The 46,675-nt window shown below is 67.2% G+C and carries 42 protein-coding genes and 1 pseudogene (1 of these 43 running past the window's edge); 26 read left to right on the top strand and 17 right to left on the bottom strand.

The window, feature by feature from the left end:
• Positions 1-187, bottom strand: a pseudogene (locus ACEQZY_RS11575) (hypothetical protein); the annotation flags it as partial.
• 15 nt (positions 188-202) lie between these two features.
• A complete protein-coding gene (locus tag ACEQZY_RS11570; RefSeq protein ID WP_370154428.1) occupies positions 203-4,645 on the bottom strand; it encodes a hypothetical protein in 4,443 nt (1,480 codons plus the stop codon).
• Positions 4,646-4,873: 228 nt separating this feature from the next.
• Here ACEQZY_RS11570 and ACEQZY_RS11565 point away from each other — a divergent pair, with 228 nt between their 5' ends.
• Entirely contained in the window at positions 4,874-6,742 is a 1,869-nt protein-coding gene (locus ACEQZY_RS11565) for a winged helix-turn-helix domain-containing protein (protein ID WP_341703636.1), read from the top strand.
• Between the two features lie 104 nt (positions 6,743-6,846).
• On the opposite strand, the gene ACEQZY_RS11560 is transcribed toward ACEQZY_RS11565, so the two are convergent.
• Positions 6,847-7,590, bottom strand: a complete 744-nt coding sequence (locus ACEQZY_RS11560) for a trypsin-like serine protease (protein WP_341703637.1) — start codon at positions 7,588-7,590, stop codon at positions 6,847-6,849.
• Positions 7,591-8,096: 506 nt separating this feature from the next.
• Here ACEQZY_RS11560 and groES point away from each other — a divergent pair.
• From groES to ACEQZY_RS11545, 3 genes are all read left to right on the top strand, one after another.
• Complete coding sequence (gene groES / locus ACEQZY_RS11555; RefSeq protein ID WP_341704054.1) at positions 8,097-8,414, top strand: co-chaperone GroES; 318 nt, start codon at positions 8,097-8,099, stop codon at positions 8,412-8,414.
• Between the two features lie 47 nt (positions 8,415-8,461).
• On the top strand, positions 8,462-10,111 hold the full coding sequence (gene groL, locus ACEQZY_RS11550) for a chaperonin GroEL (RefSeq protein ID WP_341704055.1): 1,650 nt from the start codon (positions 8,462-8,464) through the stop codon (positions 10,109-10,111).
• A gap of 175 nt (positions 10,112-10,286) precedes the next feature.
• On the top strand, positions 10,287-10,889 hold the full coding sequence (locus ACEQZY_RS11545; protein WP_370154425.1) for a hypothetical protein: 603 nt from the start codon (positions 10,287-10,289) through the stop codon (positions 10,887-10,889).
• A 57-nt stretch (positions 10,890-10,946) separates the two neighbouring features.
• Here the strand turns inward: ACEQZY_RS11545 and ACEQZY_RS11540 are convergent, their stop codons facing one another.
• Positions 10,947-13,310 (bottom strand): amino acid permease, encoded by a 2,364-nt coding sequence (locus tag ACEQZY_RS11540; protein WP_370154424.1) that lies wholly within the window; start codon positions 13,308-13,310, stop codon positions 10,947-10,949.
• A gap of 246 nt (positions 13,311-13,556) precedes the next feature.
• On the opposite strand from ACEQZY_RS11540, the gene ACEQZY_RS11535 reads away from it, so the two are divergent.
• Together ACEQZY_RS11535 and ACEQZY_RS11530 are read left to right on the top strand one after the other, a co-directional pair.
• Complete coding sequence (locus ACEQZY_RS11535) at positions 13,557-14,132, top strand: PAS domain-containing protein (protein WP_341704058.1); 576 nt, start codon at positions 13,557-13,559, stop codon at positions 14,130-14,132.
• Between the two features lie 385 nt (positions 14,133-14,517).
• On the top strand, positions 14,518-14,754 hold the full coding sequence (locus ACEQZY_RS11530; RefSeq protein ID WP_370154422.1) for a hypothetical protein: 237 nt from the start codon (positions 14,518-14,520) through the stop codon (positions 14,752-14,754).
• Positions 14,755-14,768: 14 nt separating this feature from the next.
• Here ACEQZY_RS11530 and ACEQZY_RS11525 read toward each other — a convergent pair whose 3' ends face one another.
• From ACEQZY_RS11525 to ACEQZY_RS11515, 3 genes are all read right to left on the bottom strand, one after another.
• The gene (locus tag ACEQZY_RS11525) at positions 14,769-15,791 is read right to left on the bottom strand and encodes a methionine synthase (protein ID WP_341704060.1); all 1,023 of its coding nucleotides are present in this window, start codon (positions 15,789-15,791) and stop codon (positions 14,769-14,771) included.
• Positions 15,792-15,907: 116 nt separating this feature from the next.
• Complete coding sequence (locus ACEQZY_RS11520) at positions 15,908-16,381, bottom strand: hypothetical protein (RefSeq protein ID WP_341704061.1); 474 nt, start codon at positions 16,379-16,381, stop codon at positions 15,908-15,910.
• A gap of 113 nt (positions 16,382-16,494) precedes the next feature.
• Positions 16,495-17,526 (bottom strand): helix-turn-helix domain-containing protein, encoded by a 1,032-nt coding sequence (locus tag ACEQZY_RS11515; protein WP_341704062.1) that lies wholly within the window; start codon positions 17,524-17,526, stop codon positions 16,495-16,497.
• A 126-nt stretch (positions 17,527-17,652) separates the two neighbouring features.
• Here ACEQZY_RS11515 and ACEQZY_RS11510 point away from each other — a divergent pair, with 126 nt between their 5' ends.
• From ACEQZY_RS11510 to ACEQZY_RS11500, 3 genes are read left to right on the top strand one after another with little or no spacing between them, the layout of a single operon-like run.
• Positions 17,653-18,711 carry a class I SAM-dependent methyltransferase gene (locus tag ACEQZY_RS11510; RefSeq protein WP_341704063.1) on the top strand — a complete coding sequence of 353 codons (1,059 nt, stop codon included), beginning with the start codon at positions 17,653-17,655 and terminating at the stop codon, positions 18,709-18,711.
• Positions 18,712-18,713: 2 nt separating this feature from the next.
• Positions 18,714-18,839 (top strand): hypothetical protein, encoded by a 126-nt coding sequence (locus ACEQZY_RS11505; RefSeq protein ID WP_370154419.1) that lies wholly within the window; start codon positions 18,714-18,716, stop codon positions 18,837-18,839.
• A gap of 21 nt (positions 18,840-18,860) precedes the next feature.
• Positions 18,861-20,249, top strand: coding sequence for an MATE family efflux transporter (locus tag ACEQZY_RS11500; protein WP_370154417.1), 1,389 nt, complete (start codon positions 18,861-18,863; stop codon positions 20,247-20,249).
• An 18-nt stretch (positions 20,250-20,267) separates the two neighbouring features.
• Here the strand turns inward: ACEQZY_RS11500 and ACEQZY_RS11495 are convergent, their stop codons facing one another.
• Positions 20,268-21,536: an MFS transporter gene (locus tag ACEQZY_RS11495; RefSeq protein WP_341705309.1), complete on the bottom strand. Its 1,269-nt coding sequence runs from the start codon at positions 21,534-21,536 to the stop codon at positions 20,268-20,270.
• A gap of 205 nt (positions 21,537-21,741) precedes the next feature.
• Between ACEQZY_RS11495 and ACEQZY_RS11490 the strand changes: the two genes are divergently transcribed.
• A complete protein-coding gene (locus tag ACEQZY_RS11490) occupies positions 21,742-22,935 on the top strand; it encodes a M20 aminoacylase family protein (protein WP_341705308.1) in 1,194 nt (397 codons plus the stop codon).
• Between the two features lie 10 nt (positions 22,936-22,945).
• Here ACEQZY_RS11490 and ACEQZY_RS11485 read toward each other — a convergent pair whose 3' ends face one another.
• Entirely contained in the window at positions 22,946-23,191 is a 246-nt protein-coding gene (locus ACEQZY_RS11485) for a hypothetical protein (RefSeq protein ID WP_370154414.1), read from the bottom strand.
• A gap of 227 nt (positions 23,192-23,418) precedes the next feature.
• Between ACEQZY_RS11485 and ACEQZY_RS11480 the strand changes: the two genes are divergently transcribed.
• On the top strand, positions 23,419-24,258 hold the full coding sequence (locus tag ACEQZY_RS11480) for an alpha/beta hydrolase (protein WP_370154411.1): 840 nt from the start codon (positions 23,419-23,421) through the stop codon (positions 24,256-24,258).
• A 14-nt stretch (positions 24,259-24,272) separates the two neighbouring features.
• Here the strand turns inward: ACEQZY_RS11480 and ACEQZY_RS11475 are convergent, their stop codons facing one another.
• Complete coding sequence (locus tag ACEQZY_RS11475; protein WP_370154409.1) at positions 24,273-26,225, bottom strand: sigma 54-interacting transcriptional regulator; 1,953 nt, start codon at positions 26,223-26,225, stop codon at positions 24,273-24,275.
• Positions 26,226-26,436: 211 nt separating this feature from the next.
• Here ACEQZY_RS11475 and ACEQZY_RS11470 point away from each other — a divergent pair, with 211 nt between their 5' ends.
• From ACEQZY_RS11470 to ACEQZY_RS11445, 6 genes are all read left to right on the top strand, one after another.
• A complete protein-coding gene (locus ACEQZY_RS11470) occupies positions 26,437-27,831 on the top strand; it encodes a CmpA/NrtA family ABC transporter substrate-binding protein (protein WP_370154408.1) in 1,395 nt (464 codons plus the stop codon).
• Between the two features lie 33 nt (positions 27,832-27,864).
• On the top strand, positions 27,865-28,704 hold the full coding sequence (ntrB, locus tag ACEQZY_RS11465) for a nitrate ABC transporter permease (protein WP_341705195.1): 840 nt from the start codon (positions 27,865-27,867) through the stop codon (positions 28,702-28,704).
• 13 nt (positions 28,705-28,717) lie between these two features.
• The gene (locus ACEQZY_RS11460; RefSeq protein ID WP_370154406.1) at positions 28,718-29,575 is read left to right on the top strand and encodes an ABC transporter ATP-binding protein; all 858 of its coding nucleotides are present in this window, start codon (positions 28,718-28,720) and stop codon (positions 29,573-29,575) included.
• Positions 29,576-29,629: 54 nt separating this feature from the next.
• The gene (gene cynS, locus ACEQZY_RS11455) at positions 29,630-30,079 is read left to right on the top strand and encodes a cyanase (protein ID WP_341705193.1); all 450 of its coding nucleotides are present in this window, start codon (positions 29,630-29,632) and stop codon (positions 30,077-30,079) included.
• Positions 30,080-30,379: 300 nt separating this feature from the next.
• Positions 30,380-32,539 (top strand): methyl-accepting chemotaxis protein, encoded by a 2,160-nt coding sequence (locus ACEQZY_RS11450; RefSeq protein ID WP_370154404.1) that lies wholly within the window; start codon positions 30,380-30,382, stop codon positions 32,537-32,539.
• Positions 32,540-32,600: 61 nt separating this feature from the next.
• Positions 32,601-33,641 carry a hypothetical protein gene (locus ACEQZY_RS11445; RefSeq protein WP_370154401.1) on the top strand — a complete coding sequence of 347 codons (1,041 nt, stop codon included), beginning with the start codon at positions 32,601-32,603 and terminating at the stop codon, positions 33,639-33,641.
• Here ACEQZY_RS11445 and ACEQZY_RS11440 read toward each other — a convergent pair.
• Genes ACEQZY_RS11440 through ACEQZY_RS11430 form a run of 3 tightly spaced genes read right to left on the bottom strand, consistent with a single transcriptional unit; the run spans position 33,638 to position 35,948 of the window.
• Positions 33,638-34,144 carry a hypothetical protein gene (locus ACEQZY_RS11440; RefSeq protein WP_370154399.1) on the bottom strand — a complete coding sequence of 169 codons (507 nt, stop codon included), beginning with the start codon at positions 34,142-34,144 and terminating at the stop codon, positions 33,638-33,640. The genes ACEQZY_RS11445 and ACEQZY_RS11440 overlap by 4 nt on opposite strands.
• 8 nt (positions 34,145-34,152) lie before the next feature.
• Positions 34,153-35,322, bottom strand: coding sequence for a 23S rRNA (adenine(2503)-C(2))-methyltransferase RlmN (gene rlmN, locus ACEQZY_RS11435; protein WP_370154448.1), 1,170 nt, complete (start codon positions 35,320-35,322; stop codon positions 34,153-34,155).
• 44 nt (positions 35,323-35,366) lie between these two features.
• Positions 35,367-35,948 (bottom strand): invasion associated locus B family protein, encoded by a 582-nt coding sequence (locus ACEQZY_RS11430; RefSeq protein ID WP_370154397.1) that lies wholly within the window; start codon positions 35,946-35,948, stop codon positions 35,367-35,369.
• 156 nt (positions 35,949-36,104) lie between these two features.
• On the opposite strand from ACEQZY_RS11430, the gene ACEQZY_RS11425 reads away from it, so the two are divergent.
• Positions 36,105-36,620, top strand: coding sequence for a sigma-70 family RNA polymerase sigma factor (locus ACEQZY_RS11425; protein ID WP_370154394.1), 516 nt, complete (start codon positions 36,105-36,107; stop codon positions 36,618-36,620).
• A gap of 148 nt (positions 36,621-36,768) precedes the next feature.
• A complete protein-coding gene (locus ACEQZY_RS11420; RefSeq protein WP_341705614.1) occupies positions 36,769-37,332 on the top strand; it encodes a PAS domain-containing protein in 564 nt (187 codons plus the stop codon).
• On the opposite strand, the gene ACEQZY_RS11415 is transcribed toward ACEQZY_RS11420, so the two are convergent.
• The 3 genes from ACEQZY_RS11415 to ACEQZY_RS11405 are packed head-to-tail and all read right to left on the bottom strand — an operon-like array spanning position 37,333 to position 40,556.
• The gene (locus ACEQZY_RS11415) at positions 37,333-38,262 is read right to left on the bottom strand and encodes a sterol desaturase family protein (RefSeq protein WP_370154391.1); all 930 of its coding nucleotides are present in this window, start codon (positions 38,260-38,262) and stop codon (positions 37,333-37,335) included.
• Positions 38,259-38,702, bottom strand: a complete 444-nt coding sequence (locus ACEQZY_RS11410; RefSeq protein WP_370154388.1) for a hypothetical protein — start codon at positions 38,700-38,702, stop codon at positions 38,259-38,261. The genes ACEQZY_RS11415 and ACEQZY_RS11410 overlap by 4 nt, the downstream gene beginning before the upstream one ends.
• A 54-nt stretch (positions 38,703-38,756) precedes the next feature.
• On the bottom strand, positions 38,757-40,556 hold the full coding sequence (locus ACEQZY_RS11405; protein ID WP_370154385.1) for an EamA family transporter: 1,800 nt from the start codon (positions 40,554-40,556) through the stop codon (positions 38,757-38,759).
• Between the two features lie 148 nt (positions 40,557-40,704).
• On the opposite strand from ACEQZY_RS11405, the gene sppA reads away from it, so the two are divergent.
• The 5 genes from sppA to ACEQZY_RS11380 are packed head-to-tail and all read left to right on the top strand — an operon-like array spanning position 40,705 to position 44,486.
• Entirely contained in the window at positions 40,705-41,634 is a 930-nt protein-coding gene (gene sppA, locus ACEQZY_RS11400; protein WP_370154383.1) for a signal peptide peptidase SppA, read from the top strand.
• Positions 41,635-41,678: 44 nt separating this feature from the next.
• Positions 41,679-42,008 (top strand): integration host factor subunit beta, encoded by a 330-nt coding sequence (ihfB, locus tag ACEQZY_RS11395; protein WP_341705539.1) that lies wholly within the window; start codon positions 41,679-41,681, stop codon positions 42,006-42,008.
• Between the two features lie 12 nt (positions 42,009-42,020).
• Positions 42,021-42,329 (top strand): lipopolysaccharide assembly protein LapA domain-containing protein, encoded by a 309-nt coding sequence (locus ACEQZY_RS11390; protein ID WP_370154381.1) that lies wholly within the window; start codon positions 42,021-42,023, stop codon positions 42,327-42,329.
• 38 nt (positions 42,330-42,367) lie between these two features.
• Positions 42,368-43,336: an ornithine cyclodeaminase family protein gene (locus ACEQZY_RS11385; protein ID WP_370154379.1), complete on the top strand. Its 969-nt coding sequence runs from the start codon at positions 42,368-42,370 to the stop codon at positions 43,334-43,336.
• A gap of 13 nt (positions 43,337-43,349) precedes the next feature.
• Positions 43,350-44,486 (top strand): FAD-dependent oxidoreductase, encoded by a 1,137-nt coding sequence (locus ACEQZY_RS11380; protein ID WP_341705632.1) that lies wholly within the window; start codon positions 43,350-43,352, stop codon positions 44,484-44,486.
• Positions 44,487-44,662: 176 nt separating this feature from the next.
• Here ACEQZY_RS11380 and ddpX read toward each other — a convergent pair whose 3' ends face one another.
• Positions 44,663-45,235 (bottom strand): D-alanyl-D-alanine dipeptidase, encoded by a 573-nt coding sequence (ddpX, locus tag ACEQZY_RS11375; protein WP_370154377.1) that lies wholly within the window; start codon positions 45,233-45,235, stop codon positions 44,663-44,665.
• A 50-nt stretch (positions 45,236-45,285) separates the two neighbouring features.
• Between ddpX and tsaB the strand changes: the two genes are divergently transcribed.
• Together tsaB and ACEQZY_RS11365 are read left to right on the top strand one after the other, a co-directional pair.
• Complete coding sequence (gene tsaB / locus ACEQZY_RS11370; RefSeq protein ID WP_370154374.1) at positions 45,286-46,470, top strand: tRNA (adenosine(37)-N6)-threonylcarbamoyltransferase complex dimerization subunit type 1 TsaB; 1,185 nt, start codon at positions 45,286-45,288, stop codon at positions 46,468-46,470.
• Between the two features lie 135 nt (positions 46,471-46,605).
• A protein-coding gene (locus tag ACEQZY_RS11365) for a MucR family transcriptional regulator (protein ID WP_370154372.1) crosses the window boundary here: on the top strand, positions 46,606-46,675 show its start. Its footprint extends 353 nt past the window's final position; 70 of the gene's 423 nt are visible here — the first part of the coding sequence; it begins with the start codon at positions 46,606-46,608; its stop codon lies off the right edge, out of view.

The following is a 46,675-nucleotide window of genomic DNA, read 5'->3' as shown; positions in this document are numbered from 1 at the left end:
GGATGCTGGAAAACAGCAGGGTGGAATCGTCCTGGGCCAGCGGGATGAACAGGTCGGCCTCGCCGAGATTGCGCTTCGTCCCCGCCTTGCCCTCGACATCGATATGCGGCGCCCATTTGGGGGCTGCGCCGATGCCGCGCCGGGCAGCAGCAGTGCCAGCAATGCCAGCGCAGTGATTCTCACGCACAACCCCCGCCTATTGTTATACCCGAGTCCGCACTTTCGCGATCCCAAGCTCGAGCTTGATCAGCTTGATCGCCTCAATATCCTTCAGAATGCTCTCCTGCGATCGCAGGTCCTTGCCCACGATCACCATCGTCAGGTCGCCGAAAGCCGACGGATAGTATTCCTCGTAGTCGATGGCCTCGCCATCGAATAACTGCGTATGCGCCTGACCGAATTCCTCATCCGGCATGATCAGCGATTTCTCGTTCGTTCCGTCATAGGAGAACCCCCAGGAGATCGCTTCTCCTTTCCCGGCCTGGAAATAGTAGCAGTCGGTATCATGGTCGACACCCCGGATCACAGATATTCCAGAATGCCAGACCTCGATCTCGAAGGACAGATTGTTGTCGGCCGGTTCAATCCTGAATTCCGTGATATCAAAGCCGACGATTCTGGCATGCGCCTCAGTGAACATCACGGCCCCCAGTTCAGGCAGAGTAAAGGTCACCTTGCCGTCCCTGAGCAGCGTACTGAAAAAGGCGGGATGATCTTTGGGCGTCAGTGTGACGCCCCGGGGCACCCGCACAGTCTTGCCCCGTTCCTTCACCAGAACTTCCGCCATCTTCTTCAGATGATCTTTGACAACCAGATCCTCCACCCGCTCGATATCTTCCGGCTCCAGCTCCACCGGTTCGTCGGTCTTGAGGTTGTCGAGCTTTCGCTTGCAATCCACCAGGCGCCCGATCCAGTCGTCCAGGCTGAGGAATTTCGGCGGAACAGGTGTGAGGTATTCGTATTCGTAAGCCTTGGCGAAATTATACTGATACCAGCGAAGACGGTCTTCGGCGCGCTGCCTCATGCCCTGAATATACTGCAGCGCTCCGGCATCAAGGGCGTCGTCCAGCATCTGGGTCTGGTCACTCAGTCCGATCAGTTCGGAGAAGTTCTTGGAGATCTGCGCCGATGCATCGGCAATCGCCTTGCTGCATGCATTCAGGGTCTGTATTGCGACGGCCTTGCGCTGGTTGGCTTTCTTCAGCTCGGCCGTCAGGCCGAGATACTCGCTGCGCAGTGCGCTGCCCATGATCAGTTCGTTGATGATGCGGTCGACTTTGGCTTCATCGTAGGGAGCGCTCAGCTTGGTGATGACCTCGCCGATGCCTGAAATTCCGGCGCCAACCTTTTGCAGGGAATTGACCAGCTGGCGGCCGGCCTTTTCCCGGCGTTCGAGATCTGCTTCGTATGTTTTCAGGTTCTTCGAAAACTGCCCCTTGCGCGTTTGCAGCGCCTCGACCCGTTCGAGAAGCTCGCGTCGACGGCGCGCCTCTTCGTCCTTGTCGTCTTCTTCCTGCTCTTCAATGGTCGCCAGCAGTTTGTCCCGCGCCTCGTCAAGCCGGATGCTCTCGACCGCCCGCAGCCGCTCTATAACCGTCTCCTGCATCCGCAGGAGTGCTTCCTGCTCTTCTTTCTTCCTTGCGGCAGCAATCTTTGCCTCGATCTGCTTCAGCTGGCTGCTGAGGCGCTGTTGCTCTGCCGCCCGCTCCGGACTCGCGACCCATTCCTGGTCGACCTGGTCCTGATAACCGGAAATGCTGGATTCAAGGGTATCGATGGAATTTTCGGCTTCGGCAATTTTCTTCCTGATCTTCTGTCCGGATCTGTCGATAATCTCATCCTGGCTGTCGATGGCGAAGTTCTCCACCGTCTTGCCAAGGGCGTCGAGTCCCTTGCTGACCTGCTGCAGGGGATCTTCTTCGGTCCAGTCGAAATCGCCGGCGACGTCGAGGGTTTTGCCCGCAAGACCCAGATAGGGCTGACCGACAGGGATTGCCTCCAGCAGGTTGCCGCTGATCTTGCAGAATGCGCTGTATATCCGCTGCTCCATGATTTTCTGCCCCGCCGACTGCTCGACGCTTCTTTGCAGGTAGCGGATCTTTTCGGCGATCGTATCAACCTCTTTCGAGACGGCGGCAAGCTCGGTGCGGGCTTTTCCGAGCCGTTCGTAGGCTGCCGGCAGACCACCGGAAGTAAGCTTTATCTCCTTCCGCACCGCAGTACTTATCTGCATCAGGGCGTCCCGTCGTTCTGCCTGCTTGCTCCACTGGCTCTCGATTGTGGATGTGAAATAGAGCAGGGATGAAGCATATTCGCGTTCGCCCCGCCACAGCTGGTAGCAGGTGTTGAGGTTCAGCCGCGGCAGCCAGCCGGCCGGATGCCCGTAGTAATCCAGGTTGGAGGCCATGTTCGACAGCATGGTGCTGATCTCGGCAGCAAATGCGGCCACCGTGGCCGGCAGCGCGCGCCCCGCCCGTTGCTCGCGGATGAAGATTGCCTGATAGGGCTCCAGCAGGCGGCGCGCCTGCTCCCGTTGTTCATTGCGGAAAGTGGCGCGTGCGCAGGCCACCACTGCCGCCAGGGCGAGCGGCTGGTCCGGATGCATCCAGGCCAGCGGGCCGTCATCCCGTTCCTTCACCTCTCCCGGCAGCCCGTCTTCGGATGTCCAGCCTTCGGCATCCGCGCCGGCGCGGGCGCTGACTGGGATCAGCCTGGCGAGGGGCGCGGTAGTGGACGGAATCGCGCTCCGGTACACGATTTTCATGGTCAGCCAGTAAGCCGGCAGCGGCTGGCCCGCCTTGCCGCCGATGGCTTTCCCTATGGTTTTCCCCTTGCCCGGCCTGACGTCGCATTTTCCGGCCAGCGAGACGCGTCCAGTATGCGACGTCACGACGCCACCGTTGCCGCCGCGGCCGGGCCGGCCCGGCCGGTAGGCGTCGGCACCATTCCCCGGCCGGTCCTGCACCATATACGGATAGGCTTCGACCGGCTTGGTCGGGACCACATCGTCACCAAGATCGCGAAGCCGTGCATCGTTTTCCAGCGTGCTCACGAAATCGGTTCCGACGTAGCTCGAGAATGTGCCGTTCGGCAGGAAGCCGCGGCTGCAATTGGCGACCGCGATCCGGTCGTCCTGCGCGATCAGCTTGACAAAGACCACCTGTCCCTTGCGGAGCGCATCGCTTGTCTGCGGGTCGTCGCTCAGCTTCGCCCTTTCGGGCGCATCCGCCTCTCCGGGCCAGCGCCAGTTGGCGGGATTGCTGTCCGTGAAATGGTCGGTCATGAACTTCTTGATGTTGTCGGCCGTTATCGGCAGGCAGTCAGGCTGGCCGACCTTCTGGGGGTAGTCCTTGGCAAATTCGCCTGAGGCCGGCGGCCGATAGGCTTCGGCATGTCCTTCCTCGGCCTGCTGCCCGTCGGTGCCGTTGCAGATGAAGCGAACCGCCGGCCGGTCCTCGATGATTGTCCTGACATACAGATGAATATCGCCGGCTTTTTCACCATGCAGGCCATCGGCGGCCTTGCGGGCCTTCTCGCCCTTTCTGAGGGCGGGATAGTCGTATCCGCCGATCACCTCCCGCTGTTTCGCTCTGGCCGGCGCCAGATGTGGCTGGGGGCTGGTATCGATGCTGCCACTCCGCTCGAAGACCAGTTCGCGCGCGTAGATCGTCACATCGCTGCGCGGAAACCGCAGCGGCGAACGGATGACAACCCGGTCCGCGAAGATTTCGACCGCCCTGGTGGCAAGCCGGCCCGGGCCCTGCAGGCTCATCAGGCCATATTTGTCTTCACCGCGATCCCAGATCAGGTCGGCGCCAGAGATGCGAATCCGCTCGGGGGTGACGTCTTTCCGTGTGTTGAACTGCTTTTCAAGCCCGCATTTATGCGTTGATTTCTTGATATACTGGATCGATTCCGGCGGCTCGGCTTCCTTCGGCCCGTCCACCAGTCTGAGCGCGCCGAATTCAGGCCTGCTGCCGAAGGACTGCTGCTGCTGCCTGTGTCTTGCCTCGCGATAGTCGTCGGTGATCTCGACCAGTCTGAGCGTGCGGACGTTGCCAAGCGGCGCAAGAATCTTTGCACGTTCGACCATCGGAATGGTGGTGGGCACCAGGGCGTCAAATTCCTTAGCCTCGCGGATGTAATCGTCCGGCGTGGTCGGTCCGCGATGAATATGGGCGGCGACCAGTTCTCCCGAAACCAGTGCCCGGGCAACCACCGTCTGCCGGTCAGGCAGAGGATGTTCTGTCTGCTCTCCCGGCTCAAGGGTGGAAAAGCGGGCCTCGCGGCCCTTTGTCTCCACGCAGTAGAGATCGACTGTGTAATCGGTGCGGTTGATGAACCGTGCCGGCGATACCGGATAGAACCGGTCGAGCGCTAGGTCGTTCATGCCGAATGTCCAGGAGACTTCGGCGGCGGCCGCGAATTGCTGCGATCTGAACCGGATTGCGGATTCGGGATCGAGCACGGTCCAGGTCTCGCCGGCCGCCGGCGTCAGCTGCTGCTGCTCGTGGGGTTTCAGGATGGCCACTCGCTGGCCGTTCCGCCACACAATCAGTGATAGAGGGAGTTGATTGTTGATCCGCAGTGAAATTGTCACAGGCTTCTCCCCTTTCTTGCAGGCCATCCCCGCGATCCAGGCCATTGGCATAGCAACGTATGTTGAGCGGCCGGCCGGCTTCTCTGCTGCCACCCCGTTTCCCCGAGAATGCCAGCAAGCCTCCGCGCATAGCGCATAACTCCTTGTGCCGGCGATCCAAACCTCCCAACATGACTGAGCTCTGCGTAACAAATATCCGCTGCCCGGCGCGTGCAGCCGGATATCAAAAAAAAATCAAACCTGGTCGGATTCTGAATTCGGGGAGCAAGAGCGATGCCGGTGTATCGCTTCGGGCCTTTCCTGCTCGAACCGTCAGAGCGGCGTCTGTCCCGGTCAGGCACAGTGATCGCGCTGACCGGCAAGACGATCGATGTCCTGCTGCTGCTGGTCGAAGCCGGTGGCCGCCTAGTCGACCGTGCGACCTTCCAGGATCGGCTCTGGCCCGATACCGTGGTCGAGGAGCGCAACCTGACCGTTCATATCTCGACATTGCGCCGAATCCTGAATGACGGGGACGATGCGGATTACATCGAGACCGTGCCTAGGGCAGGCTACCGTCTGACTGTGCCGGTGGAACCGGTGGAAGCGGCGGAGATGATGGAAACGGCGGCAGCGGCCGGGACGACCGAGACTGCCGCCGCGCCGGAACCGCGGCGCAGATGGCCTCGCCTTCGCGGCAGACTTGCTCTGGCCGCCCTGCTGCTCTGCAACTTTGCCGGCCTTGCCTGGTACGGCTACGCATCGCGGTCCGGGGCGGGTACGGCGCCCCTCTCGCTGGCGGTGCTGCCGCTGGTGACCCCGGATCTGGACGAAGGCGATCGCTATCTCGGTCTCGGTATTGCCGATGCGGTCATCACCCAGCTGGGCGGCTTGCCGCAACTCAACGTGCGGCCCACCAGCGCCGTGCGCGATCTCGCCGGTGCCGATCCGGTCGAGGTCGGTCGCCGCCTGCAGGTGGGCACGGTCCTGGATGGCATGATCTGGCGACAGAATGACAGGCTGCTGGTCTCGGTACAGCTGGTGGACGTGGAAAACGGCGCTATCCGATGGGGTGCGCGCTTCGAACAGCCCTTGTCGGATGCCTTCGTCCTGCAGGGGCTGGTTGCGGAACGGGTGGCCGTTGCCCTGCTGCCGCGCCTGGCGACGCCGGCGGTGGTCCGGAGCGACCGCCCGCCCGCCAGCGAGGCCTATCTGCTGCAGATGCAGGCGCGCGTGCAGCTGGGCCATGTCGAGCGCGACCCGGCCCTGCGTGCGGTGGAACTGTTCCGGCAGGCGATCGCCCTCGATCCCGGTTACGGACGCGCCTATTCCGGCCTGGCCGCCGCCTATATGCAGCTGACCGCCACCGAAATGACCCGTGTGCTTTCGGCCGAGGATGGCGTGGTCCGGGCGCAGGCCGCCGCCGAGCAGGCCCTGAAACTGGAACCCGGTCTCGGCGAGGCCCGTGCCATTCTGGCAACGCTGAAATTCACCTACGACTGGGACTGGAATGCCGCCGGCGAAGAATATCGCCTGGCGCTGGCTGTCAGTCCGAATTCTCCCGAAGTTGCAGAATCTTACGGCTGGTATCTCGCCGCCTGCGGCCGGTTTGACGAGGCCCTGGCCTGGCTTCGCCATGCCCATGACCTTGATCCGGTGCGGCGCCAGACCCAGGAATATATCGGCTTCACGCAGTGGATGGCTGGCGATCCGCAAGCCGGTCTCGAAGCGCTGCGCCAGGCCAGCGAGATCGATCCCAGGGCCCACCGCCCCCATCTTCGCCGCATGTTCATCCTTGATGACCTGCAGCAGCACGACGCCGCAATGGCGGCGCGGGTGAAATGGCTGACCCTGTTTGACGGCCAGTCGCTGGCCGACCGCCTGCTGGCGGTGCAGCACGACCAGGGGTATCGCGCCGCCATGGTGGAATGGATCCGGTTTCTCGACCGCTTCGACCAGCCCTTCGAAACCGCCCTCCAATGGATGGCGCTGGACGAACACGGGCAGGCCCTGGCCGCGCTGGAACGCTGCGTGATGCTGAAATGCACGCCGGCCCCGTTCCTGGCCGTACTGCCATCATTCCGGCCATTGCACGGCGATCCACGCTTCCGGACCCTGCTGGGGCGCCTCAACATGGAACCCCGATGTGACGCCCCGATGTGACGCCCCGATGTGAGGGACCGATGTGAGGCCCGATGGGATGCCCGGGCCGCGTGCGGGCAGCAAGACCGCCGCGGATATTTCAGGGACGGCCCGGCCGCACGGGATCAGCTGTGGCGATCAATAAACGGCTTGATGAAGCCATTGTAGAGCTCTGCCGAAATCGGCGCCCCGACGCCACGAGTTAACGTTCTTCTGCCGTCGCCGTCGAGCTTGTCCTTTGTCAGCCCACCCACGATCCCGATGACGTCTAGAGGATCGCTGCCGTCGTCGGAAAATATGGCGCCGCCGCTCATGCCGTTGACGGTGGATGCCGATGCATAAAACAGCCCGTAATAGGGATCCGGGGAACCAGTTCTGGTTCTCTTGGCTGACTGGGCATGTAACTGATCGTGGGAGCGATATACGTCGTCCACATCGCGATTGTTGATCGTCACCGGGTATCCCGCAACCGTGCAATCGGGGCCATTAAGTCCATCAACTATTCCGCGATTGGTAACCGGCCAGTTGAATTTGAGCTTCAGTCCCGCCGGATGCGCAGTCGGATATTTCTTCGGAAGCTTGACGATGCCGATATCGTAGATCGCGGTGATGGATTGGGAATTGAGTTTGGGGTGAACGGCCCAGGGTTTGTTCTCCTGGATAAAATCGTCAATCACAAGGTGCGAAGTCTTCCCGCGGAACCTGAAGGCGATTTGATGGATTCTCCTTCTGTCGTTTTCCAGAAGCATATGCCCGGCGGTCAGGACGAAGCGTGCCCCGCCAGGACTCTTGATAAGGACCGCCGATCCCTTGGGCTGTTCATGAGGGCCGACATACGTGACCTCCATGCGCGCGATCGACTTGTACATCTCACTTCTTGACGCTTGCTCCAATCTCGGCATCCCTGTCTCTCCCCGTCTCGCTGCAGTTCCCGTCTCGTCACGGTCTCGCCATATCTGCATTTGCGTATAGCGGTGGCCGCCCCTTGCCGCATGCAGGGTCGGGTCAATAAAAGATCAAAATCCAATCGTGGGGCGATCCTGCGGCGGTCCTTGACACCGGCATCGTCCTTCTGGCGATCAGCGGCCCGGGACGGTCGAGGCAGAAGACGGCGGTGCGCGCGACCTGCTGAGCGGCCCCCTCGACAGTTGTCCCCGGACGGGAGAGCTGCCCGGCTGGTTCCCTGCCTGTCATGAAAAATTCTGGCGAAAATCGGGCAAGGCCTCCTTGACGGGGCCGGCGGGGCTGCTTAAGTGTCTGGCGCTCTCCTCTGTGGAGTGCTAACAATCCGGCGATTTCCGGCGCAAGTTGTTGATTTCGTTGGATTGCCAGAATTTCCTGTTCACTCTATGCGACAGATATAATGGAGGATCGCATGAAGTTTCGTCCGCTGCATGACCGCGTGGTGGTGAAGCGCCTGGCCGAGGAAGAGCGTACGGCCGGCGGCATCATCATCCCGGACAGCGCCAAGGAAAAGCCGATGCAGGGCGAGATCGTCGCCGTCGGCGCCGGCGCCCGCGATGAAAACGGCAAGGTGCAGCCGCTCGACGTCAAGGTCGGCGACCGCGTCCTGTTCGGCAAGTGGTCGGGCACCGAGGTGAAGCTCGATGGCCAGGAGCTCCTGATCATGAAGGAGTCCGACATCATGGGCATCATCGAAGGCACCCCGGCCAAGAAGGCCAAGGCTGCCTGATCGGCCGCCGCCTGATATCCGTCTGAAAATTCCAAGGAGAAACAGCAATGGCTGCTAAAGACGTCAAGTTCGGCGCCGATGCGCGCGGCAAGATGCTGCGTGGCGTCGACATCCTCGCCGATGCCGTCAAGGTCACCCTCGGCCCGAAGGGCCGCAACGTCGTGCTCGACAAGTCGTTCGGCGCGCCGCGGATCACCAAGGACGGCGTGACCGTCGCCAAGGAGATCGAGCTTTCCGACAAGTTCGAGAACATGGGCGCCCAGATGGTGCGTGAGGTCGCGTCCAAGGCGAACGACCAGGCCGGCGACGGCACCACCACCGCCACCGTGCTGGCCCAGGCCATCGTGCGCGAGGGCGCCAAGGCGGTTGCCGCCGGCATGAACCCGATGGACCTGAAGCGCGGCATCGACCTCGCCGTCGAGAAGGTGGTCGAGGACGTCAGGGCCCGCGCCAAGAAGATCGCCGGTGCCAAGGAAATCGCCCAGGTCGGCACCATCTCGGCCAATGGCGACAGCGAAATCGGCGCCATGATCGCCAAGGCGATGGAAAAGGTCGGCAACGAGGGTGTGATCACCGTCGAGGAAGCCAAGAGCCTCGAGACCGAGCTGGATGTCGTCGAAGGCATGCAGTTCGACCGCGGCTACCTGTCGCCGTACTTCATCACCAACGCGGAGAAGATGCTCTGCGAGATGGAGAACCCCTACATCCTGCTGCATGAGAAGAAGCTGTCGGGCCTGCAGGCCATGCTGCCGGTGCTGGAAGCCGTCGTGCAGACCGGCCGTCCGCTGCTGATCATCGCGGAAGACGTGGAAGGCGAGGCGCTGGCCACCCTGGTGGTCAACAAGCTGCGCGGCGGCCTGAAGGTTGCCGCCGTCAAGGCGCCGGGCTTCGGCGACCGCCGCAAGGCCATGCTGGAAGACATCGCGATCCTGACCGGCGGTCAGCTGATCTCGGAAGACCTCGGCATCAAGCTCGAGTCGGTCACCCTGCAGATGCTGGGCACCGCCAAGAAGGTGACGATCGACAAGGAGAATTCCACGATCGTCGGCGGCGCCGGCAAGAAGAAGGACATCGAGGCGCGTTGCGGCCAGATCAAGGCGCAGATCGAGGAGACCTCCTCGGACTACGACCGCGAGAAGCTGCAGGAGCGCCTGGCCAAGCTGGCCGGCGGCGTGGCCGTCATCAAGGTCGGCGGCGCCACCGAGATCGAGGTGAAGGAGCGCAAGGATCGCGTTGACGATGCCCTGCACGCCACCCGCGCCGCAGTCGAGGAAGGCATCGTGCCGGGCGGCGGTACCGCCCTGCTCTATGCCGTGCGTTCGATCGACAAGGTCAAGGTCGAGAACAGCGACCAGAAGCATGGCGTGGAGATCATCCGCCGCGCCCTGCAGGCTCCGGTCCGTCAGATCGCCGAAAACGCCGGCGTCGACGGCGCCGTGGTTGCCGGCAAGCTGCTCGAGTCGAAGGACACCAGCTGGGGCTTCAACGCCCAGACCGAAGAATACACCGACCTGGTGAAGGCCGGCGTCATCGATCCGGCCAAGGTTGTCCGCGTTGCCCTGCAGGGCGCCGCTTCGGTGGCCGGCCTGCTGATCACCACCGAGGCCATGGTTGCCGACAAGCCGGAGCCGAAGGCCCCGGCCGGCGCCCCGGGCGGCATGGGCGGCATGGGCGGCATGGGCGGCATGGACTTCTAAGTCCGACGCCCGTCAGTCCCGCACTGAACGAGAAGGCCCGGCGGAAACGCCGGGCCTTTTTTTGTTGTGGGGATATATACTTATATAGGGGTGGTACTTTGCATATATACAGTTGAATAATGCTTAACATAATTATATATACTGGACTAGGTCGATTTAATGATGGAGCCGGCCGATGCTAAATCGAGTTCCCAATGAAGCTCTGGTTGCCGCTGGGTTGGATTTGATGCAGCAGGCCGGTCAGCCGCTGACAAGAGCCCCCACAAAAGGCCGGGCGATGATCTATCATTTGCCTGACAAGAGAACCGTGCGCGTTCGCACTTGCAACGATCACTTGCTTGTTGTCTTGGCTGACAAAGATGAAGCAGGGGCGAAGTTGAATGTCGAGGGCACAGACCTTGTCTTGATCGTGATGCCGGAGACGCCACGTACGCCAGGGGCCGTTGTTGCTTACTTGGTACCGGCGAAAGTGGTAGCCGAGGCAGCAAGGGAGACACACAAAAACTGGCTTGCTGCAGGTGCCAACACAAAGGGAAATAACAGAACGTGGAATCTCTGGTTTGATGAGAATGGGCCCGAGAAAGCTAATGGCTTCGCACGCAGATGGAGTAAGTACCGTCTTGGCGGTTCTAGCCATACGGAACTGTCCCCATCTCCCATAGTCAATAAGCCTAGTGGAGAGAAGCTTGGCGATGTGATTGCTTCTGCTAGGCAACGTATTGCGGCAGTTGCCGGTGTGCCTATAGAGGCAGTTCGGATTAGCGTAGACCTGACATGAAAAGGTCCGGTCGCAAGACCGGGCCTTTTTCGTTGTTGCCTTATTGTCTTGCCGGCGTCAGTCGCCGTGTTTATCCGGCGCAGCGGCGCCGTCCGCATTCCCGGGCGTCTCCGCCGCCTCCGCTTCCTCTTCTGCCTCTTCTTCCCCGGCTTCCTCGACCTCGTCGGGATCGGCGTCGAGATCGACATCCTGGCCGGCCAGGGCCATCACCACGATCGGCAGGGCATCGAGAATCCCGTCCACCTCGCCGCCGATGCTGTAGAAGCGTCCCTTCCGGAAACTGAAGGGCAGGAACACCAGGCTGCTGCCGCCCGAGGTGGCGGTCAGGGTGGCGGCATCGGCTTCCGGCACCACCACGATCTCGGCATCGATGCGGATCTCGGCCAGCATCTCCTGCAGGGTCGCGGCGGTTTCCTCCGCCGTGTCGTCCTGGCGCGGCACCGCCAGCAGGCGGACGGCACTGCCGGCCCAGTCGTCGCTGCGGGTGATCAGGTAGGCCAGCAGCAGCATCAGCTCGCCGGTCTGGTTCGGCCGCCACCAGACATCGATCACCCGCTGCTCTGCCGGCAGGTCCGACAGGCCTTCCCATTCCCGGGCATCGGCATCCAGCAGCAGCAGGTTGCAGCCGAGCCGGAAGGCGGTGCGCAGGTTCTGGCTGAACCGCTGCAGCCCCAACGGCGTCAGCCGCATGCCGGATTCCGGATCGAGCCAGTTGGCGATCACCGTGTTCACCCGCAGGGGTCCGGTGCCGCTGGCCTGGATCACGGTGGCGATGGCCTGGTCGAGATCGGCGGCCGAGACCACCAGCGGAAAGGCGGTGGCCTTGCTGTCCTTCAGTTCGGCGGTCAGTTCCTCCAGCGCCTCGGCGCGGCGGTCCAGCATGTCGCGGCCGTATCCCTGCAGCACGCGCACCACCGTGGTCAGGCCGCTGCCGCCCTCGACCCAGCTGGCAAAGCGCAGCACCCGCGCGCGCCGCCGCGCCGTGTTGGAAAAGACCAGCAGCTGCGGCCGCCAGTCGCGGGCATGCTCGGCCATGCGGGCCGCGGCCAGCAGGTGGTCGCGGGCGGCGCGCAGGTGATGCGAGCGCCGGCTGTCGGCCCAGCCGGCTTCCACCTCCTGCAGGCGCAGATACTGGTAGATGCCGAACACGATGGCGCCGGCGACCAGGCCGGCGGTGATGTCGATGGCCAGCATGGCGCCCAGGCAGAACAGCGCGCCGGCCAGGCTGGCATGCTTGTGGAAGAAGCGGAAGCCGGGCCGGAAGCTGGGGCTCTGCGCGCGCGCCTCGTAATAGGTGGCGTAGTTCAGCAGGCCGTAGGACAGCAGGAAGAACATCGACACCAGGCCGGCGATCAGGTTCAGGTCGCCCAGCACCACCACCAGCGCCGCCACCGCCAGGGTCAGCAGCACGCCGCGGCGCGGGTTGTTGCCGCTGCCATGGCCGGCGGCGAAGGGCCGCAGCAGCGGAAAGATCTGGTCGGCGGCCAGCGACTGCAGGATGCGCGGCGCGCCGAGGAAGGAGGCCAGCGCCGACGACAGCGTGGCGGCGATCACCCCGGCATCGATCAGCGGGCCGAAGGCAGCGAGCTGGCGCATGGCGCCGTAATCGCCGGCCAGCACGGCATTGGGCAGGGCGCCGGCAAACAGCAGCGCGCAGCCGAAATAGACCACGATCGACAGCGCCACCGCCGACAGCACGCCGGCGGGAATGCTGCGGCCCGGGCTTTTCAGGTCGCCCGACATGCTGACGCCCTGGGTGAAGCCGGTCACCGCCGGGAAGAAGATGGCAAAGGCCGCCCAGAAGGGCAGGCCGCCTTCCGGCCGTGCCCAGTTGTCGACCAGCAGGCTGCGGTCCCAGCTGCCGAAGGCGCCGATGGCGAAGGCGGCGATCGCCAGGATGATGGCGGCCATCACGACATACTGGAACTTGGTGGCCCAGTCGGCGCCCAGCCAGGCCAGCACGAACAGCGCGGCCACCGCGCCGCCGGCCAGCAGGCGCACCGTCAGGCCGCTGTCGCTGCCCAGCATGGCGGCGACGGCCTCGGCAAAGCCGATGCAGTAGAAGCCGACCGAGATGGCCTGGGCGAAGAACAGCACCAGGCCGATGGCGCCGCCGAAGCCGAGACCCAGCGTGCGCGAAATCAGGTAATAGTCGCCGCCGCCCTTGACCCGCAGGTTGGTGGCAATGGCGGCAAGCGACAGCGAGGTCAGCACCGAGACGAGGTTGGCGGCGGCGATCACCAGCAGGGCCTCGGCAAGGCCGGCGGCGCCGACGACGAAGCCAAGCCGCAGGAACAGGATGATGCCGAGGATGGTGAGGATGCTGGGGGTGAAGACGCCGGCAAAGGTGCCGAGCCCGGCTGGTGTCGGGGTGGCTTCGGCAGGGGCCGGCTGGGCAGGCGCCGGCTGGGCGGTGGTCATGATGCTTCCGTCTGACTGGCGGGCCGGATCGGCAGGGTGCTGCCAGAGACTAACCCGGTCCGCGACCTCTGGCCACAGGGGCAGCGCGGTGACAATCCGCAGCATATCCGGATATTAACACGACGGCAGCTCGCACCCCCTGTTACCTTTCTCTGCATCCGGCCCCAGTCACCCAGGTTGCCCGACGTGTCGCACGATCCCCTTTTCCGCTCCGGGCCCGCTGCCGGCACGGATACCCGCCCGGTCATGTCCGAGCATCGGGTTGCCGCCGACACCCTTGCCTGCGTGACCGAACCGCTGCTGCGCCGGCTGGCCGATTACTGGCTGTCGCGCCGCGCCGGCCGGGTGATGCCGGCGCGCGCCGATATCGATCCGCTCGACATCCCCTGGGCCCTGCCGCATCTGTATCTGGTCGACTGCGTCAGCGATGCCGGGCCCGGTGCCGATGGCGGCCGCTGGCGCTACCGCTATCGCGTGGCGGGCGACGAGGTCGAGGCCGTGTTCCGCAGCCATATGGGCCGCAGCTCGGCGCGCAACACCTGGCTCGACGACATGCTGGCACCGGATACCCTGAAAGTGGTGATGGATCGCTGGCGGCCGCTGCCGGAATCCGGCCGGATCGTCCATATGCAGGGCATGATCTACAAGACCATCGACCGGTATGCCCGCGGCGGCCGGCTGCTGCTGCCGCTGGCCGATGCGGCGGGCGGCCCGGTCACCGGCTTCGTCGGGGCGACGGCCTGCGACTGGGTGGCGGAAGTGCCGACCCGCGCGGCCGCCGATATCACCATCACCTACATTCCGGCCGCCGCGCTGGCCTGAGCGCCCGGGCGGCTGCCCGCACGCTTGTTTCTGGCTGAATGTACACTATATGTTCCTTTCCGGCCTGCCCGGATTGCCGCTGTTGCCCATCGTGAATCGGAAAAGCCGTCCCGGCCAGCCGCCGCCGGACCTGGACGGAATTGGCTTTTTTCTCTGTTTTCCGGCATAAATTACGGACGGAACTGGATCGCACGGGATTTTGCCGGCGGAGACCGGCCCCGGTCGGCTTCGGCCGGCTCAGGATGGCCGCAACGGGTCCGGCCTGCCGCCGGGGGGCCGCCATATCCATCCGGTCCCGGATGCCCTATAAAGGCGGCTCACATGTGGCTCCGCCTTCTGCGACCTGCGGCTCCATATTTTTTGCCGCAAAATCACGAGGTACCCGATGGCCGCCCATGGTGTCACCGCCGAAGAAGCCAAGCGCCGCGCCGAATTGCGTTTCCAGAAGAACGTCCAGCGCGAAAACGACATGAAGCATGCTGCCGAGGCGCAGCGGGCCGCCACTGCGGCCACTGCCGCCAAGATCGAGAAGCTGCGCGCGCTGCGGCTGGCCAGGGAAGAGCAGGACCGCATCGCCGCCGCCGGGCGCAAGGCAAAGAAGACCGCCGGCGCGGCCGTCTGACGGAAATCCGGCCCTCAGCCCCAGCGCTCGCGGGCCAGCTTCGCGCCGGCGCCCAGCGCCTGCAGCTTGGCGCTGGCCAGGTCGCGGTCGAGCGGGGCCAGGCCGCAATTGGTGCAGGGGATGATGTTGTCCTTCGGCAGGTAATCCATCGCCAGCCGGATCGTCGCGGCGACATCCTCCGCCGTCTCGACGCGGTCGGTGGCCACGTCGATCACGCCGACCATCACCTGCTTGTCGCCCAGCAGGCTCATCAGATGCGGCGGCACTCGGGAATTGCGGCATTCCAACGAGACCTGCCCGATGCGGCTTTTCGCCAGCGCCGGGAAGAAATCCTCGTACTGGCGCCATTCGCCGCCGAGGCTTTCCTTCCAGTCGATATTGGCTTTGATGCCGTAGCCGTAGCAGATATGCACGGCGGTCTTGCAGCTGAGGCCGTCGATGGCGCGGTGCAGGGCCTCGATGCCCCAGCCGGCGGCCTCCTTCGTGTAGGCGTTGAAGGCCGGCTCGTCGAACTGGATGATGTCGATGCCATCGGCCTGCAGGGCCAGCGCCTCCTGGTTCAGCAGGTCGGCGAAGGCCATCGCCATCTTGATGCGGTCGCCGTAGAAATCGTCGGCGATGGTGTCGATGATGGTCATCGGCCCGGGCAGGGTGAACTTGGTGCGCCGCGTGGTGTGGCCGCGCAGCAGCCGCGCCTCGGTTTCATGGGCGCGGCCCTTCATTTTCAGCGCGCCGACGACCTTCGGCACCATCGCCTTGTAGCGGTCGGCGCGGATGCCCATCTCGACCTTGTGCTCGAAATCGATGCCGTCGACGAATTCGAGGAAGCCATGCACGAAATGCTGGCGGCTCTGCTCGCCATCGCCGATCACGTCGAGGCCGGCATCCTCCTGCGCCTTGATCCACAGCAGGGTCGCGTCGCGCTTGGCGATTTCGAGTTCCCTGCCCATGGCCTTCCACAGGGGCCACAGCTTGTGGGTCTCGGACAGCCAGAACGGTTTCGGCAGGCTGCCGGCAACGGCGGCGGGGAACAGCATGGTTTTCCTCCCGGATCGATCCGCGGCGAAGATAGCATGCCCGCCCAGCCATGCCAGAGCCGGGCATGCCGGAGCCGGGCACGCGGCATGGCCGGCCGCAGGAACTGCCGGGGGGATCAGTTGACGACGCGGCCATCCTCGTGGCGGTACAGCGTCGCGCTCAGGATCACGTCGACGGCCCGCCCGTCATGGGCCAGCGGCAGGCTCAGCCGTTCCAGCTGGGTGATGCCGGGATGGGTGGCGATCGAGGGTGTGCCGGCGCGCCAGTCCGGTGCGCCGGTCTCGCAGACCCGCACCATGGCGAGATAGAGCGGGTGCCAGTCGCGCTGGCCCTCCATGTCGCTGATATAGCGGCCGACCTGCACCACGCTGGCGGCGGCGCCGGAATTGCGGATCGAGCGTGAAATCATCCGGAAACGGAATCGCCAGGGGTCGCGCTCGACATCCAGCATCCAGATATGCGGCAGCACCACGGGACAGCGGGTGGCGATATCCAGCGCCACCATGTCGTTGCGGCGCGGCAGCAGGCCGCCGCGGCGCTGGCACAGCTCCTCCCAGTAATCGAGCAGGCCGCGGATTTCGGCGCTCATGCGGTTTCTGATGTCGGCGTCCGGCACGGGGCAGCTCGGTCCTGGCGGTGAATCACTCGGCCCAGTTTGCCACAGGCGGCGGCCGGGCAGAACCCGGGCGGACGGATGGTGCGCTAGTCGCCCCGCGCGCCGGTTCCGGAAGCGAAAGCGGGAATCTGGAACTGGCGTCGGTAATGGCCGGGCGTCACGCCGGTCAGCCGCTTGAACAGGCGCCGGAAGAAAGCCGGGTCCTCGTAGCCGACCCGCCAGCCGATTTCCTCGACCGGCTCAGCCGTGCGTTCCAGCCGGCGCTTGGCATCGGCGATGCGCAGCTGCTGGACATAGGCCAGCGGCGCATGGCCGGTGGCGGCGGAAAACCGGCGGCTGAAAGTTCGCTCGGTCAGGCCCGACATCCGGATCATTTCCGCCACCGGATCCGCCACGGAGAAATGTGTGGCCAGCCAGTCCTGCGCCTCGAGGATGGCCGCGTCGCCGTGGTCGCGGCGGCCCTCGAACACCATGTAGGCGCCAAGACCGTCGCGGTGCCATTGCAGGGCAAAGAATTTCGCCATTGCCTGCGCGGCGGTCGGCCCGGCCTGCCGGGCAATCAGGTACAGCGCGAGGTCGTGCCAGGACATCGAGGCGCCGGACGAGACGAACTGGCCGCGCTCGCCGGCAATCAGCAGCGTCTTTTCGGGGCGCAGCGGCACCTGCGGATAGAGGCGGCGGAAATTTTCCGCATAGCTCCAGTGCAGGGTGGTTTCGCGGCGATCCAGCAGGCCGGTTTCCGCGATCAGGAACACGCCCGAGCAGGCCGAGCAGATCATGGCGCCGCGGTCATGCATGCGGCGCAGCCAGGCGACCAGCGCCGGATAGCGGCCGATGCGCCATCCGGCCGGGGGCAGCACCACCGAGGGCACGATCACGATGTCGGAATCGCCGGCCTCGGCGATGCTGCGATGGGTCTCGGTCGGCAGGCCGCTGGCCAGTTTCAGGGGGCCCGGATCGGTGCCGACGATCTCGACCCGGAATGGCGCGCTCTCCGGGATCGACGGGTCGAGTCCCTTCAGGAATGCCATGCCGTTCAGCACGTCGTAGAGGCCGTGCAGTGTCGACAGCGAGGCATCCGGGATCGCGACCAGACTGATTCGGGTCTTCTTCGTCATTGTCGGGCTTTGGCGGAATTGAACCGGTCCCGGCAGGTTACGCTCTCGTGCCACGCCCCGGCAACCGCCATTGTCCGCGCCATGCCCCGCCTGCCCGGGGCCGTTTCAGGCGTACAGGAGAAAGCCATGACCATCGATCAGTCCAAACTGGATGCCCTGGTGGGCACCGCGCTCGGCGATATTGCCGGTGCCTATGGCGGCGTGATGATCAGCATCGGCAACAAGCTGGGGCTGTATCGCGCGATGGCCGGGGCCGGGCCGCTCAGCGCGGCCGAACTGGCCCGGCGGGCCGGCTGTGCCGAACGCTATGTGCGCGAATGGCTGAATGCCCAGGTGGCCGGCGGCTATGTCACCTACCATCCGGCCAGCCAGACCTATGAACTGACCCCGGAACAGGCGATGGTGCTGGCGGACGAGGACAGTCCGGTTTTCTTCCCCAATGCCTGGCATGTCGTTGCCTCGCTGTGGGCGGACGAGCACAAGACGGCCGATGCGATCAGGACCGGCAGGGGAATCGGCTGGGGCGAGCACGATCACCGGCTCTATTGCGGGGTCGCCGCCTTCTTCCGCAACGGCTATGTCGCCAGTCTCGTGCCGCAATGGCTGCCGGCGCTGGACGGCGTTGTCCCGAAGCTGGAAGCGGGCGCGAAAGTCGCCGATATCGGCTGCGGCTTCGGTCATTCGACCATCCTGATGGCGCAGGCCTATCCGCAGTCGCACTTCTGGGGTTTCGACGTGCATGCGGAGTCCATCCGGGCGGCGCGGCGCAATGCGGAACAGGCGGGTGTGGCCGACCGCATCACCTTCGAGGTGGCGAAGGCGAACGATTATCCGGCGCGTGGGTATGATCTGATCTGCTTCTTCGATTCGCTGCATGACATGGGGCATCCCGACAAGGCGTTGCGGCATGCCGGCACGGCACTGGCCCCGGACGGCAATGTCATGCTGATCGAACCCTTCGCGAATGACCGGGTCGAGGACAATGTCGGGCCCGTCGGTCAGCTCTACTACTCGGCATCCACGGCCCTGTGCTGCGCCCATGCGATCTCGGAGCAGGGTGATTACGTGCTGGGCGCGCAGGCCGGCGAGGAGCGGCTGGCTCAGGTTGCCAGGGCCAGCGGCTTTGCCAGCGTGCGCCGGGCCTTCACCTCGCCGTTCAACATGATCCTGGACGTACGGCGCTGACCATGCGGGCCCTTGCCGGTGCCGTCGCCGGCCGGCGCGCCGAGGATGCCGGCACCGATCCCGTGGCGGCGCGTTACGAGGCCGCGCGGCCGTTCTGGGTCGCGGAGCGGCGGCTGCGCGACCGCTAGAAAAATTCAGAGGAAGCAGGAATGACTGTAACGCATGCCGATTCACTTCCGGCAGCCGGACCGGATATGCTGTCCGGCGAGGTTCGCGCCCTGTTGCGGCTGGCACTGCCGGTCGCGCTGATCGCCTTCGTCAACATGGGCATGAGCGTGACCGACACGGTGATGGTGTTGGCCCTGTTCGGCGCCGAGGCGCTGGCAGCAGTGGCGGTCGGCAGCGACCTCCAGTCGATCCTTTTCTATCTGTGTGCCGGCGTGCTGGGCGGCATCGCCCCGTTCTATACGGCAGCGGTGACGCGCGCGGACGCAGCCGGGCGGCGGCGGCTGGAACGGACCGGCTGGCTGCTGGCGGGCGTGCTGGCGGCAGGGGCCGTGCCGCTGGTCTGGACGGCGCCGGACTGGCTGCGCCTTTGCGGTCTCGACCCGGGGCTTCTCGAGCAGGGGCGCGGCTACACGCGCAGCATGGCCCTGCTGCTGGCGCCGATGCTCGGTGTTGCGCTCTACCGCACGATCCTGACCGCCGCCGAAAAGCCGAAGGTCTTCCTGAAGATCACGCTGGCGATGCTGCCGCTGAACGCGGTCGCAAACTATGTGCTGATGATGGGCGCCGGCCCGGTTCCGGCACTGGGCCCGACCGGTGCCGGGGTCTCATCGCTGCTGGTTGCGCTGGCCAGTTTTGCCCTGCTGGCCGTGACTGCCCGTCATGCCATGCCGGTCCGGCCGGCCGCCGGGCGGGATGCCGGGCAGGAACCGGGAGCCGCCGACCGGCCCGGCACCGCCGCCGTGCTGCGCGTCGGGATCCCGATCGGCATCACCATGACAGCCGAAACCGGCATTTTCCTGGGTGCCACGCTTTATGCCGCCACGCTGGGCGCGGCCGAGGTTGCCGCCCATACCCTGACCCTGCGCATGGCCGGCATCGTCTATGCCGGTTCGGCAGCGCTGCTGCAGGCGGCGATGGTGCGCATGGCGCGGGCCGTGGCGCTGGAGGAGCCGGGAACCGCGCGGGCGGCGCTGGCCGGCAGCCTCGGCCTCGCCGTGACCGGCGGCGTGGCGCTGCTGCTGCTGCTCGGTGCCGGCGCGCAACCCCTGGCCGCCGCCTTCTTCGGCGGCAGTGCCGCCGGCATGGCCGCGGCGCAGATCGCCGCCGGACTGCTGGTCCTGCTGGGCCTGATCCAGTTCGCCGGCTATCCCGGCCTCGCTGCTTCGGGCCTGCTGCGCGGATGCCGGGACAGCCGCACGCCCATGATCTGCATGCTCATCGGCTACTGGGGCGTGGGCGCGCCGCTTGGCCTGTTTCTCTGCGGGATGCGCGGCTTCGGCGTGACGGGGCTGTGGATCGGACTGGCCGCCGGCGCCGGTGCCACCGCCATCCTCACGCTGCTGCGCCTGGCGCAGCAGCGGCACCGGTGATGCCCGGCGCGGCGCGGCCTATTCCGCCGGGCTGGTAGCGGCTGCCTGTGCCATCAGCACGCGTTCGGTCGGCCGCGTGTTCATGAACAGCTGCATGATCCCGGCCGCCGCGCCGATGCCGGCGGCCAGCTGCCAGGCCAGGGTGTAGGAACCCAGCGCATCGTAGATCACGCCGCCGGCCCAGGCGCCGAGGAAGCTGCCGACCTGGTGACTGAAAAAGGCGATGCCGGTCAGCGTGGCGAGATAGCGGATGCCGAAGATCTGTGCCACCAGTCCGTTGACCAGCGGGATCACGCCCAGCCACAGCGTGCCCATCACGGCGGCGAAGACCAGGGTCGAGGCCTGGCTGACCGGCAGCATGAAATACAGCGCGATGGCGAGCGAGCGGATGATGTAGATGATGCCGAGCAGCCAGTGCTTGTGCCAGCGGTCGCCGAGCCAGCCGAACAGCCACGAGCCGAACACGTTGAAGGCGCCGATCACCGCCAGCGCCTGGGCGCCCAGCATCGGGTCGGCGCCGCAATCGGCCAGGAAGGTGGGCAGGTGGGTGGTCAGGAACACCAGCTGCAGGCCGCAGACGAAGAAGGCCGCCGACATCACGATATAGCCGCCATGGCGCTGCGCCTCGGCCAGGGTGGTGCGCATGCTCTCGCCCAGTCCGCCCGCCTGGCCGTCCAGCGGCACGCGGTCGGCCCGGCCGCCCATCAGCGCCGCCGGCAGCATCGCCGCCGCCAGTGCGATGAAGACGAACATCGCCATCTGCCAGCCGCTGGACTGGATCACGCCCTGGGCCAGCGGCGCGCAGAAGAAGGTGCCGATCGAACCGGCCGCCGAGACCAGGCCGAAGGCAAGGCTGCGCCGCTCGGGGCGCACGACCTTGGCCGCGATCTTGGCGGCAATGCCGGAGGTGGTGCAGGCCAGCGCCACGCCGATCATCACGCCCGAGCCCAGCGTGATCATCCACGCCGCCGAGGCATAGGCGGTCAGCAGCAATGCACCGGCATAGAGCAGGCCGCCGAACAGCGCGATCAGCCGGGTGCCGAACCGGTCGACCAGGGCGCCGGCAAAGGGCTGCGCGATGCCCCAGACAATATTCTGCACGGCCAGGGCGAAGGCGAAGTCGGCCGCCGAGATGCCGAGGTCGCGGGTGACCGGCTGCATGAACAGGCCGAGGCTCTGGCGCATGCCCATGGCCAGCGACAGCATGATCGCGGCGCCGGAGAGGATCGAGACGCTCTGGGCGACGCTCAGGGACGGGTGATGGAAGGCAGGGCGGGCTGCAGTCATGCCGGGTTCTCGGGTGGCGGTTTATCGTTGTTCTGGGCCGGGATGATGGGGCGGTGCGGGCCGGAAGTCCAGAGGGCTTCGGCGTCATTCCCGGCCCGTTCGGATGCACGGAATTGTATCGGTGCAATCGCCTGCCTCTTGCGCCGGCCTGGCCGGAATGCTGGGATTGGCGGGATCTCCCCGCCTTCTGCACAAAGAGTCCGTCATGACCCGCATCCTGCCCCGCGACCTGCTGGCGCATCGCGACGAACTGGTCGCCATCCGCCATGACATCCACCGGCACCCGGAAACCGCCTTCGAGGAAAACCGCACCGCCGACGTCGTCGCGGCGAAGCTGGCCGCATGGGGCATCCCGGTGCATCGCGGCCTGGCGAAGACCGGCGTGGTCGGCACCCTGAAGGGCAGAAAGCCGGGCCAGCGCGCCATCGCCCTGCGTGCCGACATGGATGCCCTGAACCTGCAGGAGATGAACAGCTTCGCGCACCGCTCGGTGCATGACGGCAAGATGCATGCCTGCGGCCATGACGGCCATACCACCATGCTGCTGGGTGCGGCGAAGCAGCTGGCCGCCGATCCGGATTTCGCCGGCACGCTGCATTTCATTTTCCAGCCGGCCGAAGAGGGTGAGGCTGGTGCCCGGGTGATGATCGAGGAAGGCCTGTTCGAGAAATTTCCCTGCGATGCCGTCTACGGCATGCACAACATGCCGGGCATTGCCACGGGCAAATTCGCCATCCGCACCGGCCCGATGATGGCGGCCTCGGACACATGGACGGTCGTGTTCCGCGGCACCGGCGGCCATGGCGCCATGCCGTTCAAGGGCACCGATCCGGTGATGCCGGCCGCCGCCTTCGTGACCGCGACCCAGAGCATCGTCGGCCGCAACATCTCGCCGCAGCATGCCGCCGTGGTCAGCGTCGGACATATCGCCGCCGGCAGCCACGGCTCGCCCAACGTGATCCCGGCGCAGGTGACGATCCGCGGCACCGCGCGCAGCTACACGCCGGCAGACCGCGACCTTCTGGAGCGGCGCCTCGGCGAACTGGCCGACGGCATCGCGAAGGCCCATGGCTGCGCGGCCGAGTATCACTATCTGCGCCGCTATCCGCCGCTGGTGAATGCCGTCGAGCAGACCGCCACGGCGATCCGCGCGGCACAGGCGACGGTGGGCGATGCGCTGGTCGACGGCGATGCCGAGGCACTGACCGGCGCCGAGGATTTCGCCTTCATGCTGGAGAAGAAGCCCGGCGCCTATATCCTGCTCGGCAATGGCGGCGCGGAGGAAGGCGGCTGCAGCTACGTGCACACGCCGACCTACGATTTCAATGACGACATCCTGCTGGCCGGCGCCGCCTTCTGGGTCAACCTGGTGGCTGAGGAGCTGGGCAGCGCCGGCTAGACGCCGGCAGTCAATGCCCGAGGCGGGCGTAGCGGTCGCGCATGGCCTCGGCCAGCGCGCGGTCGCGGCCGCCGCCATCGCCATGCCCCGCTGCCGTTTCGCGTGCCGGCTTCGCCGGCGCCAGCAGCGGGCGCAGCAGCAGGCCCTCCGGCCGGTCCTCGATGGTGAATGCGGTGCCGGCGCGCCAGTGATGGCTGCCAAGCAGGTCCTGCGGCAGGGTCAGCCTGCCGCCCTTGTCCAGTTTCGCGGTGGCCATGGGCGCCTCGTCTGCTGAAGCGGCGGCCGGCATCCGGGGAGGATGACGGCGACATTGGACCGCGTTGCGGGCTGGCAGACAAGAGGGGGCGAGTGCCAGATTGATGCCGCCGCCGCCAGTACTCCGGACTGCGGATATTCATGCTACGCTGCGCGCCGTCTGTGCCGGCCATTCCCATGGCATCCCGTCCCGCAGGCCCCGCAGGCAGCAGGCAGACCGGTGTGATCATGAAACGCATGCTTCCGATCCTTGCCCTTCTGGTTCTGGCGGCAGCCCCGGAGATGGCCGCGGCGCAGGCGCCATGCGGGCGGCTCGAGACACTGGCGGCAGCCGAGGGCGGCCCATACCGGGTTTCGGTCGGCGAACCAGAAGGGCGGCCGGCTGCCGTGCTGATCCTGCTGCCGGGCGGCGGTGGCTTTGCCGATCTCGACGATCGCGGCTGCCCGCGCGCCCTGACCGGCAATTCCCTGATCCGTTCGGTGCCGGCTTTCCGCACTGCAGGCGTGGCAACGGCGCTGGTCGATGCGCCGGCCGCCTACCAGGGCGGCGAGGGACTTGGCGGGTTCCGGATCGAACCGGGCCATGCCGCGGCGCTCGGCGGCCTCGTCCCTGTCCTGCGGCAGCGCTACAGCGTGCCGGTCTGGATCGTCGGCACCAGCCGCGGGGCCATATCGGCGGCAAACGCCGCCAGCCGTCTCGATGGCGATGCCGCGCCGGATGGCGTGGTGCTGACCTCGCCGGTTTCGGCCGGCGGCCGGGGACGGCTGGCCTGGGTGGCGCAGAGTGTGTTCGACCTGCCGCTGGACCGGATCCGGCAGCCGCTGCTGCTGGTCGGCCATGAAGCGGATCGCTGCCTGCGGTCGCCGCCGGCCAGCCTTGCGACCATAGCGGCGGCGGCCAGCGGATCCGCGCGGCTGCAGGTTGTCACGGTGACGGGTGGGCCGGGTTCGCGGTTTGCATCCGCCGCGGTCGAAGCCTGCGAAGGGCGCGAGCCGCACGGCTTTGCCGAACAGGAGGCCGAGGTGGCGGCCGGCATTGTCCGTTTCGTGCGCGGCGGCAGATACTGATCTGCGGCGCCCTCTCAGCTGCCGCGCTGCCGGCGGAGTCCCAGCGCCTTGATCCGCGAGGCCAGGGTGGTCGGCCTGACGCCAAGCCGCTCGGCGGCGCCGCCCGGGCCGAAGACCTTGCCGCCGCAGGCCTCCAGCGCGGCGAGGATATTGGCGCGGTCGCGGTCGCGGCGGTCATGCTCGGTCAGCAGGGCCGGCCCGGCCTCGCCGCTGCCGGCGGGTGCGGGGCCGGGTGAGGCGGCAGGTCCGGCATCGGGCAGCACCACCTGCAGCCGGCCGTTGCGGGCGAGGATGGCGGCGCGCTCGATCACGTTTTCCAGTTCGCGCACATTGCCGGGCCAGTCATATTGCGCCATGCGGCGCACATCGGCCTCGCTCAGCCGCAGGCTGGCGGTATTCATCTTGCGGTTCATGCCGCGCAAGAAATGCGCCGCCAGCAGCGGAATGTCTTCGCGGCGTTCGCGCAGGGGCACGGATTCCACCGGCACGACGTTGAGGCGGAAGAACAGGTCTTCGCGGAAACGGCCGGCCCGCACCTCCTGGCGCAGGTCGCGGTTGGTGGCGGCGATCAGCCGCACGTCGACATTGCGGGTGCGCTCCTCGCCGACGCGCTCGAACTGGCCCTCCTGCAGCACGCGCAGCAGCTTGCCCTGCAGCTCCAGCGGAATCTCGCCGACCTCGTCGAGGAACAGCGTGCCACCATCGGCCAGCTCGAAGCGGCCGACGCGGTCGCGCAGCGCCCCGGTGAAGGCGCCTTTCACATGGCCGAAGAATTCGCTCTCGAACAGTTCGCGCGGGATCGCCGCGCAGTTGACGCGGATCAGCGGCCGGCTGCTGCGCGTGCTGGCGTCGTGGATGGCCCGCGCGATCAGTTCCTTGCCGGTGCCGCTCTCGCCGGTGACCAGCACGGTGGCATCGGTGGGCGCCACCAGCTCGACCTGGCGCAGGATGCCCTGCACCGCCGCGGAATTTCCGATGATGCCGCGATGGTTGCCCTCGATGCGGATTTCCTCCTGCAGATAGGCGTTTTCCAGTTCCAGCCGCTTCTGCAGCGTTTCGACCTCCGCCAGCGCGGCGCGCAGTTTCTCGTCGGCCTCGCGGCGGTGGCTGATGTCGCGGAACACGATCACCGCGCCGACCACCAGGCCGCGGTCGCGGATCGGCGTCGAGGTGTATTCGACCCAGAAGGGCTTGCCGTCGCGGCGCCAGAACACCTCGGTATCGACCTTGTGCACGGCGCCGTCGCGGAAGGCCATGTAGATCGGACAGTCGTGGTTGTGGTAATGCGCGCCATTGGCATGGCTGTGATGCACCATGGTGTGCATGTCCTTGCCGACCAGTTCCTCGGCTGCCCAGCCCAGCATGCGTTCGGCCGCCGGGTTGACGAAGGTGGTCTTGCCCTCGGCATTGACGCCGTAGATGCCTTCGCCGGCGGCGCGCAGGATCAGCTGGTTCTCGCGTTCGACATCGCGGAAGAAGCGTTCGACCTTCTGCCATTCGGCGATGCCGCCGCGCATATAGGCATCGGCATCGGAATCGATGCTGCGCCGGCGCAGGTCCTGCAGGTCGGTCAGCGTCAGCAGCAGCCGCGGCCGCGTCTCGCCGCGGCCATCCTCGGCGGGCGGCAGCACCGCGCCGGAATATTCGACGCTCAGCTCGGCGCCGGTGGCGTGGCGGGGCGTCAGGCTGCGGGTGCGGAAGCGGCCCTGGCTGAGCACCGCATCGGTGAACACGATCAGGGCCGGCATCTGGCCGGGATGCAGGCTGCCCATCGGCATGTCGCGCAGCACCGCGCGGTCATAGCCGAGCAGCCGGCCGGCTGCCGCATTGGCCTCCGCCAGCCGGCCGCTCCAGGGGTCCAGCACCAGCATCGCCTCGGCGCAGGCCTCGAAAACACGGCCGAGCGATGGCGGCGATGCCGGCGGCAGGCTGGGACGGGGGGCGAGCAGAAGCGGGTCGGCGGCCATCGGCACCTCCGGTGCGGGTCCGGTGAATTACGATCCATCGTAATCACAACTACGAGACTTCGTATACTACGGAATTTCGTAATGCCCCTGGGCCCGGTGACAGCCGCGTCCTTGGCGGAATCCCGGCGGCGGGCCGGTCCCGACCGCCTCTGGCACGCTCCTTGCTGCATCGCAAAACAGGCAGCCACAGACCACGGGGGACCAAACCGCCATGTCACTGTTCCAGAATCCGTTCGACAGCGAAGCCAGGCTCGAGGCCTGCCCCTGCGGCCAGCATCGCAGCCTGTTCGAGCACAATGCCGAAGTCGCCGCGATGCAGCGCCAGGCCGAGCTGGTCACTGCCGCCGACGAGGAAAAGCGCCTGACCAATGCGGTCGACCAGGCCGTGGTACGCGCCATCCTGCCCGACGACACCACCCGCCGCCGCGTGCTGCACGCCATCGGCGCCGCCACCCTGCTGGGGGCGCTGGAGCAGGTCTTCCCGCTGGCCACCGCCCGCGAGGTCTTCGCCCAGGGCAAGGCCGGCGCCATCGAGAAGAAGGACCTGAAGGTCGGCTTCATCCCGATCACCTGCGCCACGCCGATCATCATGGCCCATCCGATGGGCTTCTATTCCAAGCACGGCCTGAATGTCGAAGTGATCAAGACCGCCGGCTGGGCGGTGGTGCGCGACAAGGCGCTGAACAAGGAATACGACGCCGCGCACATGCTGTCGCCGATGCCGCTGGCGATCACCACGGGCACGGGCTCGAACCCGATCCCCTACACCATGCCGGCGGTGGAGAACATCAACGGCCAGGCGATCACGCTGGCGATGAAGCACAAGGACAAGCGCGATCCGAAGGACTGGAAGGGCTTCAAGTTCGGCGTGCCCTTCGACTATTCGATGCACAACTACCTGCTGCGCTATTATCTGGCGGAGCATGGCATCGATCCGGATACCGATGTGCAGATCCGTTCGGTGCCGCCGCCGGAGATGGTGGCCAACCTGCGCGCCGACAATCTCGACGGCTTCCTGGCGCCGGATCCGGTGAACCAGCGCGCGGTCTATGACGGCGTCGGCTTCATCCACATCCTGTCCAAGGAAATCTGGGACGGCCATCCCTGCTGCGCCTTCGCGGCCAGTCAGGAATTCGTCACCACGATGCCGAATACCTACCAGGCCCTGCTGAAGGCGATCATCGAGGCGACCGCCTATGCGACCAAGCCGGACAACCGCAAGGAAATCGCCGCCGCCATCGCGCCGGCGAATTACCTGAACCAGCCGGTGACCGTGGTCGAGCAGGTGCTGACCGGCACCTTCGCCGATGGTCTCGGCAAGGTGCAGAAGGTCCCCGACCGCATCGACTTCGCGCCGTTCCCCTGGCACAGCTTCGCGGTCTGGATCCTCACCCAGATGAAGCGCTGGGGCCAGCTGAAGGGCGACATCAACTACAAGCAGGTCGCCGAGCAGGTCTTCCTCGCCACCGATGCGGCGAAGCTGATGAAGGAAGTCGGCCTCACCCCGCCATCCAGCACCTATGCCTCGGTGAAGGTGATGGGCAAGACCTTCGATCCCGCCAAGCCGGACGAGTATGTCAGCTCGTTCAAGATCAAGCGGGCCTGAGTCCGGGAACCTCAAGAACCGAGGAGCAAGCCGATGGCCCTGTCGTTCCGCCTGCGTGCCGCCATCCTGTCGGTCGCCCTGCTGCTCGCCTTCCTGGCGGCGTGGCATCTGGCGACCCTGGATGGCAGCGCGGCGAGCAATGTGGATCCGGAATATGCCAAGCTGATGGGGCAGACCGCGGTGGGCGGAAAATCCGCCATGCCCGGTCCGCTCGATGTCGGCCGGACGCTCTGGGCCCATATCGCCGATCCCTTCTATTACAAGGGACCGAACGACCAGGGCATCGGCACCCAGCTCAGTTACTCGATCCTGCGGGTCGCCATCGGCTTCGGCTCTGCCGTGCTGGTGGCGGTGCCGCTGGGATTCCTGATCGGCCTGTCGCCGCTGTTCCGTCGCGCGCTCGATCCGTTCATCCAGATCATGCGGCCGGTCTCGCCGCTGGCCTGGATGCCGCTGGCTCTCTACACGATCAAGGACAGCGACATCTCGGCGGTGTTCGTCATCTTCATCTGCTCGATCTGGCCGATGCTGGTGAATACCGCTTTCGCCGTCGCCAATGTGCGCAAGGAATGGCTGAATGTCGCGCGCACGCTGGAGGTCGGCACCTTCCGCAAGATCTTCCGGGTGATCCTGCCGGCGGCGGCGCCCACCATCCTTACCGGCATGCGCATCTCGGTGTCGATCGCCTGGCTGGTGATCGTGGCAGCCGAGATGCTCGTCGGCGGCACCGGCATCGGCTACTTCGTGTGGAACGAGTGGAACAACCTGTCGATCGCCAACGTCATCAACGCGATCCTGTTCATCGGCGTGATCGGCATGCTGCTCGACCAGCTGCTCGGCTTCTTCACCCGCCTGGTCACCTATCCGGAATGAAGCGGGGATTGTCATGAGTCAGTTCATTTCCGTCGAGGGCCTGGCCCGCCGCTTTCCCGGCACCGACAAGCCGGTCTTCGAGAATCTGTGGTTCGGCGTCGACAAGGGCGAGTTCGTCTGCATCATCGGCCATTCCGGCTGCGGCAAGACCACCGTGCTGAACATCCTCGCCGGCCTCGACCGGCCCAGCGAGGGGGCGATCATCTTCGATGGCAAGGCCGTCGAAGGTCCCAGCCTCGACCGCGCCGTGGTGTTCCAGGGCCATGCCCTGATGCCGTGGATGACGGTGCAGGAGAACGTGCTGTTTGCCGTGCAGTCGCGCTGGCCCGACTGGCCGAAGGCGCAGGCGGTGGCGCATGCCCGCAAGTATATTGCCATGGTCGGGCTGGCCGGTGCCGAGGGCAAGAAGCCGTCGCAGCTGTCCGGCGGCATGAAGCAGAGGGTCGGCATCGCCCGCGCGCTCAGCATCGAACCGAAGATGCTGCTGATGGACGAGCCCTTCTCGGCACTGGATGCCCTGACCCGCGGAACGCTGCAGGACGAGGTGCTGCGCATCCGTGCCGCCACCAACCAGACCGTCTTCATGATCACCCATGATGTCGACGAGGCGATGCTGCTGGCCGACCGCATCGTGCTGATGACCAACGGGCCGGAGGCGAAGATCGCCGAGGTTCTGGTCAACACCCTGCCGAAGGACCGCCAGCGCGAGACGTTGCACGAACAGCCCGACTATTACCCGATCCGCAACCACCTGCTGGATTTCCTGGTCCGCCGGTCCAAGGCCTTCGTGCCGCCGGCAGGCTGGGACGGCCGCCGGCCGCCCGAGGTGCGGGCCGGACAGAAACCGACCGCCGCGATGCGGGCGGGCTGACAACAAAAGATTCCGTTCGTCACCAACGCGCAGAAAATGCCATAGGAGGCCGTCGTGAAGCGCAGCGAAGTCACCGAGAAGATTCTCGATATCAAACGCATGAAGGGCTGGGACTGGGCGGACATCGCCAAGAAGATCGACGCCAAGCAGTCGCCCTTCTACACCACTGCCGGCCTGCTCGGACAGATGAAGCTGGAGCCGGCTCAGGCGGCCAAGGCCGCCAAGCTGTTCGGCCTGACGAAGATGGAAGAAAAGCTGCTGGCGGAAGTGCCCTATCGCGGCTCGTTGCCGCCGGGGCCGCCGACCGATCCGCTGATCTACCGCTTCTACGAACTGGTGCAGGTCTATGGCACCACCTTCAAGGAGCTGATCCAGGAAGAATTCGGCGACGGCATCATGTCGGCGATCGATTTCGACATGAAGATGGAACGGCAGCCCGATCCGAAGGGCGACCGCGTCCGGCTGACCATGTCGGGCAAGTTCCTTCCCTACAAGCGCTACTGATCCGCCGCCGCCCTGCGGCTGCCCTGCGCCCCGCCGCAAATAGCGGCGGGGCGCATATCTTTTCAGCAGCCGGGAAAGTGGCGCGCGGCGATTGACGCAGCGGCGGCCGCGATACCGGGCCGCCGCTTTCACGGGAGGTTGTGCGCTCTACTGCGGGTTATGGTGGCATGCTTCCTGCTTCGATCCGCATGCGATGCAGAACGGCTTTGCCAGGCACCGCCGCTGGCGCCGACGTGGTGGAACAGCAGGGGTGTAGTAACAGGGCAGTAACAGAAAAGTGCTGCGACGGAAGAGGCGCGTATGGGATCGGACGCATATGGCCGCGGCAGTATCGCCGCGCTGGGTTTTGCCGGTTTCGCTGCCTCGCACCTGCACCAGCGCTGGCTGATCCTGCAGGAGACGCCAGCCGCCGAGGCGGCCATCGGCTATGCCACGGCGGTCGGGGGCCTGCTGCATGAACTGCATCGCGAACGCGGGTCCAGCGCCCTGTTCCTCGGCAGCCGCGGCGCGCAGTTCCGCAGCGAATTGCAGGCCGCCCGCGGCGGCCTCGACGCAGCCGTCCTGCACCTGCGCGACCGCCTGCAGGCCTGCCGCCCCCTGCCGCTGCTGGTGGACCTGCTGCAGGCGGGCGACGCGCTTTCGGCGCTGCTCGACCGCGCCCGCACGGCGCGGCCGGCGATCGATGCGCTGGACCTGACCACCCAGCAATCCTTTGCCAACTGGACGGCACCGATCCGTGCCGCGCTCGGCAGCCTGCAGCAGATCGGCTATGCGCTGCGCCATCCGGATCTGCTGCGTGGGCTGGATGCCTATCTGGCCTTGCTGGAAGGCCTCGAGAAAGCCGCACAGGAGCGCGCCACCGGCTCGGCGGCGCTGGCCGCCGGCCGTTTCGAACCCGAGGTCTATCAGCGTTTCGTGCTGCTCGGGCATATGCAGGCTGCCGATTTCGACGGCTTCCGTGCCCGCGCCAGCGCCGCGCAGATCGCGGTGCTCGACCAGGTGCTGGCGGAGCCGGTCTTCGCCGAGCTGCAGCAGCTGCGCGGCACCATATACGACGCCGTTGCCCATGGCGGCACCGGCGGCATCGCGGCACCGGACTGGTTTGCGATCACCACGCGGCGCATCGCCGCGATCAGCCGGCTGCGCGACCACGTCGCCGCCGACCTGCAGGCCATCTGCCGCAGCATGCAGGCGGAGGCCGACGAGAAACTGGCGCGCAGCCTCGGCCGTGCCTTCCGGCTGGCGCAGCCGCTGGCCGTGCTGTTTGCCCTGCTGGCCGGCCGCGGCGCGGCGCTGGCGGCCCTGCGCCGGCAGTATCGCGACTGGGCGGCCGGCGATGCGGCCCGGCGCGCCACGGAACGCGAGGGTCTCGCTGCCGCCGAAACCGACCGCCAGGCAATGGCCGAGCGCACCGCCCGCGAAACCGTTGCCGCGACCGAGATCACCGGGCTGGTCAACCGGATCGTCGCCGGCGATCTGGGCGGACGGCTGGCGGAGGACGGCCGGCCGGGCTTCTTCGCCGATGTCAGCCGCCAGCTTAACCGCCTGACCGGCATGCTGCAGGCGATGGCCGGCGAACTGGCGCAGGTGACCGAGGCCCTTGGCCAGGGCGATCTCGGCCGGCTGGTGCAGGGCGAATATGGCGGCATCTTCGGCCAGCTGAAGACCAGCGCCAACGGCATGGCGGGCCTGCTGCGGGACTTCTCGCAGAAGCTGGCCCAGAGTGCCGGGACGGTACGGTCCGCGGCCACCGAGATTGCCGCCGGCAGCGAAGACCTGTCGCAGCGCACCGAGAGCCAGGCCTCGTCGCTGGAACAGACCGCCGCCGCCATGCATCAGGTGACCGCGACGGTGAAGCAGAATGCCGACAATGCCCGTGCAGCGAACCAGCTGGCAGTGGCTGCGCGCGACACGGCGGAAAAGGGCGGCGCGGTCGTCTCGGATGCGGTGGCAGCCATGGCCGGCATCGAGCAGGGCGCCCGCAAGATCGCCGATATCGTCGGCCTGATCGACGAGATCGCCTTCCAGACCAATCTGCTGGCGCTGAATGCCTCGGTGGAAGCGGCCCGCGCCGGCGAGGCCGGCAAGGGTTTCGCCGTGGTGGCCCAGGAGGTCCGCGCCCTGGCCCAGCGCAGCGCCAATGCCTCGAAGGACATCAAGACGCTGATCGCGGAATCGAATGCCCAGGTGAAAAGCGGCAGCCAGCTGGTCGGGCAGGCCGGCACCAGCCTGCAGGCAATCGTCGATGCGGTGAAGAAGGTCTCGGACATCGTGGCCGAGATCGCGGCGGCCTCGGGCGAACAGGCGCGCGGCCTCGAGGAGGTCAACGGCGCGGTTGCCGAGATGGACGAGGCGACCCAGCGCAATGCCGCCCTGGTGGAGCAGACCACTGCCGCAGCCCGCGCCCTGTCGGGCCAGGCGGAGAATCTCGCCGGCCTGGTCGGCTTTTTCCGCGGCTGATCGCGCCGGCCTTATTGCCGCCGCATTGCAGGTTCAGTCTGTATGGCGGAAAGTGACCGTCATGCGCCGTTTCATCATCATTCGCGCCCTGCTGCTGGCCCTCGCGGCGGCAGCCGACCCCGCAACCGCCGCCGCCACGCCGCCGGATCTGCCGCCGGCTGCCCAGCCGCCGCGGGCGGTCTGGGCGGATTGTGGCAGCTGCTGGCAGCGCACCGAGTGGGAACGCGAGATCGCCGGCTACCATCTGGTCATGCTCAGCGCCCTGCGCGACAGCCCGGCCCGGGTTGCCGCCCAGGAACAGCGCGGCGAAAAGCCGCTGATCCTGCGCCAGCGTTTCGAGCTGCGCCGCGGCGGCCAGGTCATGCTGGATATCGAGGACCGCTGGCTCGATCCCGCCCGCCGTCCGGACCTGCGGCTGCCGCCGCCGGGCACCGATGTCGCCGGCAGCGGCAAGCCGCAGCTGGTGCTGCTCGGCTGGTCCGGCGCGGGCGACTGCTGCTTCACCCTGCATGTGATCGAACTGGGCGCCAGCCCGCGGGTGCTGGCCCGGGTGGTCACCCAGGATGGCATTCCGCGGCTGATCCAGCGCGATGCCGATCCGGATTTCGAGATCATCGTGGAAGACCCGACCTATGCCGGCTGGGACCTGCTGCCCGACACGGCGCTGCCGCGGGTGGTGCTGAAATACGATCCGCAGGAAGGGCGTTACCGCTTTGCCGCGGCCCAGATGCGCCGGCCGCCGCCGCCGGTCGGCCGCCTGGAGGCGGAAGCACGGCTGCTGCACGAAGCGGCTGCCGATGATGCGGCGAAGAACGGGGCGGATGACGATGCCGTCGAGCATGTGCCGGGCCGGCTGGTGCGCACCATGCTGCAGCTGATCTATGCCGGCAATTATCCGATGGCGCGGCGTTTCCTCGACGAGGCCTGGAGCGACGGCTACGGCGTCACGCGCGAGGCCTTCCTGCGCGACCTGATGGAATGCCGCCTGCCGCGCAGTCCTTACTGGATCGATATCGCCACCCTGAACGGCCTGACGCCGCAGGCACCGCGCGCCGATTGCGCTGCGGCAACGGCAGCCGGCCAGCCCGGCAGCCAGCGCTAGTAGATGACGCGGTCGAGTGTGTCGAGCACGCGGCCCGAGGAAAGCTGGATCAGCAGCACATTCTGCCCGGCGACATAGCGCTGGGTATCCGGCCGGCGCGGCGGCAATTCGCGCAGCAGCGGGCCGGGCAGGGGCTCCATCTGCGCCATCACCGTGGCCGGCAGCGTGTCACCGATCCCGGGCATCACCGTCAGGCCGGCCGGCAGGGCGCGGGCATAGATCTTGCTGCGGCCGGCCCGGCGCTGCCGGTCGCGCAGCAATTCGAAATAGCGCGGGATCAGCCAGCGTTCGGTGCTGTTGAACTGGGTGGCCGGATCGTGGTCGGCCGGCAGGGTCACCGGCTTCACGCTGTCCGGCAGGGCTGCCTGCGGTGTCGCCGGTGGCAGGGCCTGGGGGCCGCGCTGCTGCGCCCAGGCGCCGGCAGCGACAAGCGCGACAGCAGCGGCAAGGGCCCCGGCGGCGAGGATGCCGGGCAGCGTCGGCAGGGCGGTGCGGCGCGGCATCGGCGCGGTCAGGCCGGCAGGGCCGCGGCGGCGGCTTCCTTGGCCGCCTGCTCGCGCAGGATATCCGCCTTGCTGCGCTTGACGCTGGCGGATTTCAGCTGGCCGCAGGCCGCCATGATGTCGCGGCCGCGCGGCGTGCGCACCGGCGACGAATAGCCGGCATTGAACACGATGTCGCTGAACTTGCGGATCGCCTCGTTGCTGGAGCATTCATAGGGCGCGCCGGGCCAGGGATTGAACGGGATCAGGTTCACCTTGGCCGGGATTCCCTTCAGCAGGCGCACCAGTTCCTTCGCGTCGGCCGGGCTGTCGTTGACGCCCTTCAGCATCACATATTCGAAGGTGATGCGCCGCGCGTTGCTGAGGCCGGGATAGTCGGCACAGGCTTTCAGCAGCTCGGTGATCGGATATTTGCGGTTGATCGGCACGATCACGTCGCGGATGTCGTCGCGCACGGCATGCAGGCTGATGGCGAGATTGACGCCCAGCTCGGCGCCGCAGCGCGCGATCATCGGCACCACGCCGGCAGTCGACAGCGTGATGCGGCGCTTCGATATCGCGATGCCCTCGTTGTCCATCACGATTTTCAGCGCCTTCGACACGTTGTCGAAATTGTACAGGGGCTCGCCCATGCCCATCATCACAATGTTGGACAGCATGCGGCCGTCCTTCGGCGAGGGCCATTCTTCCAGATGGTCGCGGGCCAGCATCACCTGGCCGACGATTTCGCCGGCATCCAGGTTGCGCACCAGCTTCATGGTGCCGGTATGGCAGAATTTGCAGGTCAGCGTGCAGCCGACCTGGCTGGACACGCACAGCGCGCCGCGATCCTCTTCCGGGATATGCACGCATTCGGCCTCTTCGCCATCGGCGAATTTCAGCAGCCATTTGCGGGTGCCGTCGGTGCTTTTCAGGTCGCGGCTGGCCTGCGGCCGGCCGACGAAGAACGTCGCCGCCAAGCGCTCGCGCAGCTCTTTCGACAGCGTGGTCATCACCGCGAAATCGGTGGCGCCGCGGTAATAGATCCAGTGCCAGAGCTGGCTGGCGCGCATCTTCGCGCCTTTCTCCGGCTCACCGGCGGCAACCAGGGCGGTCGCGATCTCGGCCCGCGTCAGCCCGAGCAGGCCGGTCCGGCCCGCCCTATCGGCAGCCGGCGCCACAGCCTGTCGCGCCGCGATATCCGGCACAAGGGCTGCCGCTGCCTGCGCTGCCGGCTGCGGGATCACGATGACGCGCCCATGTTGCAGGCCTTGTCGATCGCCTGCAGGGCGGCGGTAAAGCCGGTCAGGTCGTAGGTGTCGGTGGTGTTGGTGCCGCGGGTCGATATGCCCTTGACCACCAGGGTGCGGCCCTTGCGCAGGGCCTGCACCAGCTTCTGGTCGGTATCGGAATCGGCCGCCCAGGCGGCTTCCTCATGGGTGAACATGTCGATGCTGGCGCCGTCGATCACCGCCTTGGCCGCCACCGCATCCTTCAGCGGATAGCCGAAATAGATGCTGACCTCGTTGCGGATATGCTCTTTCGGCTTGTGGGTGACGAGGATGTAGATCTCGCCGCGCCGCACGTTGCCCGGCTCGGTCTTTTTCGGCTGGGCATGCAGGTAGCAGAGCTGGGTGCCCTTGTTCATGTATTCGTAGGCATCCCAGGCCTGGAAGTTGCCGATCCGCCGGGTTTCGGTCGAAGCGGCTGCGGCTGTCTGTTTGCCGGGCTCGGCGGCATGGGCCTGGCCGGCGGCCGGCGGCAGCAACAGGAACAGCAGGGCAAGCAGGAGGGTTGCCGGGCGAAGGTCCGTCTTGTCGGTCATGGCCGGAAGATAGCGGCGGCCGGCGGCGATTTCCACCCCGGATTCGGCCGGCCGCGCCGGTTTGCCGGTCTGGTGGCTAAATCCTTGATCCGGCTTGCCTGATTGCCACGGTTTCTTCACCATGCAGACATGGACAGGGAGCAGCAGGCGGCTCTGATGCGGGCAGTTGCGGTGGCCGGCGACCAGGCCGCCTTCGCCACGATTTACGGCTATTTTGCGCCGCGCCTGAAGGCCTGGCTGATGCGCCAGGGCACCCCCGAGGACATGGCCGAGGAGCTGGCCCAGGAAAGCCTGCTGACCGCCTGGCGCCGGGCGGTCACATTCGATGCCGCCCAGGCCAGCCTGGCCACCTGGCTGTTCACCATTGCCCGCAACAAGCGGATCGACCGGCTGCGGCGCGAAAGGCGGCCGGCCTTCGATCCGGAAGACCCGGCCCTGGTGCCCGATCCCGAACCGGCGCCGGATCACCGCCTCGATGCGCAGCAGGATGGCGCCCGCATGCAGGCGGCGCTGGCCGCCCTGCCGGACGAACAGGCCCGGCTGCTGCGGCTGGCGTTTTTCGAGGATCTGTCCCATCGCGACATCGCCGAGCGGGAAGCCCTGCCGCTGGGCACGGTGAAATCGCGCATCCGGCTGGCGCTGGGGCGGTTGAAAACCAGTCTCGGCGACTAGCGCGGCCATTGCCGGCGAATACCGCGCATGCCTGCGATACTTCAGGTCGAAAGCATTCCCTGTCAGGTTGCAAGTGATTGAATATGAAAGCGGAATGCTTAATGGTTAACGGCGCCGATTCGTTTCCTCCAGTCACCGCCGTTTTCCAGTGAAATCACCCGCCCAGTTGCCTTTCGCCGATGACCGCATCCTGCTCAATCTGGCCGCCTACTGGTCGGGCCGGCGTGGCGGTCGCCCACTGCCGCTGCGGCCGGATATCGACCCGCTCGACATGCCGCGCCGGCTGTTGCCGCATCTGGTGCTGGCCGAGCCGCTTGGCGACGGCAGCCGCACGGTGCGCTTCCGTCTGGTCGGCACCGAACTGGTGCAGCGCCGCGGCCGCGACCTGACCGGCAAGACCAGCGCCGAATTCACCGGCGACTACCGGGATTATGTCGAGGGCCTGTATGCCGCCGTGCTCGACAAGGGGCGGCCCTTCTATGCGGAAACCACCCGGCAGTGGCCCGAGGAAGGCTCAAGCCGGGTGCGCCGCCTGCTGCTGCCGGTGGGCGACGGCAATGGCGGTGTCGGCTTCGTGCTGACCGCCCAGAGCCACAGCGCCGGCTGGACCGAGCAGGGCGAGCCGCCGAAACCGCGGCAGCACCTGATCGCCACCGAGGCGCTGGAAAAAGGCGTGCTGCAGGCCACCCTGCGCGGCGGCCTGCTCGACTGATCAGCCCGCGGTCGGCTTCCGCCCGGCCAGCCAGTCGGCGCGCAGGCGGTCGGAGGTCGGGCCGCTGCCGTCCGGCAGCCAGCCCGGCGGGCCGAACAGATAGCCGGCGGCCTCGCGCCAGCTGCGCGCGCGCCGCAGGTCGCGGACGATGCCGACCCATTCATGGAAGGCGATGCGCAGCGGATTGAAGCTGCCGATATTCTTCACGATGCCGTAGCGGCAGGGTTCGGCATCGTCTTCCGCCTCGAAGCTGCCGAACAGCCGATCCCAGATGATGAAGATGCCGGCATAGTTGCGGTCGAGATAGCGCGGGTTGGTGGCGTGGTGCACGCGATGATGCGAGGGCGTGTTGAACACCGCCTCGAACCAGCGCGGCAGGCGGCGGATCTGCTCGGTATGGATCCAGAACTGGTAGACGAGGCTGACGCCCTGCTGGAACACGATCAGTGCCGGCGGAAAGCCGAGCAGGGCCAGCGGCAGCCACAGCAGCCAGATGCCGGCGAAATTCCCGGTCCAGTGCTGGCGCAGGGCCGTCGACAGATTGTAATGCTGTGAGGAATGGTGGTTCACATGGGCCGCCCACCACAGGCGATGCCGGTGGCTCAGCCGGTGGAACCAGTAATAGACGAAATCCTCGGCGAACAGCAGAGCCAGCCAGGTCCAGACCGTCAGCGGCAGGTCGAACAGCCGCCACTGATACGCCGCCTGCAGACCGGACCAGATCAGCCCGGCGAATAGCACCGCCTGCACCAGGTTGACCAGCCCCATGGTCAGCGATGCCGCCGTGTCCTTCAGCTCATAGGCCGGATGGCGGCGCCAGCGTGCCACCAGAACTTCCAGTACGGCGAGGCCGACAAAGGCCGGGATCGCCAGGATGACCGGATCGGGCAGGCCGATGCTGGCCGGGCCCATGCTTTCCGGGCCGGTCATGCCGGCTGCGCCTGCAGATGGCGCTGCCAGTCCGCCGCCGCCGCGGCATCCAGGCGCAGGACGAAATCGCGATGCGTGAACGCGGTGCTGCGGATGCACAATGTGGCGGTGGCAGTGGTGGTGCCGTCGGCCTGGTCCGCATCCCGGTCCACTGCGACCTGCACGACCTCGCCCCGCGGCAGCCGGCGCGCCGCCAGTCTGGCGCCGCTGCCGAACACCACGGCAATATGGCCGGCCGCATCGCGGGCCAGCGCCGTGCTGCCGTCGCGCGAGACGGCAATCTCGGCGGCCGCGAAGCCGGTTTCCGGCAACGCCAGCAGCGCGGCCGCCTCGGCCGGCGCGGCAATAGCGGCGCGATGCCGGCCGCCGGTCAGCCAGACCAGCAGCAGGATCAGCGCGATGCCGGCCAGCGGCACGGTCGGGTCAAGCGGCAGCTCCATGCCGCCAGTATGCCGCGATCCGCCGCGGCATCAATGCACGGCGCGGTCCGGCGGTTACTGCTGCAGTGCAGCAGGGTCGAACGCGAAGAGCAGCGGGAAGAAGGTCGGCCAGCCGCTCCAGCGCTGCGATCCGGCCTCGCCCACCGCCCACAGCAGGCCGCCGGGGCCGCGCGCCAGATCCTCCAGGCCGGCCATCGCCGGATACTCGGCCTCGATGCGGCCATCCTGCCGGTTCAGCCGGTAGAGCCGCCCGCCCCTGCCGTTGCTGCTGCTGATCCACAGCCGGCCCTGTGCATCGAAGCTGGCGCCCTGGGCCAGCAGCGGCAGCGGAATCCGGTGGGCGGTTTCGGCCTCGGTCAGCGGTGTCTTGCTGCCGGTGAAAATCTTCGCCGGGCTGGCGGCGAAAATCAGGGCCTGGCCGTCGCGCTGGAAACGGCCGAACCACAGATTCTCGCCATCGAAGGCCAGCAGGTTGCTGCCGGGCTGGCCGCCGCCCTCGGCCAGCCTGCGCGGCTCGCCCACCGGTACGGCGCGGCCGGCCTGCAGCGAGCGCGGCAGGTCGAAGGCAAACAGCGCCCGGCTGTTGTCGGCCACATACAGCAGGCCGCCATCGGGTGTCGCGGCCAGGCCGTCGGCATGGCCGATGGCCGGCGGCAGGTCGAAACCGCCGATCACCGCGCCGCCCTGCGGGTCGACGGCGAAGACCCTGGCCGGGCCGCGGCCGATCTTCGTGTCGGTGCTTTTATACGCGCCGACGAACAGCGTGCCGCGCGCAAAGGTCAGGCCCTGCGGCACATAGCCGTCATTCAGTCCCGGCGCCCAGTGGCGGATGCGGATCGCGGCATCCAGCGGCGTTGCCGACAGCGCGCGGTCGGTATAGCGCGGCGCCTCGCCGCCGATCTGCGCGGTCTGCGCATGCGGCGCGGCCGGCACGGCCAGCACCAGCAGCAGCACGGCCAGCGGCGCCAGCCGGCGCATCAGGCGCCCGGGCACCAGCACCAGCAGGTTGCCGGCGAGGATCAGCCCCATGCCGGCGAAGACGCGCGGTGTCCAGTGATAGTCTTCGGCGATGGTGGAGATGCCCAGCGCCACCAGTGGATACAGCACGGCGGAATAGGCGGCCCGTTCCGGGCCGATGCGGCCGAGCAGGGTGAGATAGCAGCCGAAGCCGAAGATCGAGCCGACCACCGCCAGATACAGCAGCGAGGCGGCATAGACCGGCGACGGGTCGAAGGCGACGGGCGTGCCGGACAGCAGCACATACAGGCTGACGGCCGCCGCGCCATAGGCCATGCCCCAGGCATTGGCCTGCAGCACCGGCAGGCCGGCCATCTGGTTCTTCGCCGACATGATGTTGCCCAGCGATGCCGAGTATGTGCCGAGCAGGCAGAGCAGCAGGCCGAGCGAAGCGCCGGCACCGGGGTCGAAGGCGGCGATGTCGGTCCAGAAGGTGACCGTCATGCCGGCCAGGCCGAAGGCGGCGCCCAGCGCGACGCGGCGGTCGAGGCGGCGGCCGAGGAAGACGGCACCGTTGCCGATATTCATCACCACCATCATCGAGAAGACCACGGCAACGAGGCCCGACGGCAGGAAGCTGCTGCCGTGATAGATCAGCACGAAGTTGGTCGAGAAGAAAAACAGTCCCAGCAGCGCGATGCCGGCATGCTGGCGCAGGGAGAAGCGCAGCGGCAGCCGGCGGATGCCGCACCAGGCGAACAGCAGGGCGGCGGCCAGCCAGAAGCGGTATGCCACCGAGACGGCGGGATCGACCACGCCCAGCTGCAGCTTCACCGGCAGCCAGGTGGTGCCCCAGATCAGGACGATGCCGAGATACAGCAGCAGGGTTTTCTGCATGGGGGAGGGACTCCGGCGGGACCGGCCCGTGCATACGCCCGCCGCCCCGGCGGTGCAATCGGGACAATCGTGACATTGCCCCGGTCCGGCCCCCTGCCGGTCCGGCCGGCAGCTTGGCATTTTGCGGTCCAGCGCTTACCTTTCGGCCATGTCCTTCGATACCGATGCCTGGCTGGAACGCCGCAAACTCGCCCGCCGCCTGAACTGGTGGCGCCTCGTCGCCGTGCTGGCCCTGCTGGCGGTCGGGCTCGGCGCGCTGTGGTGGATTGATCCCGGCAACGTGATCGCGCGGCGCCAGGATCATGTGGCGCGGCTCGAGATTGCCGGCCTGATCGCCGAGAATCCCTGGTGGGCGGAGAAGCTGCAGGAGGCCGCCGAGGACGATCACGTGAAGGCGCTGATCGTCTACGTCAACAGCCCGGGCGGCAGCACCTATGGCGGCGAGCAGCTCTATACCGGCATCCGCAGGGTCGCCGAAACCAAGCCGGTGGTGGCGGTGATCGGCACCATGGGCGCCTCGGCCGGCTACATGACGGCGATCGCCGCCGACCGCGTCTTCGCCCGCGAAACCTCGCTGACCGGCTCGATCGGCGTGCTGTTCCAGACCGCGGAATTCTCCGAACTGCTGGGCAAGCTCGGTGTCAGCGCCGAAAGCATCGCCTCGGGCCCGCTGAAGGACCAGCCCTCGCCGATCAAGCCGCTCAGCCCGGAAGGGCGCGAGCAGCTGCGCCGCATGGTGATGGAGACCTATGACTGGTTCGTCGGCCTGGTCGCCGAGCGCCGCCAGCTGCCGCCCGAGCAGGTGCGGGTGCTGGCCGATGGCCGCGTCTATTCGGGCCGCACGGCCCTCAACCATGGGTTGATAGACGAGCTGGGCAGCATCGCCGAGGCCCGCCGCTGGCTGGCCGAATCGAAGGCGATTTCCGACGATCTGCCGCTGCAGGACATCCCGTCGGAACCGCCGATCGACGGCTGGCGCGGCATGGCCGGCCAGGCCTTTTCCGCCCTCTTTGGAAAAAGCCTTTTCCCCGAACGGCTTAGGCTTGACGGGCTGGTTTCCCTTTGGCACCCTGAGTAAACACTCAAGGGGGGCGCCCGCCGCCGCTGCGCAGGGATAAGCCGATGATCAAGTCCGAACTTATCAATCGCCTGGCTGAACGGAACCAGCATCTGACACAACGCGACATCGAGCGGATCGTCGGCACGATCTTCGACGAGATCGCCAGTGCGCTGTCCCGTGGCGACCGTGTGGAACTGCGCGGTTTCGGGGCGTTTTCCGTGAAACGCCGGCCCGCCCGCACCGGCCGCAATCCGCGCACCGGCGCGGCGGTCGAGGTGCAGGAGAAATTCGTGCCCTTCTTCAAGACCGGCAAGGAACTGCGCCTGAAGCTGAATGGCGGCGTCGACCATGGCGGCGATGACAGCGGCGACGACGGCGACGACAACGCCTGATCCGGTGGCGCCGTGATCGGTTTCCTGCGCGGCCTGATCGGCGTCATCCTGCTCGTCCTGCTGGCGGTTTTTGCGGTGGCCAACCGCCAGACGGTAACCGTCAGCCTCGATCCGCTGCCCTTCCTGATCGATCTCCAGCTCTATCTGCTGGTCTTTCTGGTTTTCCTCGCCGGCCTGCTGCTCGGGGTTGTGGCCGGCCGCTGGAATGCCTGGGCCGCCGCCCGCCGGCAGCGGGCGAAACAGCAGGCCCGCCAGGCGGTGCCCGCGCCGCCGGCCGGCCCGGCCACGACGGATGCGCTGCCGCCGGCAAACCCGGTCTGACCCTGCAGTCCTGCCGCCGGCCCTGCTAGTCTGACCGCATGTCCGATCCGATCCGAGTCATCGACGCCGCCACCGTTCACGCCGCCCTGCCCTATGGCCGGCTGATCGAAGCCCTGCGCGCGGCCTTCCGTATCGGCGGCCAGGTGCCGGTGCGCAGCCATTTCCACATCGCGCCGCCGCCCGATGCGCCCCAGGGCGCCGCCGGCGGCACCCTGCTGGTGATGCCGGCCTGGCAGCCGGGCCGCCATATCGGCATCAAGGCGGTCGGCGTGTTTCCCGATAACGGCGCCGTCGGCCTGCCCTCGGTGATCGGCACGTATGTCCTGTTCGACGCGAAAACCGGGCGGCCGCAGGCAGTGATCGATGGCGTGGCGCTGACCCTGCGCCGCACCGCCTGCGCCTCGGCGCTGGCCGCCGCGTCGCTGGCGCGGCCGGATGCACAGCAGTTCCTGATGGTCGGTGCCGGTTCGCTGGCGCCGCATCTGATTCGCGCCCACCATGCCGTGCGCCGCTACAGGCGCATTGAGATCTGGAACCGCAACCGCGCCCGCGCCGAGGCGGTGGCCGAGAAGCTGGGCGACCTGAATGCCGCCATCGTGGTGGCCGACGATCTGGAAAGCGCTGTGCGCAGCGCCGATACGATCAGCTGCGCGACCCTGAGCCGCGAGCCGCTGGTGCGCGGCGAGTGGCTGCGGCCGGGCCAGCATGTCGACCTGGTCGGCGGATTCACGCCGGAGATGCGCGAGGCCGACGATGCGGCACTGGACCGTGCCGATGTCTGGGTCGATACCCGCGACGGCGCGCTGAAGGAGGCCGGCGACCTGGTGCAGCCGATGAAGCATGGCCTGCTGCGGCCCGAGGATGTGCAGGGCGACCTGTTCGAGCTGTGCCGCGCCGACGGCCCGGCCCGGCGCGCCGACGACCAGATCACGCTGTTCAAGTCGGTCGGCACCGCGCTGGAGGATCTGGCCGCGGCCGAGTTGGTGGTGGAGGGATTGCAGGCATGAAGGTGGCAGTCGCATGAAGGTGACGGTGATCGGCGGCGGCATCGTCGGGCTGTCCACGGCCTGGGCGCTGCGCCGCCACAATGTCGAGGTCACCCTGGTCGAGCAGGGGCCGTTGCCCAATCCGCTCGCCAGTTCGGTCGACCAGCACCGGCTGATCCGCTACGCCTATGGCGCGCAGACCGGTTATACCCGCATGGTGCGCGAGGCCTATCAGGCCTGGGAGGCGATGTGGCGCGATCTCGGCACGCGCTTCTATGCCGAGACCGGCACGCTGGTGCTCAGCGGCGACGGCGACGGCTGGGCAGCGCAGAGCCGCGCCGTGCTGGAAGCCGAGCAGGTCGAGCATCTCGCCTTCGATGCCGCCACCGTCACCGGCCGCTGGCCGATGCTGGATGGCGCCGGCATCGCGGAAGCCTATTTCTGTCCCTCCGGCGGGCTGCTGTTCGCCGAATCGATCATCGCCGCGCTGACCGCGCATCTGCGCGACCGCGGCGTCACCTTCCTCACCGGCACGGCCCTGCGCAGCCTCGATGCCGCCACCGCAACGGCAGTGCTGTCCGACGGTGCGCATCTCGAGGCCGACCGCCTGCTGGTGGCGGCCGGCGCCTGGACCGGGCGGCTGCTGCCGGAGCTGGCGCCGGTCTCGCGGCCGAGCCGCCAGGTGGTGGTCTATCTGGCGCCGCCGCCCGACCTGCTGATGCCCTGGCATCATGCGCCGATGCTGCTGGAAATCGGCGCCGCCAGCGATGCCGCGGCAAAGGGCTTCTACCTGGTGCCGCCGCGGGTGACCCGCGACGGCCTGCGCACCGGGCTGAAGATCGGCGATCACCGCTTCGGGCCGGAGGCCGATCCCGGCGGCGACCGCGAGCCGCGCCAGGACGAGATCGACGCCATCCTCGACACTGCGCGGCACCGCATCGCCGGGCTGGAGGAATATCGCGTGATGCAGGCGAAGACCTGCTTCTACGACGTGGAACGGGACGAGCGTTTCCAGCTGGCCGAGCTGGGGCCGCGCGCCTTCGCCTTCTGCGGCACCTCCGGCCACGGCTTCAAGTTCGGCCCGATCATCGGCGCCCGGCTCGCCGCCCTGCTGCAGGACAAGGCCGAGCTGGCGGCCACGGCGCGCTGGGCCGCCGGCGAGACGGTCTAGTGCCGGTATTCTCCCCTGTTTCCGTCGCCCCCGCGAAAGCGGGGGGCCAGACTGTCGGCTCGACTGGGTTCCCGCTGGAGCCTGTCCTCGGGCCGGCCTCCGGCCGGACCCGTGGGCGGGAACGACGGATAAAGAACATGGGCTATCTGAATGAAGACATGCTGTGGCGGGCTCATTCACATCATCGCGGTGCCGGCATCGGCATCGGAGAGCAGCGGAAAGCGTCGCGGGCTGAACAGCTGGTAATGCCACCATTCATTGCGATAGAAGTCCCAGCCGGCGCTGGTCATGATGCCCAGCAGCAGGGCGCGGTTGCGCTGCTGCGCCGGCGTGATGTCGAGGTTGCCGTGATGGGCCTGCGGCGTGAAGGCGTCGAAATCCGTGCCCATGTCGAGATCGCGGCCATCGCTGCCGACCAGGGTGAGGTCGATGGCGGCGCCGCGCGAATGCGGCGAGCCCTTGCGCGGATCGGCGAGGAAATCCGGATCGGGGGTATGATTCCACAGGGCCCAGGCCGCCTCGGTGGGGCGGAAGCCGTCGAACAGCCGCAGCCGCAGGTTCATCTGCGCGGCCAGCGTGACCGCGCGCCGCAGCAGGCCCGCGGCTTCTTCGTTGAGATAGCAGGCGGCACGGCGATAGACCGGCGCGCCGGTCAGGTTGTCGGCGGTGGCATAGCGCAGGTCGAGGATCACCGGAAAATCCGGCGGCGCGATCTCGACAAGGCCGGCCTCTGCGGGGGTCATGGCCATGGGGTCTCCGGAACGGCTCTGCCGCTGTCGTATCATCGCGGGGGTGCGGCGTGAAGCTGCTGGCCGTCGATACCGCGCTGAATGCCTGCTCGGCCGCCATCGTCGAAGCTGCGGCGGATGGCCGTGACTGCCGCGTGCTGGCGCGCGTGGTCTCGCCGGGCGGCCGCGGCAATGCCGAACGCCTGCTGCCGGTGCTCGACGAGGCCTGCGCGGCGGCCGGCCTTGCCGTTGCCGGCCTCGACGGTTTTGCCGCCACCATCGGGCCGGGCTCGTTCACCGGCATCCGCACGGCTCTGGCCACCGCCCGTGCGCTCGGGCTTGCCACCGGCAAACCGGTGCGCGGCGTCACCACCACCGCGGCGCTGGCGGCGGCGGCGGCCGCGCAGATGCCGGGCCTGCCGGTCGCCGCCGTGATCGATGCCCGTCGCGGCGAGGTCTATCTGCAGATATTCGATGCGCAGCCGTCGCCACCGGGCGCACCGCTGACCGAACCGCTGCTGCTGCCGGTGGCCGCCGCCGCGGCGCGACTGCCGGACGGGAACCTGCTGCTGGTCGGCAGTGGCGGCGCCTTGCTGCGCGAGGCCCTGCCGCAGCGCGGCGATCTCGTCCTTTCCGCGGCCGCGCCCGATCCCGATCCGGTGGTCGTCGCCCGGCTGGCCATGGCGATGCCGGTGCCGGCACAGCCGCCGTCGCCGCTCTATGTGCGCCCGCCCGATGCCGCCCTGCCGCCGCAGCCGCAGCCGCGGGCGCGGCTCGGCGTGACGGTGCGGCCCTGCGGCGTGGAAGCGGCGGAGCTGCTGGCTGCTCTGCATGCGGAGGCTTTCACCGCCCAGGACGAGCAGGGCTGGAGCGCCGACAGCATCGGCCGGCTGCTGGCGATGCCCGGCGCACTGCCGCTGCTGGCGGCCGCCGGCGATCAGCCGGCCGGCTTCCTGCTGCTGCGGCTGGCCGCCGACGAGGCGGAGATCGTCACGCTGGCGGTGCGGCCGCGGCTGCAGCGGCTGGGGGTGGCCCGGGCCCTGCTGCAGGCCGGCCTGGCCGAAGCCGGCCGCCGGGGCGCGCGGCAGTGTTTCCTCGAGGTCGCGGACGATAATACCGCGGCGCGGGCGGCCTATGCGGCGGCGGGCTTTGCCGAGGTCGGCCGCCGCCGCGATTATTATGACGGCAAACAAAAAAACCCGGGCGATACGGTAAAACGCAGGGATGCACTGGTATTGAAGTGCACCATTTCCTGACGAAACCTGTGATAACCGAATAATCTTTGCGGCAGCGGCTGGATTTATTGGGGGCGGCCGTCAAATATACTTGCGGTTCATCCAGCCCCGGTTCAGTCCAGTTCACTCCAGCCCAGCCCGCAGGGAGCCGCCCGCATGGCCGATGCCGCCGAAAAGTCCGAACTGCTCGCCCTGACCGCCGAGATCGTGGCGGCGCATGTGTCGA

This window comes from Ferrovibrio sp. (assembly GCF_964218355.1).
Classification (GTDB): Bacteria; Pseudomonadota; Alphaproteobacteria; order Ferrovibrionales; family Ferrovibrionaceae; genus Ferrovibrio.
Note: the sequence above shows the minus strand (reverse complement) of the source record. Positions and strands in the feature narration are given on the sequence as shown.

Coding starts and splice junctions, on each gene's coding strand:
- ACEQZY_RS11570 (WP_370154428.1), bottom strand. CDS start 4,645: ATGGCCTGGATCGCGGGGATGGCCTGCAAGAAAGGGGAGAAGCCTGTG.
- ACEQZY_RS11565 (WP_341703636.1), top strand. CDS start 4,874: ATGCCGGTGTATCGCTTCGGGCCTTTCCTGCTCGAACCGTCAGAGCGG.
- ACEQZY_RS11560 (WP_341703637.1), bottom strand. CDS start 7,590: ATGTACAAGTCGATCGCGCGCATGGAGGTCACGTATGTCGGCCCTCAT.
- groES (WP_341704054.1), top strand. CDS start 8,097: ATGAAGTTTCGTCCGCTGCATGACCGCGTGGTGGTGAAGCGCCTGGCC.
- groL (WP_341704055.1), top strand. CDS start 8,462: ATGGCTGCTAAAGACGTCAAGTTCGGCGCCGATGCGCGCGGCAAGATG.
- ACEQZY_RS11545 (WP_370154425.1), top strand. CDS start 10,287: ATGCTAAATCGAGTTCCCAATGAAGCTCTGGTTGCCGCTGGGTTGGAT.
- ACEQZY_RS11540 (WP_370154424.1), bottom strand. CDS start 13,310: ATGACCACCGCCCAGCCGGCGCCTGCCCAGCCGGCCCCTGCCGAAGCC.
- ACEQZY_RS11535 (WP_341704058.1), top strand. CDS start 13,557: ATGTCCGAGCATCGGGTTGCCGCCGACACCCTTGCCTGCGTGACCGAA.
- ACEQZY_RS11530 (WP_370154422.1), top strand. CDS start 14,518: ATGGCCGCCCATGGTGTCACCGCCGAAGAAGCCAAGCGCCGCGCCGAA.
- ACEQZY_RS11525 (WP_341704060.1), bottom strand. CDS start 15,791: ATGCTGTTCCCCGCCGCCGTTGCCGGCAGCCTGCCGAAACCGTTCTGG.
- ACEQZY_RS11520 (WP_341704061.1), bottom strand. CDS start 16,381: ATGAGCGCCGAAATCCGCGGCCTGCTCGATTACTGGGAGGAGCTGTGC.
- ACEQZY_RS11515 (WP_341704062.1), bottom strand. CDS start 17,526: ATGACGAAGAAGACCCGAATCAGTCTGGTCGCGATCCCGGATGCCTCG.
- ACEQZY_RS11510 (WP_341704063.1), top strand. CDS start 17,653: ATGACCATCGATCAGTCCAAACTGGATGCCCTGGTGGGCACCGCGCTC.
- ACEQZY_RS11505 (WP_370154419.1), top strand. CDS start 18,714: ATGCGGGCCCTTGCCGGTGCCGTCGCCGGCCGGCGCGCCGAGGATGCC.
- ACEQZY_RS11500 (WP_370154417.1), top strand. CDS start 18,861: ATGACTGTAACGCATGCCGATTCACTTCCGGCAGCCGGACCGGATATG.
- ACEQZY_RS11495 (WP_341705309.1), bottom strand. CDS start 21,536: ATGACTGCAGCCCGCCCTGCCTTCCATCACCCGTCCCTGAGCGTCGCC.
- ACEQZY_RS11490 (WP_341705308.1), top strand. CDS start 21,742: ATGACCCGCATCCTGCCCCGCGACCTGCTGGCGCATCGCGACGAACTG.
- ACEQZY_RS11485 (WP_370154414.1), bottom strand. CDS start 23,191: ATGGCCACCGCGAAACTGGACAAGGGCGGCAGGCTGACCCTGCCGCAG.
- ACEQZY_RS11480 (WP_370154411.1), top strand. CDS start 23,419: ATGAAACGCATGCTTCCGATCCTTGCCCTTCTGGTTCTGGCGGCAGCC.
- ACEQZY_RS11475 (WP_370154409.1), bottom strand. CDS start 26,225: ATGGCCGCCGACCCGCTTCTGCTCGCCCCCCGTCCCAGCCTGCCGCCG.
- ACEQZY_RS11470 (WP_370154408.1), top strand. CDS start 26,437: ATGTCACTGTTCCAGAATCCGTTCGACAGCGAAGCCAGGCTCGAGGCC.
- ntrB (WP_341705195.1), top strand. CDS start 27,865: ATGGCCCTGTCGTTCCGCCTGCGTGCCGCCATCCTGTCGGTCGCCCTG.
- ACEQZY_RS11460 (WP_370154406.1), top strand. CDS start 28,718: ATGAGTCAGTTCATTTCCGTCGAGGGCCTGGCCCGCCGCTTTCCCGGC.
- ACEQZY_RS11450 (WP_370154404.1), top strand. CDS start 30,380: ATGGGATCGGACGCATATGGCCGCGGCAGTATCGCCGCGCTGGGTTTT.
- ACEQZY_RS11445 (WP_370154401.1), top strand. CDS start 32,601: ATGCGCCGTTTCATCATCATTCGCGCCCTGCTGCTGGCCCTCGCGGCG.
- ACEQZY_RS11440 (WP_370154399.1), bottom strand. CDS start 34,144: ATGCCGCGCCGCACCGCCCTGCCGACGCTGCCCGGCATCCTCGCCGCC.
- ACEQZY_RS11430 (WP_370154397.1), bottom strand. CDS start 35,948: ATGACCGACAAGACGGACCTTCGCCCGGCAACCCTCCTGCTTGCCCTG.
- ACEQZY_RS11425 (WP_370154394.1), top strand. CDS start 36,105: ATGCGGGCAGTTGCGGTGGCCGGCGACCAGGCCGCCTTCGCCACGATT.
- ACEQZY_RS11415 (WP_370154391.1), bottom strand. CDS start 38,262: ATGACCGGCCCGGAAAGCATGGGCCCGGCCAGCATCGGCCTGCCCGAT.
- ACEQZY_RS11410 (WP_370154388.1), bottom strand. CDS start 38,702: ATGGAGCTGCCGCTTGACCCGACCGTGCCGCTGGCCGGCATCGCGCTG.
- ACEQZY_RS11405 (WP_370154385.1), bottom strand. CDS start 40,556: ATGCAGAAAACCCTGCTGCTGTATCTCGGCATCGTCCTGATCTGGGGC.
- sppA (WP_370154383.1), top strand. CDS start 40,705: ATGTCCTTCGATACCGATGCCTGGCTGGAACGCCGCAAACTCGCCCGC.
- ihfB (WP_341705539.1), top strand. CDS start 41,679: ATGATCAAGTCCGAACTTATCAATCGCCTGGCTGAACGGAACCAGCAT.
- ACEQZY_RS11385 (WP_370154379.1), top strand. CDS start 42,368: ATGTCCGATCCGATCCGAGTCATCGACGCCGCCACCGTTCACGCCGCC.
- ACEQZY_RS11380 (WP_341705632.1), top strand. CDS start 43,350: ATGAAGGTGACGGTGATCGGCGGCGGCATCGTCGGGCTGTCCACGGCC.
- ddpX (WP_370154377.1), bottom strand. CDS start 45,235: ATGGCCATGACCCCCGCAGAGGCCGGCCTTGTCGAGATCGCGCCGCCG.